The sequence below is a fragment of the Streptomyces liangshanensis genome (assembly GCF_011694815.1).
Classification (GTDB): domain Bacteria; phylum Actinomycetota; class Actinomycetes; order Streptomycetales; family Streptomycetaceae; genus Streptomyces; species Streptomyces liangshanensis.
Genome location: NZ_CP050177.1, coordinates 1,140,880 through 1,197,948 on the forward strand (window position 1 = coordinate 1,140,880; position 57,069 = coordinate 1,197,948).

49 protein-coding genes (2 of these 49 cut by a window edge) are annotated in these 57,069 nt (G+C 72.3%); 21 read left to right on the forward strand and 28 right to left on the reverse strand.

The window, feature by feature from the left end; translation table 11 throughout:
* The 3 genes from HA039_RS04995 to HA039_RS05005 all read right to left on the reverse strand — a co-directional run.
* On the reverse strand, positions 1–458 hold the beginning of the coding sequence (locus tag HA039_RS04995; RefSeq protein ID WP_167024333.1) for an ABC transporter permease. It extends 616 nt beyond the left edge of the window; the window shows 458 of its 1,074 coding nt (coding positions 1–458); the start codon lies at positions 456–458; its stop codon lies beyond the left edge, outside the window.
* Positions 455–1,999: a sugar ABC transporter ATP-binding protein gene (locus HA039_RS05000; RefSeq protein ID WP_167024335.1), complete on the reverse strand. Its 1,545-nt coding sequence runs from the start codon at positions 1,997–1,999 to the stop codon at positions 455–457. Before HA039_RS05000 ends, HA039_RS04995 begins: the two co-directional genes overlap by 4 nt.
* Positions 2,000–2,319: 320 nt before the next feature.
* Complete coding sequence (locus HA039_RS05005) at positions 2,320–3,501, reverse strand: ROK family transcriptional regulator (RefSeq protein WP_167024337.1); 1,182 nt, start codon at positions 3,499–3,501, stop codon at positions 2,320–2,322.
* Between the two features lie 345 nt (positions 3,502–3,846).
* Between HA039_RS05005 and HA039_RS05010 the strand changes: the two genes are divergently transcribed.
* Positions 3,847–4,824, forward strand: coding sequence for an aldo/keto reductase (locus HA039_RS05010; protein WP_167024339.1), 978 nt, complete (start codon positions 3,847–3,849; stop codon positions 4,822–4,824).
* A 520-nt stretch (positions 4,825–5,344) separates the two neighbouring features.
* Here HA039_RS05010 and HA039_RS05015 read toward each other — a convergent pair.
* The gene (locus HA039_RS05015; RefSeq protein ID WP_167024341.1) at positions 5,345–5,923 is read right to left on the reverse strand and encodes a dihydrofolate reductase family protein; all 579 of its coding nucleotides are present in this window, start codon (positions 5,921–5,923) and stop codon (positions 5,345–5,347) included.
* Between the two features lie 22 nt (positions 5,924–5,945).
* Positions 5,946–6,353 (reverse strand): DUF3224 domain-containing protein, encoded by a 408-nt coding sequence (locus HA039_RS05020; RefSeq protein WP_167024343.1) that lies wholly within the window; start codon positions 6,351–6,353, stop codon positions 5,946–5,948.
* A 482-nt stretch (positions 6,354–6,835) separates the two neighbouring features.
* Between HA039_RS05020 and HA039_RS05025 the strand changes: the two genes are divergently transcribed.
* Positions 6,836–7,735 carry an NAD(P)H-binding protein gene (locus HA039_RS05025; RefSeq protein WP_167024344.1) on the forward strand — a complete coding sequence of 300 codons (900 nt, stop codon included), beginning with the start codon at positions 6,836–6,838 and terminating at the stop codon, positions 7,733–7,735.
* 56 nt (positions 7,736–7,791) lie between these two features.
* Here the strand turns inward: HA039_RS05025 and HA039_RS05030 are convergent, their stop codons facing one another.
* From HA039_RS05030 to HA039_RS05045, 4 genes are all read right to left on the reverse strand, one after another.
* Positions 7,792–8,481, reverse strand: a complete 690-nt coding sequence (locus HA039_RS05030; RefSeq protein WP_167024346.1) for a GntR family transcriptional regulator — start codon at positions 8,479–8,481, stop codon at positions 7,792–7,794.
* 102 nt (positions 8,482–8,583) lie between these two features.
* Entirely contained in the window at positions 8,584–9,531 is a 948-nt protein-coding gene (locus HA039_RS05035; RefSeq protein WP_167024348.1) for a beta-ketoacyl-ACP synthase III, read from the reverse strand.
* 171 nt (positions 9,532–9,702) lie between these two features.
* On the reverse strand, positions 9,703–9,849 hold the full coding sequence (locus HA039_RS05040; protein WP_167024350.1) for an MFS transporter small subunit: 147 nt from the start codon (positions 9,847–9,849) through the stop codon (positions 9,703–9,705).
* Entirely contained in the window at positions 9,812–11,197 is a 1,386-nt protein-coding gene (locus HA039_RS05045; protein WP_167024352.1) for an OFA family MFS transporter, read from the reverse strand. Before HA039_RS05045 ends, HA039_RS05040 begins: the two co-directional genes overlap by 38 nt.
* 203 nt (positions 11,198–11,400) lie before the next feature.
* Here HA039_RS05045 and HA039_RS05050 point away from each other — a divergent pair, with 203 nt between their 5' ends.
* From HA039_RS05050 to fdhD, 5 genes are all read left to right on the forward strand, one after another.
* Positions 11,401–12,372, forward strand: coding sequence for a 2-dehydropantoate 2-reductase (locus HA039_RS05050; protein WP_167024354.1), 972 nt, complete (start codon positions 11,401–11,403; stop codon positions 12,370–12,372).
* A gap of 196 nt (positions 12,373–12,568) precedes the next feature.
* Positions 12,569–14,524, forward strand: coding sequence for a molybdopterin oxidoreductase family protein (locus HA039_RS05055; protein WP_167024357.1), 1,956 nt, complete (start codon positions 12,569–12,571; stop codon positions 14,522–14,524).
* Between the two features lie 7 nt (positions 14,525–14,531).
* Entirely contained in the window at positions 14,532–16,580 is a 2,049-nt protein-coding gene (locus tag HA039_RS05060) for an NAD(P)H-dependent oxidoreductase subunit E (protein ID WP_167024360.1), read from the forward strand.
* Positions 16,577–17,434 (forward strand): 2Fe-2S iron-sulfur cluster-binding protein, encoded by an 858-nt coding sequence (locus HA039_RS05065; protein WP_167024363.1) that lies wholly within the window; start codon positions 16,577–16,579, stop codon positions 17,432–17,434. The genes HA039_RS05060 and HA039_RS05065 overlap by 4 nt, the downstream gene beginning before the upstream one ends.
* A gap of 63 nt (positions 17,435–17,497) precedes the next feature.
* The gene (gene fdhD / locus HA039_RS05070) at positions 17,498–18,337 is read left to right on the forward strand and encodes a formate dehydrogenase accessory sulfurtransferase FdhD (protein ID WP_167024366.1); all 840 of its coding nucleotides are present in this window, start codon (positions 17,498–17,500) and stop codon (positions 18,335–18,337) included.
* Positions 18,338–18,467: 130 nt separating this feature from the next.
* Here the strand turns inward: fdhD and HA039_RS05075 are convergent, their stop codons facing one another.
* Complete coding sequence (locus HA039_RS05075; RefSeq protein ID WP_243869154.1) at positions 18,468–18,899, reverse strand: (2Fe-2S) ferredoxin domain-containing protein; 432 nt, start codon at positions 18,897–18,899, stop codon at positions 18,468–18,470.
* A gap of 12 nt (positions 18,900–18,911) precedes the next feature.
* Complete coding sequence (locus HA039_RS05080; RefSeq protein ID WP_167024369.1) at positions 18,912–19,985, reverse strand: bile acid:sodium symporter family protein; 1,074 nt, start codon at positions 19,983–19,985, stop codon at positions 18,912–18,914.
* Positions 19,986–20,122: 137 nt separating this feature from the next.
* On the opposite strand from HA039_RS05080, the gene HA039_RS05085 reads away from it, so the two are divergent.
* The 3 genes from HA039_RS05085 to HA039_RS05095 all read left to right on the forward strand — a co-directional run bounded on the left by HA039_RS05085 (position 20,123) and on the right by HA039_RS05095 (position 23,954).
* On the forward strand, positions 20,123–21,022 hold the full coding sequence (locus tag HA039_RS05085) for a LysR family transcriptional regulator (RefSeq protein WP_167024373.1): 900 nt from the start codon (positions 20,123–20,125) through the stop codon (positions 21,020–21,022).
* A 223-nt stretch (positions 21,023–21,245) separates the two neighbouring features.
* Positions 21,246–23,069, forward strand: coding sequence for an AMP-dependent synthetase/ligase (locus tag HA039_RS05090; protein ID WP_167024376.1), 1,824 nt, complete (start codon positions 21,246–21,248; stop codon positions 23,067–23,069).
* A gap of 84 nt (positions 23,070–23,153) precedes the next feature.
* Positions 23,154–23,954, forward strand: a complete 801-nt coding sequence (locus tag HA039_RS05095; protein ID WP_167024379.1) for an aldo/keto reductase — start codon at positions 23,154–23,156, stop codon at positions 23,952–23,954.
* 81 nt (positions 23,955–24,035) lie between these two features.
* Here HA039_RS05095 and HA039_RS05100 read toward each other — a convergent pair whose 3' ends face one another.
* From HA039_RS05100 to HA039_RS05110, 3 genes are read right to left on the reverse strand one after another with little or no spacing between them, the layout of a single operon-like run.
* The gene (locus HA039_RS05100) at positions 24,036–24,986 is read right to left on the reverse strand and encodes a class I SAM-dependent methyltransferase (RefSeq protein WP_167024383.1); all 951 of its coding nucleotides are present in this window, start codon (positions 24,984–24,986) and stop codon (positions 24,036–24,038) included.
* Positions 24,987–25,012: 26 nt separating this feature from the next.
* Positions 25,013–25,999 (reverse strand): AraC family transcriptional regulator, encoded by a 987-nt coding sequence (locus tag HA039_RS05105; RefSeq protein ID WP_167024386.1) that lies wholly within the window; start codon positions 25,997–25,999, stop codon positions 25,013–25,015.
* Positions 26,000–26,045: 46 nt separating this feature from the next.
* Complete coding sequence (locus HA039_RS05110) at positions 26,046–26,351, reverse strand: 4a-hydroxytetrahydrobiopterin dehydratase (RefSeq protein WP_167024389.1); 306 nt, start codon at positions 26,349–26,351, stop codon at positions 26,046–26,048.
* A gap of 174 nt (positions 26,352–26,525) precedes the next feature.
* Between HA039_RS05110 and HA039_RS05115 the strand changes: the two genes are divergently transcribed.
* On the forward strand, positions 26,526–27,344 hold the full coding sequence (locus tag HA039_RS05115; protein ID WP_167024391.1) for a helix-turn-helix domain-containing protein: 819 nt from the start codon (positions 26,526–26,528) through the stop codon (positions 27,342–27,344).
* Here HA039_RS05115 and HA039_RS05120 read toward each other — a convergent pair.
* From HA039_RS05120 to HA039_RS05130, 3 genes are all read right to left on the reverse strand, one after another.
* Complete coding sequence (locus tag HA039_RS05120; RefSeq protein ID WP_243869157.1) at positions 27,330–27,860, reverse strand: hypothetical protein; 531 nt, start codon at positions 27,858–27,860, stop codon at positions 27,330–27,332. The two genes, HA039_RS05115 and HA039_RS05120, sit on opposite strands and share 15 nt — an antisense overlap.
* Positions 27,860–28,996, reverse strand: a complete 1,137-nt coding sequence (locus HA039_RS05125) for a molybdopterin-dependent oxidoreductase (protein ID WP_167024394.1) — start codon at positions 28,994–28,996, stop codon at positions 27,860–27,862. The genes HA039_RS05120 and HA039_RS05125 overlap by 1 nt, the downstream gene beginning before the upstream one ends.
* A gap of 118 nt (positions 28,997–29,114) precedes the next feature.
* Positions 29,115–30,491 (reverse strand): hypothetical protein, encoded by a 1,377-nt coding sequence (locus HA039_RS05130; RefSeq protein ID WP_167036235.1) that lies wholly within the window; start codon positions 30,489–30,491, stop codon positions 29,115–29,117.
* A gap of 293 nt (positions 30,492–30,784) precedes the next feature.
* Between HA039_RS05130 and HA039_RS05135 the strand changes: the two genes are divergently transcribed.
* Both HA039_RS05135 and HA039_RS05140 read left to right on the forward strand, forming a co-directional pair.
* Positions 30,785–32,056 (forward strand): molybdopterin-dependent oxidoreductase, encoded by a 1,272-nt coding sequence (locus tag HA039_RS05135; protein WP_243869161.1) that lies wholly within the window; start codon positions 30,785–30,787, stop codon positions 32,054–32,056.
* Positions 32,044–32,547, forward strand: a complete 504-nt coding sequence (locus tag HA039_RS05140) for a hypothetical protein (protein WP_243869164.1) — start codon at positions 32,044–32,046, stop codon at positions 32,545–32,547. The genes HA039_RS05135 and HA039_RS05140 overlap by 13 nt, the downstream gene beginning before the upstream one ends.
* 31 nt (positions 32,548–32,578) lie before the next feature.
* On the opposite strand, the gene HA039_RS05145 is transcribed toward HA039_RS05140, so the two are convergent.
* On the reverse strand, positions 32,579–34,672 hold the full coding sequence (locus HA039_RS05145; protein ID WP_167024401.1) for a DUF2264 domain-containing protein: 2,094 nt from the start codon (positions 34,670–34,672) through the stop codon (positions 32,579–32,581).
* A gap of 348 nt (positions 34,673–35,020) precedes the next feature.
* Here HA039_RS05145 and HA039_RS05150 point away from each other — a divergent pair, with 348 nt between their 5' ends.
* Positions 35,021–35,890 carry an RNA polymerase sigma factor SigF gene (locus tag HA039_RS05150; protein WP_167024404.1) on the forward strand — a complete coding sequence of 290 codons (870 nt, stop codon included), beginning with the start codon at positions 35,021–35,023 and terminating at the stop codon, positions 35,888–35,890.
* 114 nt (positions 35,891–36,004) lie between these two features.
* Positions 36,005–36,271, forward strand: a complete 267-nt coding sequence (locus tag HA039_RS05155) for a hypothetical protein (RefSeq protein ID WP_167024407.1) — start codon at positions 36,005–36,007, stop codon at positions 36,269–36,271.
* Between the two features lie 40 nt (positions 36,272–36,311).
* On the opposite strand, the gene HA039_RS05160 is transcribed toward HA039_RS05155, so the two are convergent.
* The 6 genes from HA039_RS05160 to HA039_RS05185 all read right to left on the reverse strand — a co-directional run bounded on the left by HA039_RS05160 (position 36,312) and on the right by HA039_RS05185 (position 46,098).
* On the reverse strand, positions 36,312–39,365 hold the full coding sequence (locus HA039_RS05160; RefSeq protein ID WP_167024410.1) for an alpha-mannosidase: 3,054 nt from the start codon (positions 39,363–39,365) through the stop codon (positions 36,312–36,314).
* A gap of 70 nt (positions 39,366–39,435) precedes the next feature.
* A complete protein-coding gene (locus tag HA039_RS05165; protein WP_167024413.1) occupies positions 39,436–41,547 on the reverse strand; it encodes an endo-beta-N-acetylglucosaminidase in 2,112 nt (703 codons plus the stop codon).
* A gap of 79 nt (positions 41,548–41,626) precedes the next feature.
* Positions 41,627–42,898 carry a glycoside hydrolase 5 family protein gene (locus HA039_RS05170; protein ID WP_167024416.1) on the reverse strand — a complete coding sequence of 424 codons (1,272 nt, stop codon included), beginning with the start codon at positions 42,896–42,898 and terminating at the stop codon, positions 41,627–41,629.
* A 91-nt stretch (positions 42,899–42,989) separates the two neighbouring features.
* A complete protein-coding gene (locus HA039_RS05175) occupies positions 42,990–43,850 on the reverse strand; it encodes a carbohydrate ABC transporter permease (protein ID WP_167024419.1) in 861 nt (286 codons plus the stop codon).
* Positions 43,847–44,785 carry a carbohydrate ABC transporter permease gene (locus HA039_RS05180; RefSeq protein WP_208298543.1) on the reverse strand — a complete coding sequence of 313 codons (939 nt, stop codon included), beginning with the start codon at positions 44,783–44,785 and terminating at the stop codon, positions 43,847–43,849. The genes HA039_RS05175 and HA039_RS05180 overlap by 4 nt, the downstream gene beginning before the upstream one ends.
* A gap of 11 nt (positions 44,786–44,796) precedes the next feature.
* A complete protein-coding gene (locus HA039_RS05185; protein WP_243869170.1) occupies positions 44,797–46,098 on the reverse strand; it encodes an ABC transporter substrate-binding protein in 1,302 nt (433 codons plus the stop codon).
* A 407-nt stretch (positions 46,099–46,505) separates the two neighbouring features.
* Here HA039_RS05185 and HA039_RS05190 point away from each other — a divergent pair, with 407 nt between their 5' ends.
* The 6 genes from HA039_RS05190 (at position 46,506) to HA039_RS05215 (ending at position 53,790) form a co-directional block, all read left to right on the forward strand.
* Positions 46,506–47,522 carry a LacI family DNA-binding transcriptional regulator gene (locus HA039_RS05190; RefSeq protein WP_167024425.1) on the forward strand — a complete coding sequence of 339 codons (1,017 nt, stop codon included), beginning with the start codon at positions 46,506–46,508 and terminating at the stop codon, positions 47,520–47,522.
* A 121-nt stretch (positions 47,523–47,643) separates the two neighbouring features.
* Positions 47,644–48,333, forward strand: a complete 690-nt coding sequence (locus HA039_RS05195) for a FadR/GntR family transcriptional regulator (RefSeq protein ID WP_167024428.1) — start codon at positions 47,644–47,646, stop codon at positions 48,331–48,333.
* Positions 48,330–49,136, forward strand: a complete 807-nt coding sequence (locus HA039_RS05200) for a creatininase family protein (RefSeq protein ID WP_167024431.1) — start codon at positions 48,330–48,332, stop codon at positions 49,134–49,136. Before HA039_RS05195 ends, HA039_RS05200 begins: the two co-directional genes overlap by 4 nt.
* Before the next feature lie 359 nt (positions 49,137–49,495).
* Positions 49,496–50,500, forward strand: coding sequence for a CE1 family esterase (locus tag HA039_RS05205; protein ID WP_167024434.1), 1,005 nt, complete (start codon positions 49,496–49,498; stop codon positions 50,498–50,500).
* 99 nt (positions 50,501–50,599) lie between these two features.
* Positions 50,600–52,207: an AbgT family transporter gene (locus HA039_RS05210; RefSeq protein WP_167024437.1), complete on the forward strand. Its 1,608-nt coding sequence runs from the start codon at positions 50,600–50,602 to the stop codon at positions 52,205–52,207.
* 296 nt (positions 52,208–52,503) lie between these two features.
* The gene (locus tag HA039_RS05215) at positions 52,504–53,790 is read left to right on the forward strand and encodes a sulfite oxidase (RefSeq protein ID WP_167024440.1); all 1,287 of its coding nucleotides are present in this window, start codon (positions 52,504–52,506) and stop codon (positions 53,788–53,790) included.
* Positions 53,791–53,868: 78 nt separating this feature from the next.
* On the opposite strand, the gene HA039_RS05220 is transcribed toward HA039_RS05215, so the two are convergent.
* The 4 genes from HA039_RS05220 to HA039_RS05235 all read right to left on the reverse strand — a co-directional run.
* The gene (locus tag HA039_RS05220) at positions 53,869–54,057 is read right to left on the reverse strand and encodes a hypothetical protein (RefSeq protein WP_167021923.1); all 189 of its coding nucleotides are present in this window, start codon (positions 54,055–54,057) and stop codon (positions 53,869–53,871) included.
* 75 nt (positions 54,058–54,132) lie between these two features.
* Positions 54,133–54,516: a hypothetical protein gene (locus HA039_RS05225; RefSeq protein WP_167024444.1), complete on the reverse strand. Its 384-nt coding sequence runs from the start codon at positions 54,514–54,516 to the stop codon at positions 54,133–54,135.
* A 146-nt stretch (positions 54,517–54,662) separates the two neighbouring features.
* Positions 54,663–56,879 (reverse strand): phage holin family protein, encoded by a 2,217-nt coding sequence (locus tag HA039_RS05230; protein ID WP_167024446.1) that lies wholly within the window; start codon positions 56,877–56,879, stop codon positions 54,663–54,665.
* 112 nt (positions 56,880–56,991) lie between these two features.
* Positions 56,992–57,069, reverse strand: the 3' portion of a protein-coding gene (locus HA039_RS05235) for a hypothetical protein (RefSeq protein WP_243869173.1). The gene runs 408 nt beyond the window's last position; 78 of the gene's 486 nt are visible here — the last part of the coding sequence; its start codon lies off the right edge, out of view — the gene reads right to left on this strand; the stop codon is at positions 56,992–56,994.

Genomic DNA, 57,069 nt, shown 5'->3' on the forward strand with positions numbered 1-57,069 from the left:
GCGATGAGCAGTCCGTTCACCAGGCCGCAGGCGAGCCCCACCACCATCGCGGTGAAGAGGATCCCGACGAAGCCGAACTCCTGGGTGGCGAGCGTGGTCGCCCACACCGAGGCGAGGGCCACGATCGCGCCGACCGAGAGGTCGATGCCCCCGCTGGTGATCACGAAAGTCATCCCGACGGTGACCACACCGATGATCGACGCCTGGGTGAGGATCAGTTGGAGGTTGTTGGTGTCCAGGAACTGGTCCGGCTTGGTGATACCACCGACGACGACCAGCGCCAGGAGCACACCGAGCAGCGAGAGGCTGCGGACGTCGAGCCGCAGCCCCAACGCGGGCCGGTTCCCCTTCGGCTCCCGGTCCTTGGCGGTGTCGGCGGAGGTCACGGTCGAGGGCGGTTGCGAGGCGGCCGCGGCATCCGGCCCGCCCTGCCGCGCCTCGGAGGCGGGCTGTTTCATGGCGTCGGGCTCCCTTCCATCACGAGATCGAGTACACGGTGCTCGTCGAGCTCCTGGGCCGGCGCCCGGTGGACGACCTGCCCTTCGCGGAGCACCAGCACCCGGTCGGCGAGGCCCAGGACTTCGGGGACCTCGCTGGAGACGAGCAGGACGGCGAGGCCTTCGTCGGCCAGTCGCCGGATCACGGCGTAGAGCTCGGCGCGCGCGCCGACGTCGACACCGCGGGTCGGTTCGTCCAGGAGCAGGACCCGGCAGCCGCGCAGCAACCAGCGGGCGAGGACCGCCTTCTGCTGGTTTCCTCCGGAGAGGGTACGGATGGGGACCTCGGGGTTGTCGGGGCGCAGGGACAGTTCCCTGACGGCCTCCCTCGCCGCGGTGCGCTCGGCCGCGTGGTCGAGCCAGCCGGCCCGCGAGAAGCGGGAGAGGGAGGAGACCGACACGTTGCGGGTGACGGACTCCAGCATCAACAGGCCCTGGGCCTTGCGCTCCTCGGGCGCGAGCCCGAGCCCGGCGCGGACCGCGGCGCGCACACTGCCGGGCCGCAGCGCGACACCGTTGACCAGCACACGTCCGGCGGTGGGTTTGCGCGCGCCGTAGATCGTCTCCAGGATCTCGGAGCGCCCGGAGCCGACGAGCCCCGCGAGGCCGACGATCTCACCGGGCCTCAGTTCGAGGTCGACGGGCGCGAACTCCCCTTCCCTGGCGAGCCCCTCGACCCGCAGGACGGGTTCGACGCCGGGTTGCGCGGCGGGCGCGTCGACCGTGGCGCGGCGCTCGGGGAAGACGTACTCGACGTTACGTCCCGTCATCAGCGCGACCACCTCGCGCGTCGGTGTGTCCTTCGCGGGGAGGCCGACGGCGACGGTCCTGCCGTCCTTGATGACCGTCACACGGTCGCCGATGCGGCGGATCTCCTCCAGCCGGTGGGAGATGTAGACGACGGCGACGCCGTCGGCGGTGAGGGTGGCGACGATCCGGAAGAGGTTGTTGACCTCGTCGGGGTCGAGCGCGGCGGACGGCTCGTCCATCACGATGAGCCGTACCTCGTGGGAGAGGGCGCGGGCCATGGACACGATCTGCTGCTGGGCGGCGGAGAGCGAGCCGACCGGCCGGTGCGCCTGGATCTCCGGGTGCCCGAGCCGCTTGAGCAGCGCGGTCGCCCGCGTCCTGGCCTCGCGGCCCTTGACGACGAAGCCGGCGGTGGTCGGTTCGTGGCCGAGGAAGATGTTCTCGGCGACCGACAGGCCCTCGACCAGGTCGAGTTCCTGGTAGATGGTCGCGATGCCGAGCCGCATGGCGGCGATCGGGGACTTGAGCGTGACGGCCTCGCCCTGCCAGGTGATCACACCGCCGTCGGGCTGGTGGGCGCCGGCGAGCACCTTGATGAGCGTGGACTTGCCCGCGCCGTTCTGGCCGAGCAGACAGTGGACCTCACCCGCCTGGACCTCGAGGTCGACGCCGTCGAGGGCCCGGACACCGGGGAACAGTTTGGTGATGCCGGACATGGTGAGCAGAACGGATTCCGGTGGAGCTGGTGCCATGGCGTATCCCCTCGGCGGATGCGGCCGTTGCGCGAGCAGGGCGGCGCGCTGCGGGCAGCGCGGAGCGCGTACGGGCGGGTGCGGGTGGTGCGGTGTCGCTGTCGTACGGCGCGGTGGTGAGGTGGTGGGTATCGGTGCGGTGTGCGGATACGTGTACCGGTGCGGTGTGCGTACGGTGCGGGTAGTACCAGTGGTGCGGCTCGTACAGTGGTACGGGTCGTGCGGGTGACGCGGTGGTACTCACCGGCCGTCGGGCCGGGTCGCGCGGTGGTGCTCACCGGCCTGTCGGGCCGGGTGCCACGGTGGTGCCTACCGGCCCGTCAGGCCGGCGAGAACAGGTGGTCGCTGATGAGCCGGGCGGCGCCGGTGACGCCGGCGACCTGTCCCAACTCCCCCAGGACGATGGGGAGATTGCCGGTGGCCAGCGGCAGCGACTGCCGGTAGACCTGGGTGCGGACGCTGGCCAGCAGCGTGTGACCGAGCCCGGTCACCCCGCCGCCGATCACCACGAGCCCCGGGTTGAAGAAGCTGACGAGCCCGGCGATCACCTGGCCCAGCCTGTTTCCGCCCTCACGGATCAGGTCGAGCGCGGTGGGATCACCGGCGGCGGCCGCCGCGGCGACGTCGACGGCGGTGAGCCGCCCCGCCGCGCCCAGCCGTGCGGCGAGTTCGGGCGAGCGTCCGGTACGGGCGGCGTCCTCGGCGTCACGGGCGAGCGCGGCGCCACCGAAGTGGGCCTCCAGGCACCCCTTGTTGCCGCAGGCGCACGCCCGGCCGTCCGGTTCGACCTGGATGTGCCCGATGTCGCCGGCACTACCGGTCGTCCCCCGGTAGACCTCACCACCGACCACGATCCCGCAGCCGATACCCGTACCGATCTTGATGCAGAGGAAGTCACCCACGGAACGTGCCACGCCCGCGTGCTGCTCCCCCATCGCCATCAGGTTCACGTCGTTGTCGACCATGACCGGGCAGCCCAGTTCCTGGCTGAGCGCCTCCCGTACCGGGAAGCCGTCCCAGCCGGGCATGATCGGCGGCGCGACGGGCACCCCCTCGGGGAAGCGGACAGGACCCGGCACCCCGATGCCGGCCCCGTCGAACTCCTCGGCCAGACCGGAGACCTTGAGCTTGGCCGCCATCGCGAGCACCTGCTCGAAGACGGCGACAGGTCCCTCGCGGACGTCCATGGGGTGGTTGAGATGCCCCAGGACCTCCAACTCGGCGTTGGTCACGGCCACATCGATCGAGGTGGCGCCGATGTCGACGCCGAGGAAGCGCAGGGCGGGAGCGAGCCGTATGTTGTGCGACCGCCGCCCGCCGCGCGAGGCGGCCAGCCCGTCCGCGACCACGAGCCCGGTCTCCAGCAGCCGGTCGACCTCGACGGCGAGCTTGGAGCGGGAGAGATCCACCTGATCGCCGAGCTGCGCACGGGAGTTGGGCCCACCGTCACGCAACAGCCTGAGCAGTCGCGCCTGGTGCGCGTTCGCGGGTCGTGCCGTCATACGTCTCACGCGCCCCTCCCCGCCGTGTCGGCTGTCCGTCGTGCTTTCGAGGGGAACGTAGCAGTGGTTGCCCGCAGTGGGAAGAAGTTGCGCGGGAATCTACGCCAACTTTCTCCACACCCAGGACAAAGGTCGGTGCGGGGGCGGTACGGGGAGGGGGCGGCGGCGCCGTCGGGCTGCCCGGGCCACCCTCGGGCCGCCACCCCCTCGTCGTATCGCCCCTCTCCCCCGGAGGACAAACAATTGCAGAGGGCAACCTTTTCCCCCACCGACTGGAGTTAGCGTGGAGTGATGGGGAGGGGCAGGCCGTAGGTCGCGGCGAAGGCAGCGGTGAACGGAACTCACATGAAAAAGATCTCTCTCGGAAAGCTCGACGTGTCCCGGATCGGGCTCGGGTGCATGTCGATGTCCGGCGTATACACGGGCGGGGGCACGGACGACGCCGAATCCATCCGTACCATCCACCGGGCCCTGGACCTGGGCGTCACCTTTATCGACACCGCGGAGGTCTACGGACCGTACAAGAACGAGGAACTGGTGGGCCGCGCCCTCGCCGGGCGACGGGACCAGGTGGTATTGGCGACGAAGTTCGGCTATCTCTCCCACGGATCGGACGGCCAGTACATCCGCCAGTTCGACAGCTCGCCGGCGAATATCCGCATCTGCGTCGAGGGCTCCCTCAAGCGGCTGCGCACCGACCACATCGACCTCTACTACCAGCACCGCATGGACCCGCGGACCCCGGTCGAGGACGTGGTGGGCACCATGAGCGACCTGGTCACAGAGGGCAAGATCCGGCACATCGGCCTGTCGGAGTCCAGCCCGGAGGCAATCCGGCGGGCCCAGGCGGTCCACCCGATCACGGCGCTCCAGAGCGAGTACTCCTTGTGGTCGCGGGAGCCGGAGGCGGAAATACTCCCCTTGCTCCGGGAACTGGGCATCGGCTTTGTCGCGTACTCACCCCTGGGCCGCGGATTCCTGACCGGAACCATCCGCTCCACCGGCACGATGGACAGCGACGACTTCCGCGCGAAGAATCCCCGTTTCACCGGCGACAACTTCAAGAAGAACCTGGGAATCGTGGACGAGGTGGGATCAATAGCCCGGGATGTCGGAGCGACCCCGGCGCAGGTGGCGATCGCCTGGCTACTGGCACAGGGAAATGACATAGCCCCCATCCCCGGCACGAAGCGGGTGTCCCGCCTGGAGGAGAATGCGGCGGCGGACGGGCTGACACTGACGGCGGAGCAGCTGAGCCGCCTGTCGGAGATATCCCCGGCGGCGGGCGACCGCTACACGGACATGCAACACCTGACGGCTTGAGCGAGGCCCGCGCGGGGGCGTAGTCGGGGTCGGCGTTCTTGTTCTGATTGACGTGGGGGCCGCCCCTTGCTGTTGAGTGTCGCGGTTTCGGGTCGGGCGTCAAGGGCGCTCCTTCGTCGCGTCGGCTGCGCCGATTGCGCTTCGCTCCACCCTTGACCCCCGCCCCGAAACCGCAAGTGAAGGCCGAGGGGGGCGGCCCGGGGGAGGGGTCCCCCGGGGGGGCCCTGTTTGTTGTCGGGGTTTCGTTGCGGTCTGCGGCTCCGGTTGGGGGTTTGCGCACCACTTAAATGGGGTTGTGCGACTCGGCTCAGCGGCTGGCCGGCCGTCCGTTGGCGGGTGTACAAGCACCGTGTCTGAGCTGGATGGGTGGAAGGGAGGGGGCGGGCAATACTCCCCCTACCGGCCGGTGATGTGCCCTGGATATGCACTAACGGAACACAGCACGCAAGACCGGGGAGGAAGGCCGTCAGAGGGCTCCTGCGCCTGGGCAAACAGGGCATATGGCCTGGCTGGAGCGGGTCTATGTGCCGCCCGCCGTTGGGTGGGTTACGCGGTGGTGGAGGTGGACTACGCCTGAGTTGAACGTGCGGGTTTCGACCAGTTCGAGGTTCACCAGGCGTTCGTGGTGGGGGTAGAAGGGGATGCCTCCGCCGACCAGTACCGGGTGGACCCGGGCCCGGTACTCGTCGATCAGGCCCAGCCGGGCCGCCTCGGCGGCCAGGGTCGCGCCGCCGATGGCGATGTCGCCCTCGCCCGAGGTCCGCAGGCGCTCGATCTCCTCCGCCAGCCCGCCGGACAGCAGGCGGGCGTTGCCCTGCACGCTGGAGAGCGTGGTGGAGAAGACCACCTTGGGGAGGGGCTTCCAGAGCGCGGTCCACTCCCGCATCGACTCGTCCAGCGACGGATCCTGGTCGGCGGTCTCCCAGTACAACATCGTCTCGTACAGCCGCCGCCCCATGAGGTGCACGCCGACACCCCGGATCTCGTCGGTGACGAAGCGAAAGACCTCCTCGTCCGGCGCCGACCAGCCGAACGTGCCGTCCGGCCCGACGATGTAACCGTCGAGAGAGACACCCATCGAGTAGGTGACACTGCGCATCAGGAGTCCTCCAGGCCACTGATCAGTCGAGTTGGTAGTCGAACCAGATGCGGTGCGTACCGTCCGCATCAACAGCCATCCCTCCGCCACCGGAGATTCCGGCCAGCTCCCGGGTGCCGCTCGAAGGCACGATGGTAAAGAACTCCGCCGTGCGGTCGTTGCCGGATGTCGTCGCCGAGTGCACGAAGTTGAAGGCGCCCTCCCGCCCCTGGAGCGAGCCTTCGAACGACTCCATGGCGACATAGGTGCCGACGCCGGTCGACTGGTCGAAGGCCGCAGTGAAGAGCGTCGCCGAATGCCCTGCGGCCTCTCCCGCGAAGTGCTTCTCCATTGTCGCGACACCCACCGGCAGGCCGGTGGGCACAGCCGGGACGGGTTGCAGCTCAGTCGGGACGAACTCTTTGACGGTGAAGGTTGCCGTAGCTCTCATACGCCGACCGTACCGATGGGGTCTGACAACCCACTCACCTCAGACACGGTGCTTGTGTATCCGCCGGCGGACGGTGGTCAGTCGCTGAGCCGAGTCGCACTGCCCCATTCAGGTGGTGCGCAAATCCACGGCCGGAGCCGCAGCCCGGGGTGATAGCCCAGCAACTCCCCTGCCGTCCCGGGGGACCCTCCCCCGGGCCGCCCCCCTCGCCTTCACTTGCGGTTTCGGGGCGGGAGTCAAGGGTGGAGCGAAGCGGAATCGGCTTGCCGACGCGACGAAGGAGCGCCCTTGACGCCCGACCCGAAACCGCGACACTCAACAGCAAGGGGCGGCCCCCACGTCACACAGAACAAGAACCTTGAGCCCGACTACGCCCCCCGAGGTCCCCCCGCACAGCCCCCGGTGGCAGCGGCAGCACACAGCGCCCACCATGGGCCTCGTGCCCGGCGGCCGGGCCGACTCCCCCTATCCGGAGGTCACGCATGATCCTCGTGACAGGAGCCACCGGTCACGTCGGTTCGGAAGTGGTGCGGGCGCTCGTCGGGGCCGGTGAGACAGTGCGGGCCTTCAGCCGCTCCGGCGGACGGACCGCCGGCACCGGGACGGAGCACGCCGGTCACGACACCACCGGCGCCGGCACGGGCAGCACCCCCACCCCCGGCACCGCCGAAACCGTCCTCGGCGACCTCAACGACCCCGCCTCCCTCGCCCCCGCCCTCCACGGCGTCCGTGCCGTGTTCCTCATGCCCGGGTACGAGCGCATGGGCGAGACGCTCCGCGTTCTGCGTCGGGCCGGGGTGGAGCGGGTCGTGATGCTGTCCGGGAGTTCGGTCGGGAGCGGCAACCCCGGCAACGTCGTCTCCGCCTACATGGTCGCGTCGGAGGCGGCCGTGCGGGAATCGGGGTTGTCCTGGACGTTCCTGCGGCCCGTGGCCTTCATGTCCAACGCGCTCGAGTGGCGGGAGCAGGTCGCCGCCGGGGACACCGTACGGGTGCCGTTCGCCGGCGTACGCGTCGCGGTCGTGGATCCGTACGACATCGGGGTGTGTGCCGCGGTCGCCCTCACCGACGAGGACGGGACGCACGACGGGCGGGTGCACGCCCTGTCAGGGCCCGAGTCGCTGTTGCCCGCCGAGCGGGTGCGGATCCTCGGGGAGGTCCTCGGCCGGGAGCTTCGTCTGGTGGCGGAGCCCGATGCCGAGGCCAGGGCGCGGATGAGCGCCCTCATGCCGACGGAGTATGTCGACGCGTTCTTCGACTTCTACGTGCGAGGCAGCATCGACGAGTCCGCCGTACTGCCGACCGTGCGCGAACTGACCGGACGTCCGCCGCGCACCTTCCGGGAGTGGGCCCGGGCACACGCCGCTTCGTTCCGACCCTGAGCGGCCGACAAAGAGGAGTGACCGTCAGCGCCCGCGACAACCGTCGGGCCTGCGCCTCAGACGTCGTGGCGCTGGTCCGCCCTGTGGTGGTACGTCGAGCGGGTGTGTTCCGTGTGGGCCTTCATGACTTCCGTCGCGCGCTGTTCGTCGCGGGCCGCGATGGCCGCGATCAGTTCGCGGTGTTCGATCCAGGACTGCTTGCCGCGCTGGCGGGCCACCGGGGTGTAGTACCAGCGGACCCTGCGGTCCACCTGGGCGGCCAGTTCGGCCAGGACGACGTTTCCGGCCAGGGACATGACTTTGGCGTGAAACGCGGCGTTGGTGGCGACCGTCAGGTCCACGTCGTCGTCCGCCACGGACTGCTCGCCCTGGGCGCAGAGCGCTTCCAGCGCGGCGATGCCCGCCTTGCCGGAGTGGGCGGCGGCGAGCCGGGCGGCCTCCGCCTCCAGGAGGGTACGGACGGACAGCAGCTGGTCCGCCTCCTCCTCGGTCGGTTCGTGGACGAACGCGCCCTGTGCGGGGCGCAGGTCGACCCAGCCCTCGGTGTTGAGCCGCTGGAGCGCTTCCCGTACCGGCTGGCGCGACACGCCGAGGTGACCTGCGAGTTCGCTTTCGACGAGGTGCTGGCCCGGTTGGAGCGCGCGGGTGGTGATGAGTTCGAGGAGAGCGCCGTAGACACGCTCGCGCAGCGGACCCGGTCGTTCGAGCTTGGGCACGGCGCCCTGCGCCAATCTTGCGGACAACATCGCGGTCCCCCTCCTGGCCGGCAGAGTCACATGACTGTTTCGATGAGATCTGGACATTGGCTATCGTCTACAGTCTACCGAGAACATCGGAGATCATGGGCATCATGGGCAACGGATGACCTGACCCGCGTAGGACAGGTTGCCGCCGAAGCCGAAAAGCAGGACCGGAGCGCCGGACTGCACCTCTCCCCGGGCGACCAACTTGGACAAAGCCATGGGAATCGACGCGGCCGAGGTGTTGCCCGACTCGATCACGTCGCGGGCGATGACCGCGTTGATCGCGCCAATCTTCTGAGCCACCGGCTCGATGATCCGCAGATTCGCCTGGTGCAGGACCACCGCGGCCAGCTCCTCCGGGGTGACGCCGCCCCGCTCGCAGACCTTGCGGGCGATCGGCGGCAGCTGGGTGGTGGCCCACCGGTAGACGGACTGGCCCTCCTGGGCGAAGCGGGGCGGGGTGCCCTCGATCCGTACGGCGTTCCCCATCTCCGGCACCGAGCCCCAGAGCACCGGTCCGATGCCCGGCTCCTCGTCGGCCCCGGTCGCCACGACCACCGCCGCGCCCGCGCCGTCGCCGACCAGGACGCACGTCGTGCGGTCGGTCCAGTCGGCGACGCCGGCCATGCTGTCCGCGCCGATGACCAGCACCCGGGTCGCGGAGCCCGCCCGTACCGTGTGGTCGGCCATGGCCAGCGCGTGGGTGAACCCGGCGCAGACCACGTTGAGGTCCATCACGGCCGGCGAGCCCATGCCCAGCCGGGCCGCGACCCGGGCCGCCGTGTTGGGCGAGCGGTCGATCGCGGTGGACGTGGCGACCAGCACCATGTCGATGTCGGCCGGGGTGAGGCCGGCCGCGGCGAGCGCCTTGGCGCCCGCGTGCGCGGCCAGCTCGTCGACCGGTTCGTCGGGTCCCGCGACATGCCGGGTCCGGATGCCGACCCGGCTGGTGATCCATTCGTCGCTGGTGTCGACCAGGGCCGCCAGGTCGTCGTTGGTGAGCACCTTGGCGGGCTGATAGTGCCCGAGCGCGGCGATACGAGTGCCGGTCATGCCCGGGACCCCCTCTGCTGTCGACGTCAGGAGTCCTCAAGTCTCGTCAGCGACCCACCCGTACGAGTACAGGTGAACCAACAGGATTCACCGTCTCCGCTTGGAGAGTTCGGATCATCGTCGGAATAGTTCCCGATTCGGCCGATGAACAGAATCACCCCATGAACAGGATCAGTCGGTGAACAACTGGGCGGCCTTGAGGACCAGCTCATACACACCGTAAGCCAGAGGGATCCCCACCCAGAGCCAGGCGAGGACGATCAGGCCCGTACGGCGTGGCTCAGGCGCCGTGCCGCTGCTCGCTGGTGACGTGGTCATCGAGTGCCTCCCTGGGGGCCGGGACGTGGTGGCGGGGGTGGACGGGCCGGATGAGTTCGTTGGCCACGAAGCCGACGACGAGCAGGCCGATCATGATGGTGAGCGAGACCCCGTAGAGCCCGGATCCGCTCTTGCCGGCCTTCTCCTGGCTGTCGGCGACCCAGTTCACGATGAGCGGGCCGAGGACGCCGGCGGTGGACCAGGCGGTCAGCAGGCGGCCGTGGATGGCGCCCACCTGGTAGGTGCCGAAGAGGTCCTTGAGGTACGCGGGGGCCGTGGCGAAGCCGCCTCCGTAGAACGACAGGATGACCAGCGCGCAGACGACGAAGAGCGGCTTGGAGGAGTCGCCGAACCGGGCGATCAGGAGGTACATCACGGCGCCGACGCCGAGGTAGACGCGGTAGACGTTCTTGCGGCCGAGCAGGTCGGAGGCGGAGGACCAGCCGATGCGGCCCGCCATGTTGGCGGCGGACAGCAGCGCGACGAAGCCGGCCGACGCGGAGATCGAGACGGGGGTGCTCGTCCCGGCGAAAAAGTCGGTGATCATCGGGGCGGCCTTCTCCAGGATCCCGATGCCGGCGGTGACGTTCATGCAGAGCACGACCCACAGGCACCAGAACTGGGGCGTCCGTACGGCGGATCTCGCCGAGACCTGGGCGGTGGAGATCAGGGATCCGGCCGGGCGCGCCTTGGTGTCCGCAGCTTCCGCGGCGGCCGCAGCGTCCGGCGTCGGCTGCCGGTAGCCCTGCGGTGGTACGCGGATGAGCAGGACGCCCAGCGACATGAAGACGGCGTAGACGAGGCCGTGCACGAGGAAGGCGTACGCGATGCCCGTGCTGTCGGCGCCGAAGGACTCCAGCATCTGCGCGGACCAGGGCGAGGCGATGAGCGCGCCGCCGCCGAATCCCATGATCGCTATGCCGGTGGCCATGCCGGGCCGGTCGGGGAACCACTTGATGAGCGTCGAGACAGGCGATATATACCCGATACCGAGTCCGATGCCGCCGACGAACCCGTATCCGAAGACGATCAGCCAGTACTGCTGGGTGGCCGCGCCGAGCGCGGCGAGCAGGAAGCCCGACGAGAAACAGCTCAGGGCGACGGTCATCGCCCAGCGGGGGCCGTTGCGCTCGACGAGGGTGCCGCCGAAGGCCGCCGACAGGCCGAGCATGACGATGCCGAGCTGGAAGGGGAGCGCGCTCTGGGTGCCGGAGAGGTCCAGGGCGGACTCGAGTGGGGGTTTGAAGACGCTCCAGGCGTAGGCCTGGCCGATCGAGAGGTGCACCGACAGCGCCGCTGGTGGGACCAGCCAACGGCTCCAGCCGGCGGGTGCGAGAGGTGGGGTCATGGTCGCGAACTCTAAGAACGGCCCGACCCATTGGGAAGATCGAAGCCGGAGTTCACGCAAGATCCACGCAGGAGTTTGCCTACTGCATACCGAAGCGGAGCCTTGTAGGCCAGGACTCCATACTGTAGACAATATATCGTCGACACGAAAGTAAGTGTGACCCTTCCCTCGGTCCCCCCTCAAACCGAACGGAGAGCCCCACAGTGAAAGTCGCAGTTGTCGGAGCCGGAGCGATCGGCGCCTACGTGGGAGCCGCGCTCGATCGAGCCGGCGCCGAAGTTCACCTCATAGCCCGTGGACCGCACCTCGCGGCCATGCGGCAGGACGGAGTCAGGGTGTTGAGCCCGCGCGGGGATTGGACCGCACGGGTGCACGCCACCGAACGACCGGAGGACATCGGTCCGGTCGACTATGTGTTCCTGGGGCTCAAGGCCAACTCCTACGCGGCGTGCGGGCCGCTGGTGAAGCCTCTGCTCCATGACGGGACGGCGGTCATCGCCGCCCAGAACGGGATCCCCTGGTGGTACTTCCACGGGCACGGGGGTCCGCACGACGGCACTCGGATCGAGAGCGTCGATCCGGGCGGCTCGGTCAGCGCCGTACTGCCACCCGAACGTGCGATCGGGTGCGTGGTCTACGCCGCTACGGAGCTGGAGGGGCCCGGCGTCGTCCGGCACCTCGAAGGCACCCGGTTCTCCATCGGGGAGCCGGACCGCTCGGTGTCGAAGCGCTGTCTCGAATTCAGCGAGGCGATGCAGGCGGGCGGACTCAAATGTCCCGTCGAGCCCGAGTTGCGTGACGACATCTGGATCAAGCTCCTCGGAAACATCTCGTTCAACCCCATCAGCGCACTGACCCGCGCCACCATGCGGGAGATGTGCCTGCACCGCAGCACACGCCAGGTCATCGAGATGATGATGGCCGAAACCCTGAGCGTCGCTGAGGCATTGGGCTGCCACCCCGACATCTCCATCGAGCGGAGGCTGGCCGGCGCGGAACGCGTCGGCGACCACCGGACGTCGACCCTCCAGGATCTGGAGAAGGGCAAACCGCTCGAGCTCGACGTCCTGCTCGCCGCCGTCGTGGAACTCGCCGAGATCACCGGCGTTCCGGTGCCCACCCTCCGTACGGTGGACGCCATTTCGGATCTGCTGGCCCAGGGCGCGGCGGCCTGACCCCCCTCGGAATCCGGGCCGGCTGACACGGAACACACCGTCGTCCGCCCCGGAACCACCCCGGCCGACGGCCGCGCTCATTCATCCAAGGTCAATTCCGGGCCAGTTCTGTCCGTGGGGTTCCCTTTACCTACGCGACTACAGAATACTGTATGCAATGGGCGCGGCCGTCGGTCACCACTCACAGGAGCGCAGCGTGAAGAAGCGAGAGCGCACACCGAAAACCTATGCCCGCATCACCCATCCGATGGTGCGGGACGAGAAGGGCGGACCCCTCCGCCGCGCCAGCTGGGACGAGGCCCTGGACCGGGCCGCCGAGGGCCTGGGCGCCGCACGCGGCTCCTTCGGGATGCTCTCCTGCGCCCGGGCCACCAACGAGATGAACTACGTCGCGCAGAAGTTCACCCGCGTGGTGATGGGCACCAACAACGTGGACTCTTGCAACCGGACCTGTCACGCGCCCAGTGTGGCCGGGCTGTCCGCGGTCTTCGGCTCCGGTGGCGGCACCTCGTCGTACGGCGAGGTCGACCACACCGACCTGATCCTGATGTGGGGCTCCAACGCCCGCTTCGCGCACCCCATCTTCTTCCAGCACGTGCTCCGGGGCATCAGGAACGGCGCGCGCATGTACGCCGTCGACCCCCGCCGCACCTCCACCGCCGAGTGGGCCGAGAGCTGGCTCGGGCTGAACGTCGGTACGGACATCCCGCTGGCCCACGCGGTCGGCCGCGAGATCATCCACGCGGGCCTGCACAACACGTCGTTCATCGAGCGCGCGACCACCGGCTTCGAGGAGTACGCGGCCGAGGTCGAGCCGTGGACGCTCGCGGTGGCGGAGAAGGTCACCGGCGTGCCGGCCGAGGCGATCCGCGACCTCGCCCACGCCTACGCCCGCGCCGAACGCGCCCAGTTGTGCTGGACGCTCGGGATCACCGAGCACCACAACGGCACGGACAACGTCCGCGCGCTGATCAACCTGTCGCTGCTCACCGGACACGTCGGGCGCTACGGCTCCGGCGTGCAGCCGCTCCGCGGCCAGAACAACGTGCAGGGCGGTGGTGACATGGGGGCCATCCCCAACCGACTGCCCGGCTTCCAGGACATCCTGGAGCCCGCGATCAGGACCAAGTTCGAGACCGCCTGGGACACCGTCATCCAGCCCGAGTACGGGATGACGCTGACCCAGATGTTCGAGGCGATGGAGACGGGTGAGCTGAAGGCCGTCTACTGCATCGGCGAGAACCCGGCCCAGTCCGAGGCCGACAGCGAGCAGGCCGTCGAGCGCATGAAGAAGCTCGACTGCCTCGTGGTGCAGGACATCTTCCTCACCGCGACCGCCGAGCTGGCCGACGTGATCCTGCCCGCCACCGCCGCCTGGGCGGAGACGGACGGCACCACCACCAACAGCGAGCGCCGCGTCCAGCGGGTCCGCAAGGCGGTCGAGCCGCCGGGCGAGGCACGCGAGGACATCGACATCATCTGCGACCTGGCGGGCCGCCTCGGGCACCCCTGGAAGTACGCGGACGCCGAATCGGTCTGGAACGAGCTGCGTTCGGTGTCACCCGACCACTACGGCATGACGTACGAGCGGCTCGCGGAGCACCAGGGCATCCAGTGGCCCTGCCCCGACACCGACAAGATCGAGCCCACGTACCTGCACGGCCGGCTCTGGGACGAGGACCCCGCCAAGCGCGGGCGGCTCGCGCCCTTCGGCATCGTCAAGCACGACCCGCCGGTCGACCTGACGGACGATCAGTACCCGATCAGGCTCACCACGGGCCGCCGCCTCGACTCGTACAACACCGGTGTGCAGACCGGGAGTTTCGCCTCCCCGCTGCGCCGCGGCGAGTACGTGGAGCTGTGCCCCGAGGACGCCGAGCGGTACGGCGTGTCGGTCGGCGAGGAGGTACGGATCTCGTCGCGGCGCGGCACGGTCCAGGCCCCCGTGTGGGTGGATCCCGGGCTGCGCCCCGGACTTGCCTTCATGACCATGCACTTCCCGGACGAGGTGGACACCAACCAGCTGACCATCGAGGCCAACTGCCCGATCGCGGGGACCGCCGAGTTCAAGGCGTCCGCGATCCGCATCGAGAAGCTGCCCGTGTCCGGACCCGCCTCCGGGCTCGTGTCCGCGCCGGCCGTGAGGAGCTGAAGGATCAGTGGATCTGCACTTCGGTGACAGCAAGCCCACCGACGAGGAGCGGGCGGCGGTCGACTCGCTGCTCGGCCTGCCCACCTCGGCGTGGGAGGGCGCGGACGACCGTACCGACTCGGACCTGCGCTGGGCACGGGGCGGCCGCGAGGCACGGGAGCGGCGGGACCTGCTGCTGCCGGGGCTGCACGCCATCAACGACCGGATCGGCTGGATCAGCGAGGGCGCCCTCGACTACCTGTGCCGGCGGCTGACCGTGCCGCCGGCGGAGGCGTACGGGGTCGCCACGTTCTACGCGATGTTCGCGGTCAAGCCGCGCCCGGCGAAGGTCCTGCACGTCTGTACGGACCTGGCCTGCGCGAGCAAGGGCTCGGCGGCGGTCTGCGCCGGGCTCGAAGAGCGCCTGGGCGCGGCCGGTTCGGCGGCGGGCGGCCTCGTCTGGCAGCCGAGCCCCTGTCTGGGCCTGTGCGAGCGGGCCCCGGCGGCGCTGGTCATCCAGGCCGGCGTCCCGTCCGACGAGGGCTCCGCGCCCCAGCCCCCGGCGGCCCCCGGGGCCACCGAGAGGGTCCAGCTCGGCGGCGCCCGGCCGTCCTGGCCGGCCGGCGCGAACCCGGCGGGCCCGGCCCGCGCGGCCAACGGCGTCTCCGTCACGGCCCCCCTGCCGTCGAGCCCGGCGGGCCTCCCGGTCGGCGGACAGGCCGCCGAGGCGGCCCCCCGCCGTTACGCCACCGCCGTCATCGCCCCCGCCACCCCCGAGGCCCTCGTCCTCGCGGGGGCGGAACCCGCGGCGGCCCCGGCGGAGCCCGCCGCGGCCCTCGCCGTACCGCAGGCGGGGCAGCCGGGCCTGTCGCTGCTCTCCCGGGTCGGCGTGGTCGACCCGTACAGCCTCGACGACTACCGCGCGCACGACGGCTACCGCGCCCTGCGCCGGGCCTTCGACCTCGGCCCCGCCGGGGTCATCCGGGAGGTCACGGACGCCGGCCTGGTGGGCCGCGGCGGCGCCGCGTTCCCCACGGGCCGCAAGTGGCAGGCCACCGCCTCGCAGCCGGTGCGCCAGCACTACCTGGTCTGCAACGCCGACGAATCCGAGCCGGGCACCTTCAAGGACCGCGTGGTCATGGAGGGCGACCCGTACGCGCTGATCGAGTCCATGACGATCGCCGGGTACGCGGTCGGCGCCGACCGGGGCTACCTCTACCTGCGCGGCGAGTACCCGCGCGCGCTGCGGCTGCTCCAGCACGCGATCGACCAGGCGCGCGCCCGGGGCTTCCTCGGGGACGACATCCTCGGCCAGGGGTACGCCTTCGACATCGAGATCCGGCGCGGCGCCGGGGCGTACATCTGCGGTGAGGAGACCGCGCTGTTCAACTCCATCGAGGGCTACCGCGGCGAGCCGCGGTCCAAGCCGCCCTTCCCGGTGGAGAGCGGCCTGTTCGGCAAGCCGACGGCCGAGAACAACGTCGAGACGCTGATCAACGTGCTGCCCATCCTGAACCAGGGCGCGGCCGCGTACGCCGCGATCGGCACGGGCCAGTCCACCGGGCCGAAGCTGTTCTGCGTCTCGGGCAACGTCGGCAAGCCGGGCATCTACGAGCTGCCGTTCGGCGCCACGCTCGGGGAGCTGCTGGAGCTGGCCGAGGCCCCCGACACCATGCGGGCCATCCTGCTGGGCGGCGCGGCGGGCGGTTTCGTACGCCCCGACGAGCTGGACATCCCACTCACCTTCGAGGGGACGAGGGCGGCCGGTACGACCCTGGGATCCGGCGTGGTGCTGGTCCTGGACGACACCGTGCCGCTGCCGAAGATGCTGGTGCGGGTCGCGGAGTTCTTCCGCGACGAGTCCTGCGGCCAGTGCGTGCCGTGCCGGGTCGGCACGGTGCGCCAGGAGGAGGCGCTGCACCGGATCGTGGACAAGACCGGTGAGGATGCCGCCGAGGACATCGCGCTGCTGCGCGAGGTCGGCGCGGCCATGAAGGACGCCTCGATCTGCGGTCTGGGACAGACCGCCTGGAGTGCCGTCGAGTCAGCCATCGATCGACTGGGGGCCTACAAGTGACCGCGATACCTCTGCAACTGCCGCGCCGGCTGCTCGAGTTCACGCTCGACGGCCAGGAGACGCGGGTCCCCGAGGGCTCCACCCTCCTCGACGCCTGCCGGGCGGCGGGGAAGGACATCCCGACGCTGTGCGAGGGCGACACGCTCGCGCCGAAGAACGCCTGCCGGGTGTGCGTGGTGGAGGTGGAGGGCGCGCGGGTCCTGGCGCCCGCCTGCTCGCGCAAGGCCGAGGCGGGCATGACCGTCCTCACGGACAGCCCGCGGGCCCGGCACAGCCGGAAGATCGTCCTGGAACTCCTGGCCTCGTCCACGGACCTCTCGACCACGCCGAGGGCCGCCGAGTGGATCAAGGAGTACAAGGCGAAGCCCGAGCGCTTCGGTCCGGACGCGGCCCGGCTCGACGAGGAACCGAAGATCGACAACGATCTCTACGTCCGCGACTACGACAAGTGCATCCAGTGCTACAAGTGTGTCGACGCGTGCGGGGAGCAGTGGCAGAATTCGTTCGCGATCTCGGTGGCGGGGCGCGGCTTCGACGCCCGTATCTCCACCGAGCACGACGCACCGCTCACCGACTCGGCCTGCGTCTACTGCGGCAACTGCATCGAGGTCTGCCCGACCGGAGCGCTCAGCTTCAAGTCGGAGTTCGACATGCGGGAGGCCGGGACGTGGAACGAAGAGATCCAGACGGAGACCACCACCATCTGCGCGTACTGCGGTGTCGGCTGCAACCTGACGCTGCACGTGCAGGAGAATGAGATCGTCAAGGTCACGTCTCCGCACGACAATCCCGTGACGCACGGGAACCTCTGCATCAAGGGCCGCTTCGGCTTCCAGCACGTACAGGAGCGCTGACCGGGGCACAGTCCTGGCCGGCCGCCGAGCACCAGCACACCGATACGAGTAGGACTGATCATCATGGGACGGGTCACCGAGCGCCGCCGCACCATCCGTATCCGGGACGGAATCGTCACGACCCGCCCCGACACCCTGGTGGCCGAGGAGCCGCTGGAGATCCGGCTGAACGGCAGATCCCTCGCCATCACGATGCGCACCCCGGGCGACGACTTCGCCCTGGCGGCGGGCTTCCTGGTGAGCGAGGGGGTGCTGGCGTCCGCGTCCGACGTGCAGTCGATCGTGTACTGCGCGGGGGCGAAGGACGACGGGTCGAACACGTACAACGTGGTCGACGTCCGGCTCGCGCCCGGGGTCCCGGTCCCCGACATCACGCTGGAGCGCAACGTCTACACCACTTCGTCGTGCGGGCTGTGCGGCAAGGCGAGCCTCGACGCCGTGCGGACCACAGCCCGGTTCACGATCGACGACACTCCCCCGGTCCGGCTGGAGCCGACCCTGCTCGCCGGCCTCCCCGACCGGTTGCGGGCGGCGCAGGAGGTCTTCGACCGGACCGGGGGCCTGCACGCGGCGGCGCTCTTCAGCGAGCACGGGGAGCTGCTGGACATCCGCGAGGACGTCGGCCGGCACAACGCGGTGGACAAGCTGATCGGCCGCGCGCTGCGGCAGGACCTGCTGCCGCTGTCCCGGTCGATCCTGCTGGTGTCCAGCCGGGCTTCCTTCGAACTGGCCCAGAAGGCCGTGATGGCGGGCATTCCGGTGCTCGCGGCGGTGTCGGCGCCGTCCTCCCTCGCCGTCGACCTGGCCATGGAGACGGGGCTGACCCTGGTCGGCTTCCTCCGTGGCCCCTCCATGAACGTGTACGCGGGCGACGAGCGCATCGCCCTGCACACCGGGGTGTGACAGTCCCCGCTGCACGGGATAAGGGCCCGGCCGGCGGGGAGCGCCCCCTGCGTCGGCCGGGTACCTCCGGCAGCCACACCCGCTCACCGGGGTACGGGCATCCGCCCGCGCCCGTGTGAGTCCTCGCAGTTCACCGCCCCTGTCGGCGCCTCGCGTCCGACGGGGGCGGAATCATGTGCAGTTCCAGGGTCTCGGGCGGCGCGGCCACGCCGGGGCCACCCGCCCGGGTCCATGCGAGCAGGTCGTCCGTGCCGTCCCGGTCGAGCACCCAGCCCACCCAGGTGGCCCGGCCGCCGGCCCGGCGCCCTTCGGCGGAGGGCTGGACCACGACGACGTTCGCCTGTCCGCACGGACCGAGACAGTCGGTCGTACGGACGGCCAGCCGCCCTCCCGACGCGTCGGCGGCCTCCCGGAGCCGGGCGAGCTGGCCCGCGTGGTCGGTGCCCGGGTTCTTGGCCGCGTCACCGCAGCAACAGCCCCGGCAGACGACGAGGGTGCAGGGGCGGGGTCCGAAGCGGCGTATGCCAGGCGGCGGGGGCGAGGGCGAGGAAGGCTCTGTCACCGGAGGATCTTGTCAGTTCCGTACGGCTCCGGTCAGCGCGCCCGTACGGACCACCTCCTCCGCCCCGGTCTCCGCCGCCCCGGTCTCCGTCCCCCGGGCCACGACCCGCGGCAGCGGGTCCTTCGCGCGGCGTTTGGCGATCACCGTGCAGACCATCAGCTGCATCTGGTGGAACAGCATCAGCGGCAGGACGGCGAGGCTCGCGTGGGCGCCGAACAGGACGCTCGCCATGGGCAGTCCGGCCGCCAGGCTCTTCTTCGACCCGGCGAACTGGATCGCGATCCGGTCGCCCCGCGCGAAGCCCAGCCGGCCGGCGCCGAACCAGGTCAGCGAGAGCATCGCGGCGAGGAGTACGGCCTCCACGGCCAGCAGGCCGGCCAGCCGGGCCGGGGTCACCTGGTGCCAGACGCCGGCGACCATGCCCTCGCTGAACGCGGTGTAGACGACCAGCAGGATCGAGCCGCGGTCGACCAGGCCCAGCACCTTCTTGTGGCGGGCGAGGAAGCCGCCGATCCAGCGGCGCACCAACTGGCCCGCGAGGAACGGCAGCAGCAGTTGCGCCACGATCCTGACGAACGCGTCCGCCGAGACACCGGCGGATCCGCCGATCAGCAGCGCCACCAGCAGCGGTGTCACCACGATGCCCGCGAGGCTGGAGAAGGAGCCCGCGACGATCGCGGCCGGGACGTTGCCCCGGGCGATCGAGGTGAAGGCGATGGACGACTGGACCGTCGAGGGCACCAGGCACAGGAACAGGAGGCCGGTCTGCAGCTGGGGTGTCAGGAGGTACGGGACGAGGCCCCCGGCCGCCAGGCCGAGCAGCGGGAAGACCGCGAACGTACAGAGGACGACCGTGCCGTGCAGACGCCAGTGCTTGAGTCCGTCGACCGCCTCCCGGGTGGAGAGCTTCGCCCCGTAGAGGAAGAACAGGAGCGCCACCGCGCCGGTCGAGGCGCCGCCCGCGGCCCGGGCCGCGTGGCCCGAGGCGGGCAGGAGGGCGGCGAGGCCCACCGTACCGAGAATGGCCAGAATGTAGGGGTCGACCGGCAGCCGGGAGGGCAGGCGCGGGGTGAGGCGGCGGTTCATGTGCTCCACTCGGAGTCGGCGGCGGATCGCGGTACGGGTCGTGCCCTCTCCATCGTCCGCCTCCGCCCGGTTGTCCGGAATCCCATGGACGGCTCTCACTGTTATTGCGTTTCGCGATGATTCGTTAACCTGGCGGTATGTACGACCCGGCGCAGCTGCGCACGTTCCTGGCCGTGGCCCGGACGCTGAGTTTCACGCGGGCGGCCGAGCGGCTGGGGGTGCGTCAGCCGACCGTGAGCCAGCACGTGCGCCGGCTGGAGAAGGCCACCGGACGGCTGCTTTTCGTCCGTGACACGCACAGCGTGGAGCTGACGGAGGACGGCGAGGCGATGCTCGGGTTCGCGAGCACGATCCTGGAGGCGCACGAGCGCGCGGAGACGTTCTTCTCCGCCGTACGGCTCCGCGGGCGGCTGCGCTTCGGGGTCTCGGAGGACTTCGTGCTGACCCGGCTGCCGGAGATCCTGGAGTCCTTCCGGCGGGAGAACCCGGAGATCGACCTGGAGTTGAGCGTCGAGCTGTCCGGCACCCTGCACCGGCGGCTGGCGGCCGGGCAGCTCGACCTGGTGCTGGCGAAGCGCCGGGCCGGCGACACCCAGGGCGAGCTGGTCTGGCGGTCGGCCCTCACCTGGATCGGGCCGCCGCGCCTGCGGGTCGACCCCGGGCGCCCGGTGCCGCTGATCCTCTTCCCGCCGCCCGCGCTCACCCGGGCCCGTGCGCTGGAGGCGCTGGAGGGGCAGGGCCGGGCGTGGCGGATCGTGTGCACGAGCGGCAGCCTGAGCGGGCTGGTCGCGGCGGCCCGGGCGGGCCTGGGCGTGATGGTGCACACGCGCGGGCTGGTCCCGGAGGGGCTCGTCCCGGTGCACGCCGGGGCCGGGCTGCCGGAGCTCGGCGGGGTGGACTTCGTCCTGCTGCACGGGCGGGGGCACGGCCGGGGGCGGGAGCGGACGGCGACCCAGGAGGCGGCGCACGCGCTGGCGGCGGCGATCCTGGCGGGCGGGGACCGGTTGCACGGCGCGCAGCCGGTAGAGCGCCCGTGAGTGCGGCGTACGGATTCGGTGGAGATTGCGCCGGGGTGGCCCGCCCTTCGGTAGGAAGGACGTACGGCCCCTGTCCTGTCGGCCCGGTCCCGCGCCCTGACCTGTGGCGATACGAGTTCGCTCCGGAGACGCGCACGCTCTCCCGCCCGACTCCGCGGTGGGGTACCGTCACCGGCGCTGTGCGGCAGACGGCGGTTCGACGACGGGTCCTAGGAGCAGGTCATTGCGCGAGTTCACCGTTCCTCCCCTGGCGGCCGCGCCCCACGTGGGCGGACTCGCGGACGCCGTGTTCGAGCACGCCCTCGACGATCCGTACCGGGTCGCCCTCGGCCGCAAGGACGAGGAGGGCCGGTGGCGGGACGTGACCGCCGCCGCCTTCCGTGACGAGGTGCTGGCCCTGGCGAAGGGGCTGCTCGCGCAAGGGGTGCGGTTCGGCGACCGCATCGCCCTGATGTGCCGTACGCGCTACGAGTGGACGCTCTTCGACTTCGCGCTCTGGTCCGTCGGCGCCCAGTCCGTACCGATCTACCCGACGTCGTCGGCCGAGCAGGTCCACTGGATGCTGCACGACGCGGAGGTCACGGCGTGCATGGTCGAGCACGAGGACCACGCGATGACGGTCGGGTCCGTGATCGACCGGCTGCCGCTGCTCAAGCGGCTGTGGCAACTGGACGCCGGGGCGGTGGACGAGCTGTTCGCGGCGGGCGCGGCCCTGGACGACGAGGTCGTGCACCGGCACCGCAAGGCGGTGACGCCGGACTCCGTGGCCACCGTCGTCTACACCTCGGGCACCACCGGGCGCCCCAAGGGCTGTGTGCTGACGCACGCCCACTTCATGTACGAGACGGACACGGTGATCAGCCGGTGGGAGCCGGTGTTCCACTCCCGGCGCGGCGACGAGGCGTCCACGCTGCTCTTCCTGCCGCTCGCGCACGTCTTCGGGCGGATGGTGGAGATCGCGGCGATCCGGGGGCGGGTGAAGCTCGGGCACCAGCCGGAGCTGCGGGCGTCCGCCCTGCTGCCCGACCTCGCCGCGTTCCGCCCCTCGTTCGTCCTGGCCGTGCCGTACGTCTTCGAGAAGGTGTACGACGCGGCCCGCCGCAAGGCCGAGTCGGAGGGGAGGGCCGCACCCTTCGACAAGGCGATCGAGGTGGCGGTGCGGTACGCGGAGGCGCGCGAGCAGCAGGCGTTCGGGGTCGGCCCCGGGCCGTCCGCCGCGCTCCGCGTCCAGCACCAGTTCTTCGAGAAGGCCGTGTACGGCAAGGTGCGGGAGGCGATGGGCGGCCGGGTGCGGCACGCCTTCTCCGGGGGCTCTGCGATGGACCGGCGGCTCGGGCTGTTCTTCGAGGGCGCCGGTGTCACGATCTTCGAGGGGTACGGGCTGACCGAGTCGTGCGCGGCGGCCACGGTCAACCCGCCGGAACGTACCCGCTTCGGCACGGTCGGGCAGCCGATCCCCGGGACCACCGTCCACATCGCCGACGACGGCGAGATATGGCTGCACGGCGGCCTGCTCTTCTCCGGGTACCTCAACAACAGGCGGGCGACGGAGGAGGTCCTGCGCGGCGGCTGGCTCGCCACCGGCGACCTGGGGTCCCTGGACGAGGACGGCTACCTCACCATCACCGGCCGGAAGAAGGAGATCCTGGTCACGTCGGGCGGCAAGAGCGTGTCGCCCGGGGCGCTGGAGGAACGGGTCAGGGCACATCCGCTGGTCGCGCAGTGCATCGTGGTCGGCAACGACCGGCCGTACATCGCGGCGCTGGTCACGGTGGACCACGAGGCGATCGAGCACTGGCTGACGATGCGGGGCAAACCGCCCCTCGCGGACCGGGAGCTGGTCCGGGACAAGGACCTGGAGCTGGAGATCCGGCGGGCGGTGGTGGCCGCCAACACGGCGGTGTCGCAGGCGGAGTCGATCCGTACGTTCCGGATCCTGGCCCATCCGTTCAGCGAGGAGCGGGGGTTGCTGACGCCGTCGCTCAAGCTGAAGCGGAAGGCGATCGAGGCGGCGTACGCGACGGAGGTCGAGGCGCTCTACCGGTAGCGCGGCGGGGCGGCCGGGAATCTGTCCGCCCCCGCGATCGTTGAAGGGCCGAGAACCCATCGACGACGTTAGGATCGACCGCTCGTGAGCAAGGTCCCCACCGTTACCCTCAACAACGGCATCGAAATGCCCCAGCTCGGCTTCGGCGTCTGGCAGGTGCCGGACGACGAGGCGGTCCGGGCCGTCGGCACCGCGCTGGAGGTCGGCTACCGGAGCATCGACACCGCGGCCATCTACCGCAACGAAGAGGGCACCGGGAAGGCTCTCGCCGCGTCCGGCATCCCCCGCGCCGAGCTGTTCGTCACCACGAAGCTGTGGAACACGGACCAGGGGTACGACTCGACCCTGCGCGCCTTCGACACGTCGCTGGCCAAGCTCGGCCTCGACTACGTCGACCTGTACCTGATCCACTGGCCGACGCCGGAGAAGGGCCTGTACGTGGACACGTACAAGGCCTTCGAGAAGATCCTCGCGGACGGCCGCGCCCGGTCCATCGGTGTCTCGAACTTCCTGCCCGAGCACCTGGAGCGGCTGGCCGCCGAGACCTCGGTGGTCCCGGCCCTCAACCAGATCGAGCTGCACCCGCGGCACCAGCAGGCCGCGTCCCGCGCCTACCACGCGGCGCACGGCATCGTGACCGAGGCCTGGTCGCCGCTCGCCCAGGGCAAGAACCTGCTGGACGTCCCGACGGTGGTGGCGATCGCCAGGAAGCACGACAGGACCCCGGCGCAGGTCGTGCTGCGCTGGCACCTCCAGCTGGGCAACGTGGTGATCCCCAAGTCGGTGACCCCGTCGCGGATCCAGGAGAACTTCGACACGGTGACGGCCGGCTTCGAGCTGGACGCGGACGACCTGGCGGCGTTCGCGGCGCTCGACGAGGACTGACGGCCGGGCGCACCACCGGCATGCGCGCGGGCGCGGCACTCCCGGCCGGGGGTGCCGCGCCCGCGCGCGTCCGTCGCGGGGTCAGACCTTGCGGGCGGTGTGGACCGTGCGGACCTCCAGCAGGAAGACGTCCGGGCGCCTGAGCAGGCCCCGCGGGTCCTCCGGGTCGAGCAGCCGGTCCAGGATCTCCTGGTCGTCCGCCGCCCCCTCCGCCAGGTTCTTGTCCCGCAACCGGCTGAAGGTCCGGACGAGTTGCTCCCGTACGAGCGGGGGCGCCGGGGCCGGGACGTCGAGCAGGAAGGAGCGGGTGCCGCTCGGTTCGAGGCCGGCGGCGGCCAGCAGGGCCGGCCAGTCCTCCGTCTCCCGTACGGCACCGGGCTGTTCGGACCGCATCGCGGTGAACCACTCCGCCAGCCGGGCCTCGAAGCGCGCTTCGAGCCCCGGCCTCCCCATGTCGGCGCCCAGGTCCCGGGGAAGGTGGCGGGCGCTCAGGCCGCCCTCCAGGAGGGCGAGCACCCCGCCGGGGCGCAACCGTCCCGCGAAGCCTTCGAGCGCGGCGCGCTGGTCGCCCAGGTGGTGGAGGGAGTTGCCGGCCCAGATGACGTCGGCCTCGCCCAAGGTGGGGATGGCGTCGGGGAGTTCGGCGAGGCGGGTGCTCACCCGGCCGCCCAGGCCCAGGCGTTCGGCGCGGGCGGTGGTGTGCTCCAGCAGTTCGGGGGTGGAGTCGACGGCGACCACCTCGGCGGCGGGGAAGACGTCCGCCAGGAGCGCGGCGACGACACCGGGGCCGCTGCCGATGTCCAGGACCCGGCGCGCGCCGGGCGCCGGGAGGAGGCCGTTGATCCACTCGGCGGCCTGCCGGTAGACCGGACCCCGGATCTCGGCCTCCTGTTCGAGCTGGGTGCTGAGGACCCCCCAGTCGAAGTCGAAGGACTCGTCGCCGTGGGTGTGCCCCTGGGAGTGGCCGTGCGTGTGGCCGTGGGACCGGCCGTGGGACTGGTCGTGCGTGTGGGAGTTGCCGTGAGGACTCATGGCCCCAGGCTGCCCGCCCGGTGCCGCTAGCGCGAACTGTGTTGCGGTTCCGGCAAAGAATCCGGCTTCGGGGCCTGGTGCCCGCCCGCGCGGTACTCCTGCGGGCTGACGCCCCGTACCCGCTTGAAGGCCGTGCTCAGCGCGAACGACCCGCTGTAGCCGACCTTCCGCGCCACCGCCTCGACCGTCGCGTCCGACCCGCGCAACAGGTCGGCGGCGAGCGCGAGACGCCAGCCGGTCAGGTACGCCATCGGGGGCTCCCCCACCAGGTCGGTGAAGCGGCGGGCGAGCCCGGCGCGCGAGACGCCGCACGCCGTGGCGAGCGAGGCGACCGTCCAGGGCTGGGCGGGGTCGTTCTGCAGCAGCCGCAGGGCGTGGCCGACCGACGGGTCGGCCATGGCCCGGTACCAGCCGGGCGCCTCCGCGCCGGGCCGCGAGAACCACGCGCGGAGCACGGCGATCAGCACCAGGTCGAGCACCCGGTCCAGGACCACGCTCTGGCCCGGTTCGTCGCGGGAGATCTCGTCGTCGAGGACGGGCATCAGCGGGCCGTTCCACGCCCCGGCGGGCAGGTGCAGGAGGCCGGGCAGGGCGTCCAGCAGCCTGCGGCTGACCTCGCCGTCCATCTGGTACGTGCCGATGAGCATCGTCGTCGCCCCGTCGGAGGCGTTGCCCCACGTCCGTACGCCCAGCCGCATCGACTGCGCGAGCGGCTCGCCCTCCAGCGTGTGGCAGACCCCGCCGGGGCCGATGAGGGCGCGGGGCGCGGTCGCCGGGTCGCCGGCGGCGGTGTACGGGTCGGGGCCGCGCGCGATCGCCACGTCGCCGGGGCGCAGGTGGATCGCCTCACCGCCGTCGCCGGGGACGATCCAGGCCTCGCCGCGCGTGACGCACATCAGGCAGAGGGGGGCGCGGTCCTCGATCCGGACGGACCACGGCGGTTCCATCACCATGCGGAGCAGGAAGGCCCCCCTGGCGCGCGGTCCGTCGAGGAGTCCGGCGAGTACGTCCATGTCACCAGCGTAAATGCAGCGGCCACGGAACCGGGCGCGGCACCGGTCAGTTCGCGCCGTGCGCGGGCGCGATCTCCGCCACCCGGCGCGCGAGGGTGAGGTCCAGGTCGGTGACCGCGTCGCCCGCGTCGTGCGTACTGACCGTGAGGGAAAGGGTGTTGTAGCCCAGGGTCAGGTCGGAGTGGTGGTTCAGCTCGTCCTGGATCGCCGCGACGTGCGCGACCATCGCGGCGGCGGCGCGGTGCGAGCCGAGGTGGTACGTGCGAGTGATCCGGCCGTTCTCCAGGGACCAGCCGGGGAGTCCCGTCAGCCGGTCCTGGGTCTCCTGGGGTGACAGCGGCTCAGCGGGCATGACCGGGACTCCTCGGCTCGGAGGGGGCGTGCGGGGCGGGTCTCCTCCCCCGGCCGACGATACGTCGTTCCGCCGGGTCCCTCCTGTCGAGCCGCCCGGTCTCCTGCCGGGCCCCGGGCCGTTGTCGGGCGGGGACGGCCCCGTGTCGGCGGGGCGGTGCATTACCGTCCCCGTATGGCTGCCACCGCTCCCGCGTCGTCCTTCGGCCCCCTGTTGCGTGACTGGCGCCGGCGGCGCCGGATCAGCCAGCTCGATCTGGCCCTGCGCGCCGATTCGTCGGCCCGGCACATCAGCTTCGTCGAGACGGGCCGGGCGCGCCCCAGCGAGGAGATGGTGCTGCGGCTGGCCGAGCACCTCGACGTACCGGTGAGGGAGCGCAACGCCCTTCTGCTGGCGGCCGGTTACGCGCCTCGCTACACGGAGACGACGCTGGACGACCCGGCCATGGACGTCCTGCGCGCGGGACTCTCCGCGCTGCTCCGGGGGTACGAGCCGTATCCCGCCGTGGTCGTGGACGGGACGTACGGGGTGGTCGCGGCCAACCGGGGGATCGCCCTGCTGATGGAGGGCCTGCCCGAGCACCTGCTCGTCCCGCCGCTGAACGTCATGCGGATCACCCTCCATCCGGAGGGGCTCGCCCCGCGCATCCTCAACCTGCCCGAGTGGCGCGGGCATCTGCTGGACCAGATGGGGCGTCAGCTGGCCCTCACCCGCTCCCCCGCCCTGCGGGAGCTGTACGACGAGGTGGCGGCGTACCCCGTACCCCCGGCGGGGAGCGGGGGTACGCCGGACGGGTCGTCGGAGGAGGGGCCGGCGCTTCCGGGCTTCGCGCTGCCGCTGCGGATCCGGCACGACGGCCACGCACTGTCGTTCCTCTCGTCGATCGCGACGTTCAACACCCCGATGGACGTGACCGTCGCCGAACTGGCCCTGGAGACCTTCCTGCCGGCCGATCCCGCGACGGCCAAGTACCTTGCGTCAGCTGTCATGTGACGGTCGGTCATGGCGCCCGGGCCGGGGCCGGGTCGCCCAGGCCACGCAGGCCGTGGCGAGGGCGGTGAGGGCCAGCGCCAGGGCCCAGTCGACGGGGTAGTCGAGCGGCAGCACGGTGGGGTTGTTCGGCTTTCCCGGGCGGAGGATCAGGGGCAGGGCGAGCAGTGTCAGGCAACCGGCCGTCAGCAGGCCGCCGCGCAACGCCCGGTGGGAGCGTGAGCGGCCGACGAACAGTCCGGCGCCGAGGACGAGGGGTACGACCAGCCCGTCGTGCAGGGCGACCGCGCCCGCGAGCCACAGCGCCACCTTCAGCGGGTCGCCGGAGTGGGTGCGGGTGAAGAGCTCGTACGCGCCGAAGCCGAGCGCGGCCACGCCGAGCGAACCGAGGGCGACGCGGGCGGAGCTGGCGAGCCGGGTGGTACGGGCGGCCGTGGACGCGGGGTGGGGCGTGGAGGCGGGGTGGGGCGCGGACATGGGGTGGGGCGTGGACATCGTCTTCTTCTCTTCCTTCGGCATCACAGCACCTCCAGTCGGGTGACCCACTTCGTCTGGAGCACGCCGGGGCGGTTCGGCGCGATGATGCGGGCCGGGTAGCCGTGGTCGGGCGCCAGGATCTCGCCGTTGAGGCGCAGCGCCAGCAGGGTGAGTCCGTCGCGGGTGTAGGCGCGGTCCATCTCGGTGACGCCGTACCCGCCGTGCCGCTGCATCGAGACGATCCGCAGAGACGCGCCGTCCGGGAGGCCCGCGCGGGCCAGCAGGTCCTTGATCCGGACGCCTTCCCAGTGCGCCGACTTGGACCAGCCCTCGACGCAGGCCATGGGCAGTTCGACGCGGGTCTGCGGCATGGCGCGCAGCTCCGCGAGGGTCAGTTCGTACGGTTGGGGGCCGCCGACCCGCAGCCGCCACCCGTCCAGGTCGTCACGGGTGATGCCGGCGGCCCTGGCCGTGCGGTTGACCGGCAGGCCCTGCGGACCGACGTCGGGGTCCCGCGGGGCGAGGAGCACCAGCTTCCGCAGCGGGGTGACGGACTGTCCGGCCGAGACGAGCGTGACCGCGCCGACGGACGCGGCGAGGCCGAGCATCAGCGAGCGCCGCTCGGCACGGTCCGCGTCCGCCGTGTCCCGCGCGCCGGGCGGGGGCGTTCGGCGCCAGTGCGCCGCGATCACGGGCGCCTTCACGGCGAGGTGGACCAGCAGCGCGCCGACGATGACGAAGGCCAGCGCCCAGTGGACGGCACGGAAGGGAAAGGGCCAGGGATACCACTGAATGGTGTTGAGGAGTCCCATGAACAGTTCGAGCAGGGTGGCGGCGACCAGGACGGCGATCGAGAGCCGTTCCAGCGCGTGTGCGACGGAACGGATCGGGGGCCATTCGAAAAGCCTCGGATAAACCGTCCAGAGTTTCACCAGGAGCAGCGGGACGGCGGCGATACCGGTGATGACGTGCAGCCCCTGCGTCACGCGATATCCGGAGACGGGCCTGGTGGGAAGGTGTCCGGCGGCCCAGCCCGGCGGCTCCTGGAGGTAATGGCTGGTGACGCCGGTGACAAAGCAGACCAGGATAGCCAGCCCGAGCCACCGGCCCACCGCCGTCGCCGTGCGCGGGTCGTGCAATCGGCCCCTGAACCGGGGAAGGAAAGGCGGGGTTCGCATTTCCCCATTCCACGGTGTTTCCGGTGCGGGGTGAAGGGGTCCGGCGATTACGGAAAGCTGACGTCCGCACTTGGGCTTTCCATGCTTTGCATGGCCTTCGCGCGGAATCCGGACCGGCTCACCAGAACGTCAGCAGCAGGTGGTTGACGGCCAGTCCGACAGCCGCCTGGGCCAGCAGCCAGCGCCGGTGGTCCCGGGCGGGCAGCAGGGCGGCCGTCACCGGCAGCCAGAGGGTGAAGGGCAGCCAGATGCGCTCCGTCTCGGCCTTGCTCATCCCGGACAGGTCGGCGGCGGCCACCGCCAGCAGGAGGGCGACGACCAGCAGGACGACCGCGCCGTCGCCGGTGACCACCCCGCCCCGCCGCGGCCGCAGCCGCCCGAGCGCGTCCGGCGTGGCGGCGAACGCCCGGCGGATCCCGGCGGCGGAGGCGAGCCCGGCGGCGATCACCACGTTCGCGAGGTTGCCCCAGACCCAGTAGGCGTAGGGGCGTTCCTTCGCCACGCCCTGGTAGTAGCGCTGGACGAGCAGTTCGTACGCGTCCCACCAGCGGAACCCGGCCAGGGTGAACGTGACGGCCACGGCGAGGAACCCCAGCGCCACCAGGGGCAGCGGCCGTGCGGTGCGGGTCAGCAGCAGGATCGCCGCGACCGGGACCACCATCAGGGTGAGCCCGTACGACAGGTAGACGATCCAGCCGAGGAGCAGCCCCGCGGCCAGGGCCGCCGTGCGCGGGGCGCGGGTGGCGCGGGTCGCGGACAGGGTCAGCAGGGCGAGCGCCCAGGCGCCGACGGCGGCGAAGTAGGCGTCGGCGGAGGCGCCGACCCAGACGGCGGCCGGGGTGAGGACGAGGAAGGGGGCGGCGGCGCGGGCGGCCCGCTCGGCGTCCAGGGCGCGCAGCGTGACCAGGACGGCGACCACGGTGGAGGTGCCGGTCAGGATGCAGAACGTGGCGGCCCACGCCCCGCCGCCGAGGCCCACGCGGTCGAGGCCGACGAAGGTGAGGACGGCGGCCGGCGGGTGGCCGGCGATGTGGGTCGGCCAGTTGTCGGGCGAGTCGAGGAGGATGTGGGCGGTGTAGCCGCGCAGGGCGGCGTGGATGTCGTGGAAGCGGTCGACCCCGCGCAGGTATTCGTGGACGGTGTCGAGCCGGCCCGCCACGCCCCGCTGCCAGCCGTCCACCAGGGCGAGCGACCAGGTCCAGGCGAGGGCCGCCGCCCAGCTCGTGGCGAGGAGCCGCCGCCAGGACAGCCGGGCCGCGAGGGCGGGCCCGTACAGGACCACCAGCACCGCGACCACGAAGGCGGGGAGGGTGCCGGGGCCGGTGTGCGGCATCCACTCGGCGAGGAGCGGGGGCCACTGGACGTGCAGGGTCCCGTACCGGTCCTCGATCACGGTGCCGATCACAGCGGCGGCGGTGACGAGGAGGGCGGCGGCCCCGGCGGCGAGCAGGTCCGCGCGGCGGCCGCCGGGGGCGGCGGGGAGCGCGGCGGGCACGGCGGGCGCGGCCCGGGGGCCGGGCGGGGCTTCGCCGGGCGCGGGCCGCACGGGGTGCGGGTCGGAGTGGGGTAGCGGGGTCACGCCGGTCACGTTAGGGCCGGAAGCGGGCGAATCGGGGGGGTGCGGCGGGTCGCGTCACCGATCCGTCAGATCTCCGGGGACGTCCGCCGCCGGGCGTTCCCGTGGGGCGTCCGCCGCCGGGCCCTTCCCGTGAGGCGTCCGGCGGGCGTCAGCCTTTTGTCATGAGTCGCAACCGGGCCCGGCGCTCCCCGGCACCTACGGTCGCTGCCATGGACGTCCCTCTCCCGTCGTGGCCCAGCCCCCTGCGCGGGCCGTGGCTGACCTCGGTGTTCGCGGTGGTGCTGCTGGCCGGTGTCCCGGTGCTGTGGGTCACCGGGCTGCTCTCGTACGCCGCGTACAACCCGGACCTGGCGCCGGTCAACGACAAGACGCCGGGCAAGGGCCTGCTCGGCTTCTACCTCTTCTCCTGGCCGACCGACCCGTACTGGCTGTACCGCGTGACGCAGGGCGTCCATGTAACGCTCGGGGTCGTGCTCGTGCCGGTGGTGCTCGCCAAGCTGTGGTCGGTCGTGCCCAAGCTGTTCGCGCTGCCGCCGGTCCGGTCGGTAGGCCACGCGCTCGACCGGCTGTCGCTGCTCCTGCTCGTGGGCGGCGGGCTGTTCACGTTCGCCACGGGCGTCCTCAACATCCAGCTGGAGTACATCTTCCCGGGGTCGTTCTATCCGCTGCACTTCTACGGGTCGTGGGTGTTCTTCGGTGCCTTCCTCGCCCACGCGGCGCTCCGGCTGCCGCGTACGGTACGGGCGCTGCGGGGCCGCGACCTGCGCGCGGAGCTGCGGACCCCGGTGTCCCGCACGGTGGCGGAGCCGCCCGATCCGGGCAGCGGCCTGGTCTCCCGTGACCCGGCGCCGCCGACGCTCTCGCGGCGGGGCGCGCTGGGGCTGGTGGGCCTGGGGTCGCTGGCGCTGTTCGTAGTGACGGCGGGGCAGAGCATCGGGGGGTCGCTGCGGGGGACGGCGCTGCTCGCCCCGCACGGCCGCGATCCGGGGCCGGGTCCCAACGGCTTCCAGATCAACAAGACGGCCGCGTCGGTGCGGTTGAGGGCGCGGGACATCGGGGAGGACTGGCGTCTTGTCGTACGGGGCGGCGGCCGCACGACCGTCCTGACGCGGGAGCGGCTGGAGCGACTGCCCCGGCACCGCTCGCTGTTGCCGATCGCGTGTGTCGAGGGGTGGTCGACGTCGGACCAACGGTGGGAGGGGGTACGGCTGGTGGACCTCGCGGCGCTGGTCGGCCTGGACCACGACCCGCCGGGCGTCTTCGTGGAGTCGGCGCAGCCGCACGGTTCGTTCCGCTCGGCGGCGCTGCGGGACAACCAGGTCCGCGACACCCGCTCGCTGCTCGCGCTGCGGGTCAACGGGGCGCGGCTGTCGGTGGACCACGGTTATCCGGCGCGGATCATCGTGCCGGGCGCGCCGGGCGTGATGAACACCAAGTGGGTCACGCGGCTGACCTTCGGGGAGGCGGCGTGGCCGGCGTGAGGGGGACGGCGCGGGAGGCGGCTTCGGCCGCCGGGGCGCGGGTCCGGCGGTGGTACGGGGAGTCGCCGTTCCACCTGGTCGTGCTGCTGACCTCGTTCGTGATCTGCTGCTACGCGGGGGTGCGGCTGCTGGGCGAGGACGACTGGGGCGGGATCCTGCTCTGGTTCGTGGGCGCGGCCGTGCTGCACGACCTGGTGCTGCTGCCGCTGTACTCGCTCCTCGACCGCGTGGTGCGCGCGGCGCTGGGACGGCGGCCGTCCCTGCCGCGTACGGCGGTGAACCTCATCCGCGTCCCGGCCGCCGTCTCCCTGCTGTTGCTGCTCGTGTACTGGCCGTTGGTGACCCGGGCCTCGGAGCCCTACGAGAAGGCGACCGGGCTGGACATCGGGGTGTTCCTGGGGCGTTGGCTGCTGATCACGGCGGCGCTGTTCGCGGCGTCGGCGCTGTGGCTCGGGTGGCGGACGTGGCGCGGGCGCGCCCGGGGGCGTTGAGGAGCCGTACCCCGGGCGCGCCCGCCCGCGTTCAGGGCCGGCCGGTGTCGTCGGGCGCGGGCAGCCGTACGGTGTCGCGCGTCCCGTCGGGCCAGGTCACGACGGCGGTGGCGGGGGCGGCGGGCTCCTCGAAGCGGGTGGTGACGTCGGGGAGGGCAGCCGGGTCCGGCACCTCGCCGCCGAGGTGTACGGCGGCGGCGTAGAGGACACCGGGCCGGGCGGGCCCGTCGGTCCACAGCACGGGCGTGGCGGACCGGGCGCCGAAGGCGTTGCTGTCGTGGGAGCGATGGGTACGGGCGAGGCCGAACCCATGCAGCCCGAGGACGCCGGAGAAGAGGCCATCGGCACCGGCGACGGTGGCGGCGGGCGGGTTGTCGGGGTCGGGCGCGACCGGCACTTCCGGCCCGTTCGATGGCGGAGGTTCGGTCCCGACGCCGTGCTCCTCCGTGCCGCCCTCGTCGGGGCCGTCCACCGCGAGTGCCCAGCCCCCCAGCCTCAGCCGCCACGGGCCGCCGTCCGCGTCGGCGTCCGGGTCGACCGGGTCGACCGGGTCGACCGGGTCGACCGGGTCGACCGGGTCCACCCGTACCAGACGGATCTCCACCGGCCCGCGCAGCACCGACCCCACCGTGATCCACGGCCCCGCCCGGTACGCGGTGTCCGGGCCGCCGAACGGGTCCCAGCGCTCGTCCCCGGGCCAGTGCGCCCGGCTGCGGGAGACGCCCGTGGCGCCCTCGACCGAGATCCGCTCCAGCGGGCGCCGGTGCGCCGCCCGGCCCGCCGCGTCCACCAGCGTGGCGGTGGCGTCGACCGGGCCGCCCGCCGGGTCCGCGGGCATCTCGGGGGCGGTGTGCGTGGAGTACGTGAGGCGCGCGTAGCAGGGGTCGTCGGAGTGGAGGCGGGCCGGGTCCGCGTGGTCGGAGCCGTGGTTGACGACCCGTACGACCCCGTCCGACGCCGTCCCCGACACCAGCCAGCCCGGCGCCTTCAACGGGCGGGCGAAGTCATGCTGTTCGACGGCGAGGGGGCTCTCCTCCGCCGTCCACACCGGGTGCGTGGGGGGCAGCAGCAGGCCGATGAACCCCTTCGAGGCCCAGTACGGCGAGGCCGGTCCCGAGTACGTCTGGAGCAGGCCGCGGAAGGGGCGGTGCCAGCCGAGGGTGAGGAGCCCCGCGTCGTCCGCGGCGCCGTGCGCCATGAAGTGGTCGAGCATCCGGGAGGCGAGCCGCCGGGTCTCGCCGGGGACGAGCGGCGTGGCGTCGAAGAGCGCGCCGGTCCAGACGGGCGCGAGCGCGGCGAAGCGGTAGGTCATCGAGCGGCCCTGCACGAGCGGGGAGCCGTTGGCGCCGACCAGCAGCCGCTGGTCCTCCAGGAAGCGCCGGAGCCGGGCGCGGTAGCGGTCGAGCAGCCCGGGGGGTGTCGCGTCGCCCGTCATCCGGCAGAACCAGAGCGGGTAGAGGTGCATGGCCCAGCCGTTGTAGTGGTCGAAGTTGCGGTGCGCGCCGCCGGTGAGGCCGTCGGAGTACCACCCCTCGTCCGCGTACCAGGCGTCGGTGAGCGCGATCGTGCGGTCCAGGTCGTCCTGGCGCCAGTCGCCGCCCACGCCGCGGGCGAAGGCCTCGGTGACGGCCTGGAACCAGATCCAGTTGTTGGGCGGCATGTCCGTGCCGACCATCGCGCCCAGCCACGCCAGGGTCTGTTCCTGGACCCGGCCGGGCAGCCGGTCCCAGATCCAGGGCCGCGTCTCGTGCAGCGCCAGCGCGACGGAGGCCGCCTCGACCTTCGCCTGGTTGCTCTCCTCGAACGTGGGCCAGCGGTCGGGGTGCCCGGGGTCGACCCCGGCGGTGAGGCCGGCCGCGTACCACTCGGCGAGACCGTGCGGGTCCTCGCCGCGCGCCCCGGCGAGGCGGAAGGCGGCCAGCAGGAAGGAGCGGGCGAAGCCTTCGAGCCCGTCGCTCCAGGTGCCGTTGTGGCTGGCGGGACCCGGCAGCCGGACGAGGGAGTGGTCGGGGGCGGCGTAGGGGCGTACGGCCAGGAGCAGCCGGTCGGCGGTCCGTTCCCAGTGGGCGCGGTCGGCGGCGGGCGTGCGGCCGGCGGAGGTGGGGGCAGGGGGGACGGAGGTCATCGCTGGCGGCTCTCCCGGTTGACGGTGCATCCTCGGGCGGCGGCGCGACCGTGGGAGAAAGCCCTTTCTGCGAGCCCCCCGCACCGTACGCCCGCTGCCCGGTGTGACGGTGCCATGTAAATCCAGGGCCTGGCCTCACGTCAATGTCTTGAGGGAGAGCGGGCAGAAAGCGCGTTCCTCGGCAAGCCCCGTACGGCCCGGCGGGGCGGGGGATCACGGGCTCCGGGGCGGAGGCGGCGACTCCGCGATCGAGCTCCGGACAATTGTTCGCCATCGGCGGGGAATGACTCGGCGAGTACGGGGCACTAGCGCAACCTGTACGGTCCGCTGCTGTGGAGGGTGAATGTGATGACAACCGGAACTGTGCGTGCTGTCGGGGTGGAGAGGACGACCGAGCGGTCGGAGGACGTACTGCCGCGGATCGACGACCCCAGCAAGGTCGCTCCCAAGGACGCCCGCGCGTTGTCCAAGCTCTTCTTCGACCAGCTCCAGGTTCTGGAAGAGGGCACGCACGAGTACCAGTACGCGCGTAACACCCTCATCGAGATGAACCGTTCGCTCGTCCGCTTCGCCGCGGGCCGCTTCCGCAACCGGGGCGGCGGCGACATGGAGGACATCATCCAGGTCGGCACGATCGGCCTGATCAAGGCGATCGACCGGTTCGACCTGTCCCGCGAGGTCGAGTTCACGTCCTTCGCGGTGCCGTACATCGTGGGCGAGATCAAGCGGTTCTTCCGTGACACCAGCTGGGCCGTGCACGTACCCCGGCGTCTCCAGGAGCTGCGGGTCGAGCTGGCGAAGGCCAAGGAGCACCTGGCCACGAGCCTGGACCGGGACCCGACGGTCAAGGAGCTCGCGGAGCTGCTCGACATCGACGAGGAAGAGGTCATCGAGGGCCTCGTCGCGACGAACGGCTACACCGCCGGGTCGCTGGACATGCCGACCGGTGACGAGGGCCAGAGCGGCAGCGGCCGGACCTTCGCCGACGTGCTGGGCGAGCCGGACCCCGCGATGGAGAAGGTCGAGAACCTGCACGCCCTGGCGCCGCTGCTGGAGCAGTTGGACGAGCGGGAGCGCAGCATCGTGGAGATGCGCTTCGGCCGGGAGATGACGCAGTCGCAGATCGGTACGGAGCTGGGCGTGTCCCAGATGCACGTGTCGCGGCTGCTGAACCGCATCATCTCGCAGCTCCGCGCGGGGATGCTCGTCGAGGAGTGACCCGGCCGGGGCCTCCGCGAGGAGGCCGCCGGCGGCGGCCGGACCGGATTGTCAGACCCATGGATCAGACTGGAGGACCTGAGAGTCCGACAGATTCCTGGGGAGGAAGCCGAGATGCCCGCCACCACCTCCACTCCGTCCGCCACACCGGGTGACCGCACCGCGGCCCAGGCCTATCTGCGCCTGCTGGCCGCGGTGCGCGCCGTTCTGGACGACCCGTCGCGGGCGCCCCTGGCCGTGCCGCTACTGGCGGCCCCGATCGCCGAGGCGGACGAGGCGCTGGACGCGGCGGGCCTGGCGGGCAACGAGAGGGAGTTCCTCGATCTGGTCGCCCTCCAGGCGGTGGGCGGCCGTGCTCCGCGCCCCGCGGACAGGCCCTGAGTCCGTCCGGCGGCCCGCGCCGCCGGACGGATTCCGTGCCTCAGACCCGCGTGAGCCGCAGCGTGACCAGTTCGAACGGGCGCAGCGACAGGTGGACGGACCCGTCCGTCACCCGGGGCCGTTCCGCGTCCGCGAGGGGCCGCTCCAGCAGGTCCGTCACGGCGAGTCCGCCGATCGCGGTCCCGAGGGTGACGGTGGCCTTGGCCCGGCCGCCGGCCGACTCGTAGAGGCGTACGACCAGGTCGCCGCTCCGGTCGTCGGCGAGCTTGACCGCGCTGACGACGACCGCGTCGTTGTCGACGGACACCAGCGGCGCGACCTCGGCCGCGGCTCCCTCGACGACGCGCTCGGGGAGATTGATCCGGTAGCCCTCCCTGACGGCGTCGCCGATCGCCGCGCCCGGGGCGAGCGCGTGCCGGAAGCGGTGGACGCCCTGGTCGGTCTCGGGGTCCGGGAAGCGCGGGGCGCGCAGCAGCGAGACCCGCACGGTCGTGGTGGTGCCGCCGTCGGACGCCCGGACGGTACGGGTCACGTCGTGGCCGTACGTGGAGTCGTTGACGAGCGCGACGCCCCAGCCGGGCTCCTCCAGGTGGACGAAGCGGTGGTTGCAGGCCTCGAACTTGGCCGCTTCCCAGGAGGTGTTGGTGTGGGTGGCCCGGTAGACGTGGCCGAACTGCGTCTCGGAGGCGTACCGGTCGGCGTGCACGTCCAGCGGGAAGGCCGCCTTGAGGAACTTCTCCGTCTCGTGCCAGTCGACCTCGGTGTCGATGTCGAGCCGCTTGCTGCCCGCCGCGAGGGTGAGCAGCTGGGTCACGGTGGACGCACCGAAGGAGCGTACGACCCGGACCGCCGCCGCGCCGTCCCCGTCCCGCACGGAGGTGACCTCGTCGGCGTCCGTCAGGTCGGTGACGGTGTTGCGGTAGAACTCGTCGACGTCCCAGGCGTCCCACTGGTTGGGGAAGTCGGGGTGGATCTGGAGGAGGTTGGCGGCCTCGCCGGGGGCGACGGTCTCCCGCTCGGCGGCGATGTCGTACGCCGACACGACCAGTCCGCGGCCGTCGACCACGACCTCCAGCAGCCCGTTGCCCAGGACGAACCCGCCGTCCTCGCGGGGCGACACCTCCACCTGGCCCGCTCCCCCGGCCGGCCCGGCCGCGCCCGCCGGGACGCCGTGGCGCGGGTGGGGCGCGGAGTTGAAGACCAGGGCCGTCCCGCCGGAGGGGTCGCCGGCCAGGGCGCGCTGCGCGTCGTCGATGATGCCGTCGAGCTCCGCGGCCAGCGCGGCGTAGGTCCTCTCGGCCTCGCGGTGCACCCAGGCGATGGAGGAGCCGGGCAGGATGTCGTGGAACTGGTGGAGCAGCACGGTCTTCCAGATCCGGTCCAGCGCTTCGTACGGGTAGCTGTACGGAGCCCCGGCCGGCGACCCGGCCCGTACGGCGGCGGTGGCCGCCCACAGCTCGGCCTCGCGCAGGAGGTGCTCGCTGCGCCGGTTGCCCTGCTTGGTCTTCGCCTGGCTGGTGAGGGTCGCGCGGTGCAGTTCCAGGTACAGCTCACCGACCCACACGGGCGGGTTCGGGTATTCCGCCTCGGCCTTCTCGAAGAACGCGGCGGGGGACTCCCACTCGACGGTGGCGGAGCCCTCCAGGCTGCGCATCCGCGCGGCCTTGCCGATCATCTCGCGCGTGGTGCCGCCGCCGCCGTCGCCCCAGCCGGTGGGGGCGAGGGAGTGCCGGGCGACGCCCTTCTCCTTGAAGTTGCGGGCCGCGTGGGCGATCTGTTCGCCGGTCATCGAGCAGTTGTAGGAGTCGACGGGCGGGAAGTGCGTGAAGATCCGGGTGCCGTCGATGCCCTCCCAGTCGAAGGTGTGGTGGGGGAACTTGTTGATCGTGCTCCAGGAGATCTTCTGGGTGAGGAGCCACTTGGACCCGGCGGCCTTGATGATCTGGGGCAGTCCGGCCGCGAAGCCGAACGTGTCGGGCAGCCACGCCTCGTCGTTCTCGATGCCGAACTCGTCGAGGAAGAAGCGCTTGCCGTGCACGAACTGCCGGGCCATGGCCTCGGACCCGGGCATGTTCGTGTCGGACTCGACCCACATGCCGCCCGCGGGCACGAAGCGGCCCTCGGCGACGGCCTTCTTGACCTTGGCGTAGACCTCGGGCCGGTGCTCCTTGATCCAGGCGAACTGCTGCGCCTGCGACATCGCGAAGACGAAGTCGGGCTCGTCCTCCAGCAGCGCGGTCATGTTCGCCGTGGTGCGGGCGACCTTGCGGACGGTCTCGCGCAGCGGCCACAGCCACGCGGAGTCGATGTGGGCGTGGCCGACGGCGCTGATGTGGTGGGCGGTCGCCGGGGCCGGGGTGGCCAGGACGTCGGCGAGCCGCTCGCGGGCGGCCGCGGCGGTGCCGTTGACGTCCTGGAGGTCGACGGCGTCCAGCGCGCGGCCGACGGCGCGCAGGATCTCCCAGCGGCGGGCGCCCTCGACGGGCAGCTCGGCCATCAGCTCCCCGAGCACCTCCAGGTCCAGGACGAGCTGCCACACGTTCTCGTCGAAGACGGCGAGGTCCATGCGGGCGAGGCGGTACTGCGGCTCCGTACCGGCCGTCTCCTTGTCGCCGAGGGTGGTGGGCACGAAGGGCTGGTAGTCGAGGATGACCGGGTTGGAGGCCGCCTCGATGTGGAGCACCACCTCTTCGCCGCCCGCCACAGGGGCGCCGATCCGCACCCACTGGTTGCGCGGGTTGAGGCCCTTCACGGGCGAGCCGTCGGGCCGGTAGACGAGGCCCTCGCACTGGAATCCGGGCATGTTCTCGTCGAAGCCGAGGTCGAGGATCGCCTCCACGGTCCGGCCCGCCCAGTGCTGGGGGACGGTGCCGGACACGCGGAACCAGCTGGTGGCCCAGGGCGCGCCCCACCGGTCGCCGACGGCGGCCGGCCTCGTCGGTCCCGCGAGCCCCTCCTCGACCGGCACCGGTTCGCCCGGCGCGTCCCAGACGGCGACCTCCAGCGGGGTCGATTCGGGGTAGACGGCAGGACGGATGCGCTCGTCGAGAACGCGCTTGAGGCGTGCTTCGACCAGGCTGCGGTCGTCATGCATGAGGGGAGGCTCCTGTAGGACGTGAGAGTGCGGGGTACGGACGTACGGGTACGGGTCGGACGGGTCGGGACTACCAGGGGCGTTCCGTCCCGACAGCCGACGAGACCTGGTACGCCTCCGAAACACTACGCACCTCGAAACGGACCGCGCTCTCACCCTGTTCCGCCTGGACAGCGGGGACATGGTAGGCGGTGCCCGGGGTCCCGCCCAAGAAGCGCCGGGAGCCGTCGGGCAGCACCCGGTGCAGCTCGTAGTGGCGGACCGCGCCCGGGGCCCGGTCCCAGGCGAGGCGGAAGGCGGTGCCGGTGGTGTCGGGCGCGGTGGAGGTGATGCGCGGGGCGGCCGGGGCGGCGGGCGCGGTCGTCGCGTTGTGGACCGAGAGCGCGCCGAGCCGGAAGCGTACGGACGTGGCGCCTGTGCCCGCCGTGAGGCGTAGGCCGAGGGCGTGGACGGTGCCCGAGGGCTGTCCGGCGAGCAGGCCGGACAGCCGCAGCGTGGCGGTGCTCCAGCCGGTGCCGGGCCGCAGTGTGCCGGCGGGCAGGTAGGTGTACGGGACGGCCGCGCCGGGTGTCGCCGGCTCACGGGTGGCGACGGCCAGCTCCACGACCACGGGGCCGGCGTCCGCGCGGTAGGTGAGGTCCACGACCGTGTCGGCGGTGAGGGGCAGCCGGGTGCTGTAGAGGTCGACGGTGGCGGGCGCGGTGAGGGCGCCGTCCACCAGCAGGCTGCTGCCGCCGCGCCAGGCGTCGGCGAAGTCGAAGGTGACGGCCGGCCGGACGCCGGTGGTGCGCACGACCCAGCGGCGGTTGGGCAGCCGGTCCTGGAGGCCGAGGTGGTTCCAGGCCGTGGTGGAGGTGACCGTGCCGCGGTCGTACCAGCGCAGGCCGTGGCCGGTGTTGAAGGTCGACGCGAAGGGCAGGGCCCGTACGGTCGACCGGTCGGCGACGGTGACGGCGGGCGCCCGCCAGCTGCCCGCGGTGTCGGGGCTCGACGGGTCGAGGGACTGGCCCGTCCAGAAGCGGTCGTCGGCGGCGTGGAACTGGCCCGGGGTGCGGCCGGCCGGGAGCTGGTTGCGGGTCCACTCGGGGCGGTAGAAGCCGAGGGACACGACGTGCGGGCGGTCGAGGGGGACGATGGCGTTCCAGTTGACGGACCTGTTCCAGCCGCTCGCCTCGACGTCCACGCCGGCCCACAGTTCGTAGCGGTCGCGGCCGAGGTTCTGGGCGAGGGTGCCGGAGGAGGCGAGGGTGGCCGCGCTCCACCGGAAGTCCAGGAACATCGAGTCGCTGACCTTGCCGCTCGCGTCCTGGAAGAAGGTCTGGTTGGCGGAGTTGAGGGCGCCCTGCCAGGAGACGCCGCCGCCGGTGGTCATCGAGTCGTACCAGGTGACCTTGAGGCCCCTGGCCTGGCTGAGCGCGCGCAGCCGGCGCAGGAAGCCGTTCATGTCGGTGGCGAGGGCCGCGTTGCCGCCGCCGGTCTCGGCGTTGATGAACCACCCGTCGAAGCCGTACGCGACGGCCACCTCGACCAGCTTGTCGGCGAGCGGGTAGCCGCCCGCCGGGTCGCGCTGGACGAGGTCGCGGGTCCACTGGAGCTGGCCGCCGTAGGCGGCGGGCGGCAGGAAGACGTTGCCGAGGACGGGGACGCCGTTGCGGTGGGCGGCGTCCACGACGGGGGCGTTGGGGGCGAGGATCAGGCCCTCGCCGGAGGAGCCGCCCCAGAAGACCAGTTCGTCGATGTACTGCCAGTGGGCGAGGGCGTAGTAGTCGGCGGTGGCGGAGCCCTGGGAGGGGTTCTGGGCCGTGGGGCCGAAGGAGACGAGCGAGGAGACGCGGGCCTGGCCGGCGCGGGCGGTGGTGTTGACGGGCACGGGGGTGAAGCGCGGGGCGAGGGGGACGGACGCCCGGTTGAAGGCGAGGTCCGGGTCGTCGTCGGCGCGCCAGGTCTTCAGGCCGCGCCAGGTGATGCCGGCGCCGGGGGTCCCCGCGGGGAGGGAGTCCGGGTACCAGTAGGAGGCGTACGGGGCGTTCGCTGCCGCCGCCGCGGGGGTGGCCGCTTCGGGGGCCGCGCCGGTCGCCGCGGCGGCGGGGCCCGCGAGGGCGGTGGCGGCCGTGGCGGCGCCCGCGAGGACGACGGTACGGCGGGTGGGGCGGGTGGCTCTCGGTGTCTCCGACGGGTTCACTTGGCTCTCCGTATCGTTGGGGGGCGATTCCGGTGCTGAGCTGAACTGGTCAGTGCCGTAAGGCACTTGGGGGCGCCGTTCATCGGACGTCGTGCGGGCGGAGGACCTCGGTGATCCCTCGGGCCGCCAGATGCATCTTGTCCCTCGCGAGGCTCTCCAGAACCACCGCGGGCCGGTGACCTTCCTCCGTCAGCCGGGCGAAGGCCTCGAAGAACTCCCCGCCGGGCCCGCAGGTCGCGCGGCGCGGCGAGGTCGTGTCGTCGCCGGTGTCGAGGGCGAGGGCGGTGGTGCGGACGGCGGGCCGGTACTCCTGGCCGCGCCGTTCCCGTACGATCCGGGCGATCGTCTCCCCGGCGGGCTTCACCTTCCGGTCGTTGGTCAACAGACCGAGGCTGTATTCGAGTTCGGGGAAGTCGGCGAGGTCCCGGGACACGTCGTGGGAGCACCACCAGGTGACGCCCCAGACGTCCGCGCAGTCCAGCGCGTTGGCCACGGTGGCCTCGGTGAAGGCGGCGGCGTGCTCGGCGGGGATCAGCGGGGCGGGGGCGCCGACCTCCTGGAGCCAGACGGGCCGGTGCGGGTCGAGCGCCCAGGCCTTGGACAGCTCGATCAGGTACGCGGCGTGGTGCTCGGTGGCGCTGCCGGTCCGGCCGTGGCGCTGGGCGGTGCCGTTGAACACCCAGGAGTGCACGGCGGTGACGGCGCCGAGGCGGGCCGCGTGGGCGGGCGTGAAGGGGTGGTCGTCCACGTACCAGGCGGCGTCGTACTCGGCGTGGAGGTGGAGCTTGCCGGGGGCGCCCTCCTCGCACGCGTCGAGCAGCTGGGTCAGCCATGTGCCCGCCTGTTCGGGCGTGATGGGGTCCGGGTCGGGGTGCGGGGGTCCGGAGAACTGGTTGATCTCGTTGCCGATGGTCATGCCGATGAAGTTCGGCAGGCCGGCGAGCGCGGCGGCGAGTGTCCGCAGGTACGCGGCCTGTCCGGCGACCACGTCGGGGTCGGTGAAGAGGTTGCGCCGGTGCCAGGTCTGCGTCCAGGCGGGCAGGAAGTCGAAGCTGGACAGGTGCCCCTGGAGCCCGTCGACGTTGACGTCCAGGCCGCGTTCGGCGGCGGCCTCGGCGAGCTGGACGAGCTGCTCGACGGCACGGGGCCTGATCAGGGTGCGGTTGGGCTGGAAGAGCGGCCACAGCGGGAAGACCCGGATGTGGTCGAGTCCGAGTCCGGCGAGGGAGTCCAGGTCGGCCCGCACGGCGTCGAGGTCGAAGTCCAGCCAGTGGTGGAACCACCCCTGGCTGGGCGTGTAGTTGGCGCCGAAGCGCGGCACGGAAGGTCTCCTACGGGCAGAGGTGCTCATACGGTGGACGGTTCCTGGTTCTCGGTCGGCCGGAGCCGGGCGGTCGGGGGGCCGGGACGGTCGGGGGAAGCCGGACGGGTGTGCGGGTCGGTCAGCCCTTGACGGCGCCTTCGCCGACGCCCCGGAAGAAGTACCGCTGGAGGCAGGCGAAGAGGGCGATCAGCGGGGCCACGGCGATGATCGTGCCCGCCGCGACGAGCCGTTCGTCGTTGGCGAAGGTGCCGTGGAGGTAGTTCAGCCCGATGGTGAGGGTGAACTTGTCCGGGTCGCTCAGCACGATGAGCGGCCAGAGGAAGTCGTCCCAGGCACCCATGAAGGCGAAGATCGCGACGACGGCGAGAGTGCCCTTGACGGACGGCAGGGCGATCCTGAGGAACCGCTGCCACACGTTCGCGCCGTCCACGAAGGCCGCCTCCTCCACCTCCAGCGGGAGGTTGAGGAACGCGTTGCGCATCAGCAGGACGTTGATCGCGCTGATGGAGCCGGGCAGGAGCACCCCGATCAGGGTGTTGTTCAGCCCCAGCTCCCGCATGGTGGTGAACTGGGCGATGATCAGGCCCTCGACGGGGACGAGCATCGCGAGGATGAACGCCAGGGTCGCGGCCCGCCGCCCCCGGTAGCGCATCCGGGCCAGCGCGTAGCCGGCCAGCGCGGCGCCGACGCAGTTGGTGACGACGTTGGCGGCGGCGACCTTGAGCGAGTTGAAGGCGTAGTCCCACACCGGGATGGTGTCGGCGACCCGGCCGTAGTTGCCCAGGGTCGGATCGCCCGGCAGGAACGACGGCGGGGAGCTGAAGATGTCCTCGTGCGGGCCCTTGAGCGAGGTGGACAGCTGCCAGAGGAACGGGCCCACCGTCAGCGCCAGTACGGCGATCAGCAGGACGTACCGCAGGACGAGCTGCCAGGGCGCGACGCGCCGCCCCTCGGCGTCGGTGACGGTCGGCGCGTTCACGCGTCCTCCTTGCGGTCGGCGCGGAGCACCAGCAGCATCAGGGCGACCACCACGACGAAGACGACGACGGAGAGGGCGGAGGCGTACCCGACCCGTCCGCTCAGGCCGGTGCCGACGCGCTGGACGAGCATCACGAGGGTGGTGTCCTCCCCGGCGGGGCCGCCGTTGGGGCCCGCCATCAGGTAGACCTCGGAGAAGACCTTGAAGGCGGCGACCGAGGAGAGGGCGGCCACGAGGACCATGGTGGAGCGGACCGCCGGGACGGTGACGGTGACGAACCGCCGTACGGCCCCCGCCCCGTCCACGGCCGCGGCCTCGTGCAGTTCGCGCGGCACGTTCGCCAGCGCGGCGAGATAGATGATCATGTAGTAGCCGAGGCCCTTCCAGACCGTGACGGCCATGGAGCTGACCAGCAGCAGCCACTGGTCGCTGAGGAAGCCCACCTTCCCGATCCCGACGGTCTCCAGCAGCGCGTTGATCAGGCCCCGGTCGTCGAGCATCCACACCCAGATCAGCCCGACGACGACGATCGAGGCGACGACCGGCGTGTAGAAGGCGGCGCGGAAGAAGGCGATGCCGGGGATGTGTCGCTGGACCAGCAGGGCCAGCAGCAGGGGCAGGATCACCAGCGCGGGGACGACGCCGAGGACGTACAGCGTGCTGTTGCGCAGGCCGATCCAGAACATGTCGTCGTGGAGCAGCTCGCGGAAGTTGGCGAGCCCGACGAAGTGTCCGGGCAGGAGCGTCCGCCGGTCCGTGAAGGAGTTGATCACGGTGCTGACGAACGGGTAGAGGCTGAAGACGGCGACGATCAGCAGCCCGGGGGCGGCGAACAGCCAGGGGCTGTACGCCAGATGGCGCCGGATGCCGCGGGCGGCCCCGGGGGCGGGGCGGGCCGCCGCGGCGGCGGTGGGTGCGGTGGCGGGCACGGTCATGGGGGCTCGGCTCAGCTCTGCTGGAGCAGGCGGTCGCACGCCTTGACGGCGTTGTCGAGTGCTTCCTTGGGACTCTGCTTGCCCTGGAGCGCCTTGGCCACCTCGTTGCCCAGCGCGGTCTTCATCTGGTCGCTGAACTGGACCGGGGTGTAGTTGACCGCGTTCTTCAGGGACTTGGCGGCGGCTATCCGTACCCGCGTCTCGTCGGTGCCGTCCTCCTTGGTGAAGTACGGGTCGTCGAGGGATCCGGCGGTGCTCGGGAAGATGGCGACCTGCTTGGCGAACGCCATCTGCCGGGTCGCGTCCGTCACGAAGTGGCCGAACGCCACGGCCGCGGGCTTCCGCTTGCTCTGGGAGTTGACCATCACCCCCATGACGTACATGTTCACCTTGCCGGTGTTGGTGATCTGGTCGGTGATCCCGATGTTCTTGTAGAGGTTCGGCGCCTGCTTCTTGAAGTTGCCGAGGTCCAGGGCGCTGCCGGGGTTCATCGCCACCGACTCGGTGAGGAACTTGTGGCCCGCCGACTCGGGGGTGGCGGTGAGCGCCTGGGGGTCGAGCGCCTTGGCGTCGTACAACTCCTTGTAGCGGGTGAGGAGTTGTACGCCCTTGGCGTCGTTGAAGGCGAAGCCCGTACCGGCCTTGTTGGTCAACTGCGCGCCGTAGCGGCCGAAGTCCTCGATGGTGGGCACGTTGGCGAGGGTCGCGATCTTCCCGCCGCTCTGCTTCGCGATCCGCAGTCCGGCGTCGAAGACCTGGTCGTACGTGGTCGGCGGCTTCTCGGGGTCGAGACCCGCGTCCTTGAAGAGGCGCTTGTTGTAGAAAAGCGGGCCGGTGTTCAGGTACCAGGGGAAGGCGTACGTCCCCTCGACGCCCGGCACCTGGTCGCCCGCCCAGGCGCCCGGCAGGTACTCCTTGCGGTACTGGGCCGCGGACTTGTCGAGGTCCAGCGCGAGTCCGGCCTTCACCAGCGGGGCCAGCAGGTCCGGCGAGACGTTGACGACGTCGGGGAGCGTGCCGCCGGCGGCGTCGGCGCTGATCTTGTCGGCGTAGCCGTCGGCCGGCCGGTCGACCCACTTCACCTCCGTGCCCGGGTACTTCTTCTCGAAGTCGGCGATGACCCCGTTGAAGTAGTCCTTGAAGTTGGCCTGGAGGTTCCAGGTCTGGAAGGTGATCTTGCCTTCGATCTTGCCGGAGGCGTCGGAGGACGAGCCCGCGTCGGACCCTCCCCCGCAGGCGCTGAGGGGCAGGACGGTGGCGAGGACAACGGCGGCGGTGACGGTTCTGCGGGAGATGCGGCGGGCGATACGCACGGTGAACGGCTCCTTTGCTCGGACCAGGCGTGCGCGGGCGGGCCGGAGCTGAGGACATCCGGGCCGCCCGCGCCTCGCAGACATTGCAATGCGCCGGGGGGAAAGTCAACAGATCGGTCACAGGGAATCCGTCCGGAAGCCGTGGATAAGTCAAAGGGCAGGCAATAATGCCAGCTCAGCGCGTTGTAACGACCGAATCACGATGAATCGCTAATGCGCTTTAGCCGATACGACTCAAGCGCATTAGTGCGCGGGAGGACTTCGCTCGCCCACGGCGGCGGGAAGGCATACGATGCCGACGTCGTACATCGGGCGAAACGCGAGGATCGGGGCATCGGGTGGGAGCGAAGGGGACGTCGTCCGGAGGGGCCCCGCAGGCCAGGCGCGGCCCCGCCCGCCGTCCGACGATGAAGGACATCGCCCAGCGCGCGGGGGTGTCGGAGAGCGCCGTGTCCTTCGCGCTCAACGACCGGCCCGGCGTCTCGGAGGTCACCCGCGACCGGGTCAGGCGGGTCGCCGAGCAGTTGGGCTGGCGGCCCAGCACCGCCGCCCGCGCGCTGTCCGGGGAGGGGTCGGCCACGGTCGGCCTGGTGCTCGCCAGGCCGGCCGCGACCCTCGGGGTGGACTCGTTCTTCCTCCAGTTGATCTCCGGCATCCAGGAGGTGCTGGCGCGACGCCAACTCGGCCTGCTCTTCCAGGTGGTGGAGGACGTCGACGCCGAGTGCGCGGTCTACCGGCGGTGGTGGGCGGAGCACCGGGTCGACGGGGTGCTCGTCGTGGACCCGAGGACCGACGACCCCCGGCCCGACCTGCTGGACGAACTGGGCCTGCCCGGTGTGGTGATCGGCGCGCTGCCCGGCGACGACGCGGGCCCGCACCCCGGCCTCTCGCAGGTGCGGGCCGACGACACCGGGGCCATGGCGTCGATCGTGGGCCGGCTGCACGAGCTGGGGCACCGGCGGATCGTGCACATCGCGGGCCTGCCCTCCTTCGCCCATACCGAGCGCCGCATCGAGTCGCTGCGGATCGAGGCCGCGCGGCGCGGCCTCGACGGGGTCCGCTCGCTCACCACGGACTACTCCGACACCGAGGGCGCCGCGGTGACCCGCCGCGTCCTGGAGGGGGGCACCCCGCCGACCGCGCTGATCTACGACAACGACGTGATGGCCGCGGCCGGGGCGGCGGTCACGGCGGGCCTGGGCCTCTCCGTGCCGCGCGACGTCTCCGTCGTGTCGTGGGAGGACTCGGCGCTCTGCCGGCTCGTCCACCCCTGGCTGACCGCCCTCTCCCGGGACACGATCGCCTTCGGGCGGATCGCCGCGGGGGAGCTGGCCGCGCTGCTCGACGGGGGCGCGGCCCGCTCCGTACAGGTGCCGCTCCCCCGGTTGATCGAGCGCGAGAGCACGGGAGAAGCACGGAAGTAGGACGGAAGTAGCCCGGAAGCAGGGCGGAAGCAGACCGGAGGTAGGGCGGAGGTAAGGCGGGTCGAATCGATGCTGTCGCGACCATTGACACCCCAAGAGATCAAGTGATCTATTCACTTCCATGAGTCGCAGTGAGGTGTCACTGTCCGAGCATCTGGCGGACAGCATCGTTGAGATCATCCGAACCGAACGGCTGGTTCCCGGGGACGTCCTGGCGTCCTCCCGGGACCTGGCCCGACGGTTCGACGTCACCACGCCCACGGTCCGCGAGGCGTTGCGCAGGCTCGAGGCCACGGGCGTGGTGGAGTTCCGGCACGGCTCGGGTACGTACGTGGGTCCCGGCAGCGAGCGGCGGCTGCTCGCCAATCCCCATCTGCCGCGCAGCAGCCGCGAGTCGGTCCTCGAACTGGTCGAGGCACGGCTCGTGCTGGAGCCCGCCGTCGCGGCCGCGGCGGCGCGGGTCCGCGAGTCCGACGCGGTGGGCCGGCTGGAGGCGGCGGCGGTCAACGCCCTGCACCCGCCGGAGGATTCACCGCTCACGTCGACGCACTTCCACGTGGCCCTCGCCGCGGCCAGCGGCAACGCGCTGCTGCGGGAGGCCGTGGAGGCGCTGCTCCAGGTCAGGGCCAGGGAACAGGTCGAGATCCGGCACCGCTACAACGACCGGGCGCGGGACCACGCCGAGCACGTGGAGATCTTCGAGGCGGTACGGGACGGCGACGCGGACGCGGCCGAGCGGCTGACCCGGGACCACCTCGGGGCCATCCGCGAGGCCGTCCTCGCCGCCGACTTCCCGGGGGGCGAGCGATGAGCACCCACGCTCCGGCGTCACCCTCCCCGGCCGCGACCCGGCCGCCGCTGCGACTGGCGGAGATGACCACGATCGAGGCGGCCGCCGCCGTCACGGCGAGCCCGGTGGTGATCCTCCCGGCGGGCGCGTTCGAACAGCACGGCCCCGGCATGCCGTTGGCCACGGACACCATCCGGGCCGAGGGGGTCGCCGAGCGGGTGGCCGCCGGACTGGGCGGGCGCGTGGTGATCGGCCCGCCCGTACCGGTCGGGGTGTCCCCGCACCACCTCGCCTTCGCCGGCACGGTCACACTGACCACCACCACCCTGGCGGCGGTGATCCGTGAGTACGTGGAGAGCCTCTACCGGCACGGCTGGCGCAAGATCCTCGTGGTGACCGGTCACGGCGGCAACAACGCCACCCTGACCACGGTGGCGCAGGACCTGCTCACCACCCACCCCGACCTCCAGTTCGCCTGGACGCCCGTCACCCCGCTGGCCTCCGACGTCGTGTCGGGAATGGGCGTCAGCGAGGTGCACGGGCACAGCGGGGAGGCGGAGACCGCCCAGATGCTGCACCTGGCACCGCACTTGGTGCACGGTGACCGGCTGGTCCCCGGGACGACGGCGACCGACCAGCTCGATCCGCTCTCCCGGCTCGCCCGGCACGGCAGCCACCCCGCGCTCGCCGTGCGCTACGACCGGCTCAGTGAGAACGGGGTGCTCGGCGACCCGCGGTCGGCGACCCCCGCGGACGGCGAGGCGATCGTGGACGCGGTCGTCGCCCGCGTGACCGCGTTCGTCAAGGAGTGGCTGGACGTCTGATCCCGTACCACTCGCCTCACCCGCGCCACCCATGACGGCGGGTGCGGTGCCGTAGCCCCGGCCTGCCCGGAGCACCGCGGCGGCACCGCACGGCCCGCACCACCGCACGGCCCGTACCACCGCTCCACACGCACCACCGCTGTACGCACCACCGCTTGAGCCGCACCACACGCACCACCGCTTGAACCGCACCACCGCTCACACGCACCACCCCGCCCGCCACGCCGGGCCCGCACTCCCCGTCACGCGTCCGCGCGTCCCCGTACGCACCCGCGTCCCCGCCCCGCCATGCCCGGGGCACCCCCTGCCCAGAACCCCACCGCCGTCCGCCCCCGGGCGTCCGGCAGAAGGAGCCTGCCATGAGCAACGTCCAGAGAAGCAGAAGCGCCCTCTCCCTCCGGCGGCTGGTCACCGCCGCGTCCGGCCTCGCGCTGTGTCTCGCGGCGACCGCCACCACGGCGTCCGCCTCCGCGACCACCACCGCCGTACCGCAGAAGGCGCAGTCCAAGGCCGCCTGCCGGCTGCCCGCGCCCCAACTGCCCGGCACCAGCGCGGCGCACACGATCAACAGCGGCGGCCGCGAGCGCGCCTACCGGCTGCACCTGCCGGCCGACTACACGAAGAAGCGGGACTGGCCGGTCGTGATGGCCTTCCACGGACGCGGCAACACCGGTATCGGTACGGAGGAGTTCTCCAAGCTGTCGACCCTCCCGGCCGTCGTCGTCTACCCCGAGGGCGTCATCGGCACCGGCGACGGCGACCGGCAGGCCTGGCAGGGCGCGCCCTACGCGGCGGCCGGCGTCGACGACGTCGCGTTCACCGGCCACCTGCTCGACAAGCTCGAAGCCACCCTGTGCGTCGACGAACGGCGCGTGTACGCCACCGGCAAGTCCAACGGCGCCGGCTTCGTCAGTACGCTCCTCGCCTGCCGGATGGCCGACCGGATCGCCGCCGTGGCCCCCGTCGCCGCCGCGCTCTACCCGACCGGTCAGCCGTGCCGCCCGTCCCGCCCGGTGCCCATGATCGAGTTCCACGGCACCGGCGACGTGACCATCCCGTACGCGGGTGACGCCGACCGCGGCCTGCCCGCGATCGACACCTGGGCGGCGGACTGGGCCGCCCGCAACGGCTGCCACACCCGGCCCCAGGTGCGGGTGACCGCGCCCGACATCACCACGACCCGCTGGAAGGGCTGCGACCGCGGCGCCGAGGTGCGGCACGTCGCCGTGACGGACGGCGGGCACACCTGGCCCGGCGCCGACAGCTACAGCGGCGGCGGCTACACCACCCAGACCATCGAGGCGCACGACGTGCTGTGGGCGTTCCTGAAGGACTTCCGCACGCCCAAGCCGCGCACCCACTGACCCCTCCCCCGTCCCACTGAGCCCCCACACCGCAGGTCCCCCGCCCCCCACCGCCGAGCCCACCGCCTACCCTCAGGTCCGAGCAAGGAGCCGCTCCCCATGACCACACCGACCCCGCCCGCACCCCCCGGCAGATCGTCCCCGCCGACCGGCGACCCCGCGGACCCGCGCGGCGCGGCCGCCGCCGAGGGGGCGCAACTGCCCCGCATCGTCCGCGCGATGGCGGTCATCGAACGGGCGGGCAACGCGCTGCCGCATCCGTTCTGGCTGTTCTGGATCCTCTCCGGCGTGCTCGCCGTCGTGAGCGCGTTCCTGGCCGCCGCCGACGTCTCCGTCGTCTCCCCGAGCGACCACAAGACGGTCGTCGTCCAGAACCTGCTGAGCGGTGACGGCCTGGCGATGGCCGTCTCCACCATGATCGAGAACTTCGCCACCTTCCCGCCGATGGCCACGATCGTCGTCGTCATCATGGGCGTCGCGGTGGCCGAGCGGACCGGCTTCCTCGCCGCGCTGATGCGGGTCAGCGTCTCGCGCGTGCCGGCCGCCTGGGTCGTGTTCGCCGTCGCCTTCGCCGGGACCGTGGCGCACGTCGCCTCGGCCGCCGCGTACATCATCCTCGTCCCCCTGGGCGGGCTGGCCTTCCGGGCCGTCGGGCGCTCCCCGATCCTCGGCATCGTCGTCGCCTACACGGCGATCGCGTCCGGCTACGACGCGAGTCCGGTGCCGACGCCCAACGACGCGATCTTCGCGGGCATCACCACCGCCGCCGCGAAGATCGTCGGCGGGGACGACGCGTACGTCTCGCCGCTGAGCAACTGGTTCTTCAACATCGCCTCGTCGCTGCTGCTGGCGGCCGTCATCACCCTCGTGGTGCGGTTCGTGCTGAGCAAGCGGCCGGACCTCGACGCCGACCCGGACGCCGAGCTGGAGGACCTGGGCGCGCTCACCCTCAGCCCGAAGGAGCGCTCCGCGCTGCGCGCCGCCGTGCTGACGCTGGTCGGCACGCTGGTCGTGCTCGTCGCGGTGATGGTCCCGGCGTCGTCCCCGCTGCGGGGCGAGGGCGGCAGCATCGTCGAGTCGCCGTTCCTGGACGGCATCGCGGCGGTGGTCGCGTTCGTCTTCGGCCTGGTGGGGATCGTGTACGGGTACCGCTCCGGGTCGATCACCTCGGCGGGCGACGTGCCGAAGCTGATGGGCCAGGGCATCAAGCAGATGGCGCCGGTGCTGGTGCTGTTCTTCGCGATCGCCCAGTTCCTCGCGTACTTCGACTGGACCCGGATCGGCGACGTGCTCGCCGTACGGGCGGCGGAGGCGCTGGAGCGCAGCGGGATGCCGATCGTGCTGGTGTTCCTGCTGATCCTGCTGCTGCTGACCCTCGTCAACGTGATGGTGACGAGCGGGTCCGCGATGTGGGCGCTGGCCGCGCCCGTCCTGGTGCCGATGCTGATGCTCGTCAGCGTCCCGGCCGAGACGACCCAGGCGCTGTTCCGGATCGCGGACTCCGGGTCGACCGCGATCACGCCGATGAGTCCGTACTTCCTGATGGCTCTCGGCTTCCTCCAGCGGTACCGCAAGAACGCCGGCATCGGCACGCTCGCGTCGTACACCCTGCCGCTGGCGGTCGCGATGACGGTGGCGTGGACCGCGCTGTTCCTGATCTGGTGGGCGGTCGGCATTCCGCTCGGACCGGGGGCGCCGGTGCGCTAGGGACCCCAGGTGGCACCGGGCCGGGGCGGCCCGTGTTGCGGCCGGATGAAATCACCGGCGAGCACCGGCCCCCGGCGGTGGGGATCCCACCGCCGGGGGCCGGTGCTCGCGCCGCAGGTGGGAGGCGCGCCGGGCGCGGGGGCCGGGCGCGTACGGGGGCGGCGCGGCGCCCCGGGAGGGCGGTTGACGTGCCCGGACGCCGCTGCCACGCTCCGGGGCAGCGCCCCCCGCCGGGCCCGCTCCCCCGCTCCCTCGTGCCCCCACCTCCGCCCCGCCGTGACCTCCCAGGAGTGCCGATGTCACCCGTACCGCCGACCGAGACCGCGTACGACCGGCGGCGGCTGCGCCAGTGGCGTGACGGCGAGGCGGTGTCTCCCGGGGTGGAGCGGCGCGACCTGTTGAGGCTGCTCGCGGCGGCCTCGGTCGCGGGACCGGTGGCGGGATCCTTCCTCGCCGGTGCCGGGAGCGCGGCCGCCGCCACCGTGCCCGCCGCGCCGGGCGCCGCGCCCGGCATCGTGAAGCCGCTGCCCACCGACGTGTTCACCGTCCGGGGCACCAACGCGGAGACCAACTTCGCGGCGCTGCGCTCCACCGGCCTGCACACTCCCGCGAGCCACTTCTTCGTCCGCAACCACACCGTGACGCCCCGGATCGCCGCCGAGGACTGGTCGTTGACGGTGTGGGGCAGCGGACTGCGCGGCCCCGCCGTCGAGTTCGGCTACGAGCAGTTGCGCGCGCTGCCGTCGGTGACCCGCACCGCGTTCGTCGAGTGCGCGGGGAACGGCCGCAGTTACTACACGACCCAGCAGCGGGAGACCGTGAGCGGTACGGCCTGGACGCTGGGCGCGATCGGCGTCGCCCGCTGGCGCGGCGTACGGCTCTCCGACGTCCTGCGGCGCGCGGGCATCACGTCCCGCGCGGTCGACGTCCTGCCGCGCGGCCTGGACGACGAGGTCGTCAGCGCCGGGGTGAACCTCGGCCGGGTCCGCCGGCCGCTGCCCGTCGCGAAGGCGCTGGACGACGTGCTGCTCGCGTACGAGATGAACGGCGAGCCGCTGCCGCCCGACCACGGCTTCCCCGTCCGGCTGGTCGTGCCGTCCTGGATCGGCGTGGCGAACATCAAGTGGCTCGGCGACATCGAGGTCAGCGACCAGCCGCTGTACAGCCCGTGGAACACGGACCTCTACCGGCTGTTCGGCCCCGCCTACCCGCCCGAGGGCAGCGCGCCGCTGACCCGGCAGACGCTCAAGAGCGCGTTCGAGCTGGCGCCGGGCGCGTCCGTGCCCGCGCACCGGCGGCAGGTGCTGACGGGCCGGTCCTGGTCGGGCGGCGCGCCCGTGCGCACGGTGGAGGTCAGCACCGACGGGGGCTCGACGTGGCGCCGCGCGCGGCTGCGGGACACACCCGAGCGGCACAGCTGGGTCCGCTGGTCGGCGGAGTGGGTGCCGCGCGACCGGGGCCCCGCCGTGCTGCTCGCCCGCGCGACGGACCGCTCGGGCCGCACCCAGCCGGACGTGGCGGTGCCGAACACGCAGGGCTATCTGTTCGACGCGGTGGTACGGCACGAGGTGACGGTCGTCTGAGGGAGCGAGCGGGGCGCCGGTCCCCGTAGGGGGCCGGACCCGTGCGGGAACGTACGGGCCCGGCCGCAACGCCGCGGTCTACGCGGGTGTGGTGCTCTCGTCGTGCCGGGTTTCCGCGGCCGCCTGGTCGGCGGGCGCGGTGGAGTCGGTCGCGGCCTGGGTCTGCGTCGTGGCCGGGGCCGGGCGGCGGCGGATCTCGGGGGCGTCGGCGCGAGCGGCCTCGGCGCGCAGCAGGGCGTTCAGGGCGGCGAAGGGGTCGATGGGCATGGCGGTGTCCTCACGGTCGTGGGCGGTGCTGGGTCGACTGCTGCGGGGCGACGGGCACAGGGGTGCCCCCGCCTGTCAGCAGCGCAGCACGGCCCCCGAGGCGGCGGACGGCACGCGTGAGGTGTCCTGAGGGGTGAACGACCGGACGTACGGGGGCGGTTGCACCGCCCGCCCGGTGACTCCCGCGCGGGGTACGGCGGGAGCGCCACCGGCTCGTACCGCCCGGCCCACGGCGGTCCGTTCGTTCTCGGCGGGGTCCTGCTGCCCCTCGCCCGCCGGTTCGGGCACGGCGGAGGCCGGCGGCCTGGGCTCCGCGGCCGAGGCGGGGTCGTGGCCGCTGTCCAGCGACATGCCGAGGAACGCGAGGAGGACCAGCAGCGTCATCAGTGCGATCCGGCGCGCGCGAGCGGCGCGGGCCGCCGCGACGGGGCGGTGGGTGACGGGCGCGGCACAGTACATGGCGGGACCTCCTGGACACGCCACCTCTGCCCGTCAGCGCCCGCGATCCCCCCTCCGCCGCCCCGGATTACCCCGTACGCCGACGCAAACCCCCTGTCCGAAGGACATCCGCCACCCCCGTTCGAACCCGGACCCGTCCGGCGGCGTCAGCCGCTCTGCCGCCACGCCCCTTCCGGCGGGACGCCGTCCTGGGCCGGCCGGGGGTCCGCCGCCGCCGGGACGTCGTCGGCCGGCGCCTCCGCCTGCCGGGGTACGCCGCCCGCGGCCACCGCCGACAGCCCCACCGGCACCTGAGGCCCGCTGCCCTCGCGGAGCCAGCGGCGCAGCACCCGGTGGACCGCTTCCGCGCCGGCCAGCTCCGCCGGGTGCCCGGCCTCCGCCTCCGGGGAGTGCGGGATGTGCGGGACCGGCGGGGACAGCACCAGCGGGGACAGCAGGAACGGGTACGACTGCTGGCCGCCGAGGCCGCCGTGCGAACCGATCTGTTCCTCGAAGGCGTGCACCCGCCCCGTCCCCGGGTCGAACGTCGAGTTCACCATGATGTCCGCGACGTGCGGGAACGTGTCGGTGCGCCGTACGGCGTCGGCCGCGCCGGCCCCCATCCCGGCCAGCGGCCCCTCCCCGTCGCGCAGTTCGGCGACCGGGACCTCCACCCCGCCCCGGCCGAGCACCACCGAGCCGTGCGCCTCGCCGCGTACCAGCAGGAAGCCGATCCCCGGATGGTCGGCGAGCGTCGGCAGCAGCGCGGGGTGGCGCGCGTCCATCTGTTCGCGGCTCATCCGGCCCGGCACGTCGGGGAAGGAGATCAGCGCGAGGTTGCCCGACGCGAGGACGACGGGGTCGGAGCCCTGCGCGGGCTTGTCCTCCGCGCCGTCCCGTACCGGCCGGTGCAGCGCGTGCCGTACCGCGTGCCGGGCCGCCGAGCGGGCCTCCGCGCCGCTCCTCGTCCGCTCGGCCCGGCGCGACACGGGCAGCCCGCACCCCGCCCTGACCAGGTCCTTGAGGGTGAGCCCGTAGAGGCCCTCGAAGGTCTCGCCGGGGCTCTGCCCGTGGTCGGAGAGCAGCACGATCCGGTACTCGCGCGGCGCGTGGTCCGCGACCTTCACGAGCAGGCCGACCGAGCGGTCCAGGCGGGCGAGGACCTGCTGCGCGTCCCGGCTGTGCGGCCCGGAGTGGTGGGCCACCTCGTCGTACGCGACGAGGTCCGCGTACACCGCCGTGCGCCCCGCCAGCATGTCGCCGATGACCGCCGCGACGACGACGTCCCGTTCGAGGACGGTCGCGAACGCCCTGATGAACGGGTAGAGGCCGCCCCGGCTCACGCGGGGCCGGTCGCCCCGGGCCCGCGCGCGCAGCGACTGTCCCGTCTCGCGGGCGACCTCCGCGGCGAAGGAGACGACCGTGCGGACCGCGTTGGCCGGGTCGCTGAAGTAGGCGAAGTACCCGGCGCGCGAGCGGTTGGACCGGCCGCGCCGGGCCGCGATGGAGAGTACGAAGGCGAGTTCGTCGGCGCCGCCGCTGAACAGGTTGCCGCGGCTGGCGCCGTCGAGGGTGAGCAGCCCGCCGTCGCCGGTGCGTTCGATGGCGCGGCGCTGGAGTTCGGCGGCGCTCGCGGGCCGGTTGCTGACCATGGTCCTGCCGCTGTCCTTCTCGTACCAGCGGAAGGCGGGGACGTCGTGGTTCGAGCCGTGCAGGATGCCCAGTTGGCTGGCGCCGGTCTGGCTGGACCAGTCGGTGCGCCAGCGGGTGAGCCGGTGGGTCGGGGTGTCACCGAGCCACGCGGCGACGTTCGGCATCACGCCGTTGGCGAGGGCGTCCAGCAGGACCTGGTGGCCCACGCCGTCGAGTTGGAGGAAGACGGTGCCGGGCGGGCCGCCCATGCCGCCGTCCTCGCCGCTCCGGCGCCGGCGCCGGTCGGCCAGCCGGGAGAGCCGGCGCCGGTACGCGTCGTCGTCGCCGACCGCGAGCGCGGTGGAGGTGGCGGAGGCGACCGCCGACATCACGGCGGCGACCACCACCGCCGTCTCCGGGTTGGCGGCGCCCCGGCCGTCGGGGATGAGCCAGAGGGCGATGAGCAGCAGCGAACCGTTGAGGAAGAACACGAGGGCGCCGAGGACCAGCGCGGGCACCAGCAGCAGGGCCCGTACCAGCAGCGGCCAGACCAGCGCGCTGAGCAGGCCGAACGCACCCGCGCCCCAGCCGGCCGTGACGGCCGTCCTGGTGATGGTGTCCCCGTCGTCCGACTGGAGCTGGAAGTCGGGCAGGATGCCGGCGAGCGCCAGCAGCGTCAGGCTGGACACCAGCCACACGATGATCACCCGGAGTACGGCCCTGCCTGTCGTACGCCATCGCCCGCGCAGCACGTCGTTCTCCACCTCATGGTCCGGGCCCGCTTCCGCTCAGGGGCTCGGCCCCAGCGTGACACAGGGCGGCGCGGAGGCGGGGGCCGTGCGGGTCGGCGGCCGTCCCGGCGGGTCAGCAGCCGTCGTACCCGGCGGTGGGCATGGAGAGCCTGCGGTGGACGTCGGCCTTCATCGCCGCGTCGTACGACGG

Excerpts from the sequence above, each read along its gene's own strand:
- HA039_RS05000 (WP_167024335.1), bottom strand. The coding sequence starts at position 1,999 with ATGGCACCAGCTCCACCGGAATCCGTTCTGCTCACCATGTCCGGCATC.
- HA039_RS05005 (WP_167024337.1), bottom strand. The coding sequence starts at position 3,501 with ATGACGGCACGACCCGCGAACGCGCACCAGGCGCGACTGCTCAGGCTG.
- HA039_RS05010 (WP_167024339.1), top strand. The coding sequence starts at position 3,847 with ATGAAAAAGATCTCTCTCGGAAAGCTCGACGTGTCCCGGATCGGGCTC.
- HA039_RS05015 (WP_167024341.1), bottom strand. The coding sequence starts at position 5,923 with ATGCGCAGTGTCACCTACTCGATGGGTGTCTCTCTCGACGGTTACATC.
- HA039_RS05020 (WP_167024343.1), bottom strand. The coding sequence starts at position 6,353 with ATGAGAGCTACGGCAACCTTCACCGTCAAAGAGTTCGTCCCGACTGAG.
- HA039_RS05025 (WP_167024344.1), top strand. The coding sequence starts at position 6,836 with ATGATCCTCGTGACAGGAGCCACCGGTCACGTCGGTTCGGAAGTGGTG.
- HA039_RS05030 (WP_167024346.1), bottom strand. The coding sequence starts at position 8,481 with ATGTTGTCCGCAAGATTGGCGCAGGGCGCCGTGCCCAAGCTCGAACGA.
- HA039_RS05035 (WP_167024348.1), bottom strand. The coding sequence starts at position 9,531 with ATGACCGGCACTCGTATCGCCGCGCTCGGGCACTATCAGCCCGCCAAG.
- HA039_RS05040 (WP_167024350.1), bottom strand. The coding sequence starts at position 9,849 with ATGACCACGTCACCAGCGAGCAGCGGCACGGCGCCTGAGCCACGCCGT.
- HA039_RS05045 (WP_167024352.1), bottom strand. The coding sequence starts at position 11,197 with ATGACCCCACCTCTCGCACCCGCCGGCTGGAGCCGTTGGCTGGTCCCA.
- fdhD (WP_167024366.1), top strand. The coding sequence starts at position 17,498 with ATGGGACGGGTCACCGAGCGCCGCCGCACCATCCGTATCCGGGACGGA.
- HA039_RS05080 (WP_167024369.1), bottom strand. The coding sequence starts at position 19,985 with ATGAACCGCCGCCTCACCCCGCGCCTGCCCTCCCGGCTGCCGGTCGAC.
- HA039_RS05085 (WP_167024373.1), top strand. The coding sequence starts at position 20,123 with ATGTACGACCCGGCGCAGCTGCGCACGTTCCTGGCCGTGGCCCGGACG.
- HA039_RS05100 (WP_167024383.1), bottom strand. The coding sequence starts at position 24,986 with ATGAGTCCTCACGGCAACTCCCACACGCACGACCAGTCCCACGGCCGG.
- HA039_RS05105 (WP_167024386.1), bottom strand. The coding sequence starts at position 25,999 with ATGGACGTACTCGCCGGACTCCTCGACGGACCGCGCGCCAGGGGGGCC.
- HA039_RS05110 (WP_167024389.1), bottom strand. The coding sequence starts at position 26,351 with ATGCCCGCTGAGCCGCTGTCACCCCAGGAGACCCAGGACCGGCTGACG.
- HA039_RS05115 (WP_167024391.1), top strand. The coding sequence starts at position 26,526 with ATGGCTGCCACCGCTCCCGCGTCGTCCTTCGGCCCCCTGTTGCGTGAC.
- HA039_RS05120 (WP_243869157.1), bottom strand. The coding sequence starts at position 27,860 with ATGCCGAAGGAAGAGAAGAAGACGATGTCCACGCCCCACCCCATGTCC.
- HA039_RS05125 (WP_167024394.1), bottom strand. The coding sequence starts at position 28,996 with ATGCGAACCCCGCCTTTCCTTCCCCGGTTCAGGGGCCGATTGCACGAC.
- HA039_RS05135 (WP_243869161.1), top strand. The coding sequence starts at position 30,785 with ATGGACGTCCCTCTCCCGTCGTGGCCCAGCCCCCTGCGCGGGCCGTGG.
- HA039_RS05145 (WP_167024401.1), bottom strand. The coding sequence starts at position 34,672 with ATGACCTCCGTCCCCCCTGCCCCCACCTCCGCCGGCCGCACGCCCGCC.
- HA039_RS05150 (WP_167024404.1), top strand. The coding sequence starts at position 35,021 with ATGACAACCGGAACTGTGCGTGCTGTCGGGGTGGAGAGGACGACCGAG.
- HA039_RS05155 (WP_167024407.1), top strand. The coding sequence starts at position 36,005 with ATGCCCGCCACCACCTCCACTCCGTCCGCCACACCGGGTGACCGCACC.
- HA039_RS05160 (WP_167024410.1), bottom strand. The coding sequence starts at position 39,365 with ATGCATGACGACCGCAGCCTGGTCGAAGCACGCCTCAAGCGCGTTCTC.
- HA039_RS05170 (WP_167024416.1), bottom strand. The coding sequence starts at position 42,898 with ATGAGCACCTCTGCCCGTAGGAGACCTTCCGTGCCGCGCTTCGGCGCC.
- HA039_RS05180 (WP_208298543.1), bottom strand. The coding sequence starts at position 44,785 with ATGACCGTGCCCGCCACCGCACCCACCGCCGCCGCGGCGGCCCGCCCC.
- HA039_RS05190 (WP_167024425.1), top strand. The coding sequence starts at position 46,506 with ATGAAGGACATCGCCCAGCGCGCGGGGGTGTCGGAGAGCGCCGTGTCC.
- HA039_RS05195 (WP_167024428.1), top strand. The coding sequence starts at position 47,644 with ATGAGTCGCAGTGAGGTGTCACTGTCCGAGCATCTGGCGGACAGCATC.
- HA039_RS05200 (WP_167024431.1), top strand. The coding sequence starts at position 48,330 with ATGAGCACCCACGCTCCGGCGTCACCCTCCCCGGCCGCGACCCGGCCG.
- HA039_RS05205 (WP_167024434.1), top strand. The coding sequence starts at position 49,496 with ATGAGCAACGTCCAGAGAAGCAGAAGCGCCCTCTCCCTCCGGCGGCTG.
- HA039_RS05210 (WP_167024437.1), top strand. The coding sequence starts at position 50,600 with ATGACCACACCGACCCCGCCCGCACCCCCCGGCAGATCGTCCCCGCCG.
- HA039_RS05215 (WP_167024440.1), top strand. The coding sequence starts at position 52,504 with ATGTCACCCGTACCGCCGACCGAGACCGCGTACGACCGGCGGCGGCTG.
- HA039_RS05220 (WP_167021923.1), bottom strand. The coding sequence starts at position 54,057 with ATGCCCATCGACCCCTTCGCCGCCCTGAACGCCCTGCTGCGCGCCGAG.
- HA039_RS05225 (WP_167024444.1), bottom strand. The coding sequence starts at position 54,516 with ATGTACTGTGCCGCGCCCGTCACCCACCGCCCCGTCGCGGCGGCCCGC.